The 55,643-nt window shown below is 63.4% G+C and carries 55 protein-coding genes (1 of these 55 running past the window's edge); 28 read left to right on the top strand and 27 right to left on the bottom strand.

Annotated elements, in window-relative coordinates; genetic code table 11:
* The 3 genes from U5782_RS18355 to U5782_RS18345 form a co-directional block, all read right to left on the bottom strand.
* Window positions 1-168, bottom strand: the 5' portion of a protein-coding gene (locus U5782_RS18355; RefSeq protein ID WP_322045288.1) for a porin. 1,011 nt of this gene lie to the left of the window's left edge; the window shows 168 of its 1,179 coding nt (coding positions 1-168); its start codon is at window positions 166-168; its stop codon lies off the left edge, out of view.
* Between the two features lie 211 nt (window positions 169-379).
* Window positions 380-2,815, bottom strand: coding sequence for a membrane-bound PQQ-dependent dehydrogenase, glucose/quinate/shikimate family (locus U5782_RS18350; protein ID WP_322045287.1), 2,436 nt, complete (start codon window positions 2,813-2,815; stop codon window positions 380-382).
* A gap of 337 nt (window positions 2,816-3,152) precedes the next feature.
* On the bottom strand, window positions 3,153-3,812 hold the full coding sequence (locus U5782_RS18345; protein ID WP_322045286.1) for a TetR/AcrR family transcriptional regulator: 660 nt from the start codon (window positions 3,810-3,812) through the stop codon (window positions 3,153-3,155).
* A gap of 159 nt (window positions 3,813-3,971) precedes the next feature.
* Here U5782_RS18345 and U5782_RS18340 point away from each other — a divergent pair, with 159 nt between their 5' ends.
* Complete coding sequence (locus tag U5782_RS18340) at window positions 3,972-5,264, top strand: NAD(P)/FAD-dependent oxidoreductase (RefSeq protein ID WP_322045285.1); 1,293 nt, start codon at window positions 3,972-3,974, stop codon at window positions 5,262-5,264.
* 87 nt (window positions 5,265-5,351) lie between these two features.
* On the opposite strand, the gene U5782_RS18335 is transcribed toward U5782_RS18340, so the two are convergent.
* On the bottom strand, window positions 5,352-6,305 hold the full coding sequence (locus U5782_RS18335; protein WP_322045284.1) for a LysR family transcriptional regulator: 954 nt from the start codon (window positions 6,303-6,305) through the stop codon (window positions 5,352-5,354).
* Between the two features lie 463 nt (window positions 6,306-6,768).
* Window positions 6,769-7,710, bottom strand: coding sequence for a hypothetical protein (locus U5782_RS18330; protein WP_322045283.1), 942 nt, complete (start codon window positions 7,708-7,710; stop codon window positions 6,769-6,771).
* Window positions 7,711-8,097: 387 nt separating this feature from the next.
* Between U5782_RS18330 and U5782_RS18325 the strand changes: the two genes are divergently transcribed.
* From U5782_RS18325 to U5782_RS18275, 11 genes are all read left to right on the top strand, one after another.
* Window positions 8,098-9,423, top strand: coding sequence for an MFS transporter (locus U5782_RS18325; protein ID WP_322045282.1), 1,326 nt, complete (start codon window positions 8,098-8,100; stop codon window positions 9,421-9,423).
* Between the two features lie 78 nt (window positions 9,424-9,501).
* Entirely contained in the window at window positions 9,502-10,431 is a 930-nt protein-coding gene (locus U5782_RS18320) for a LysR family transcriptional regulator (RefSeq protein WP_322045281.1), read from the top strand.
* Window positions 10,432-10,637: 206 nt separating this feature from the next.
* The gene (locus U5782_RS18315; RefSeq protein ID WP_322045280.1) at window positions 10,638-11,132 is read left to right on the top strand and encodes a hydroxyquinol 1,2-dioxygenase; all 495 of its coding nucleotides are present in this window, start codon (window positions 10,638-10,640) and stop codon (window positions 11,130-11,132) included.
* Window positions 11,133-11,180: 48 nt separating this feature from the next.
* On the top strand, window positions 11,181-12,209 hold the full coding sequence (locus U5782_RS18310; RefSeq protein ID WP_322045464.1) for a hydroxyquinol 1,2-dioxygenase: 1,029 nt from the start codon (window positions 11,181-11,183) through the stop codon (window positions 12,207-12,209).
* Between the two features lie 47 nt (window positions 12,210-12,256).
* Window positions 12,257-13,723, top strand: a complete 1,467-nt coding sequence (locus tag U5782_RS18305) for an aldehyde dehydrogenase family protein (RefSeq protein WP_322045279.1) — start codon at window positions 12,257-12,259, stop codon at window positions 13,721-13,723.
* A 7-nt stretch (window positions 13,724-13,730) separates the two neighbouring features.
* Window positions 13,731-14,798: a maleylacetate reductase gene (locus U5782_RS18300; RefSeq protein WP_322045278.1), complete on the top strand. Its 1,068-nt coding sequence runs from the start codon at window positions 13,731-13,733 to the stop codon at window positions 14,796-14,798.
* A gap of 36 nt (window positions 14,799-14,834) precedes the next feature.
* Window positions 14,835-15,707, top strand: a complete 873-nt coding sequence (locus U5782_RS18295) for an intradiol ring-cleavage dioxygenase (RefSeq protein WP_322045277.1) — start codon at window positions 14,835-14,837, stop codon at window positions 15,705-15,707.
* 5 nt (window positions 15,708-15,712) lie between these two features.
* Window positions 15,713-16,024 (top strand): YciI family protein, encoded by a 312-nt coding sequence (locus tag U5782_RS18290; RefSeq protein ID WP_322045276.1) that lies wholly within the window; start codon window positions 15,713-15,715, stop codon window positions 16,022-16,024.
* Window positions 16,025-16,027: 3 nt separating this feature from the next.
* On the top strand, window positions 16,028-16,372 hold the full coding sequence (locus tag U5782_RS18285; RefSeq protein WP_322045275.1) for a Rieske (2Fe-2S) protein: 345 nt from the start codon (window positions 16,028-16,030) through the stop codon (window positions 16,370-16,372).
* 179 nt (window positions 16,373-16,551) lie between these two features.
* A complete protein-coding gene (locus tag U5782_RS18280; protein WP_322045274.1) occupies window positions 16,552-17,586 on the top strand; it encodes an acyltransferase in 1,035 nt (344 codons plus the stop codon).
* A gap of 51 nt (window positions 17,587-17,637) precedes the next feature.
* The gene (locus tag U5782_RS18275; protein ID WP_322045273.1) at window positions 17,638-18,294 is read left to right on the top strand and encodes a glutathione S-transferase family protein; all 657 of its coding nucleotides are present in this window, start codon (window positions 17,638-17,640) and stop codon (window positions 18,292-18,294) included.
* A 20-nt stretch (window positions 18,295-18,314) separates the two neighbouring features.
* On the opposite strand, the gene U5782_RS18270 is transcribed toward U5782_RS18275, so the two are convergent.
* From U5782_RS18270 to U5782_RS18250, 5 genes are all read right to left on the bottom strand, one after another.
* Window positions 18,315-18,725 (bottom strand): hypothetical protein, encoded by a 411-nt coding sequence (locus U5782_RS18270; protein ID WP_322045272.1) that lies wholly within the window; start codon window positions 18,723-18,725, stop codon window positions 18,315-18,317.
* A gap of 86 nt (window positions 18,726-18,811) precedes the next feature.
* Window positions 18,812-19,123: a hypothetical protein gene (locus tag U5782_RS18265; RefSeq protein ID WP_322045271.1), complete on the bottom strand. Its 312-nt coding sequence runs from the start codon at window positions 19,121-19,123 to the stop codon at window positions 18,812-18,814.
* Entirely contained in the window at window positions 19,120-19,494 is a 375-nt protein-coding gene (locus tag U5782_RS18260; protein WP_322045270.1) for a phage holin family protein, read from the bottom strand. The genes U5782_RS18265 and U5782_RS18260 overlap by 4 nt, the downstream gene beginning before the upstream one ends.
* 112 nt (window positions 19,495-19,606) lie before the next feature.
* A complete protein-coding gene (locus U5782_RS18255) occupies window positions 19,607-20,470 on the bottom strand; it encodes a mechanosensitive ion channel family protein (protein WP_322045269.1) in 864 nt (287 codons plus the stop codon).
* Between the two features lie 245 nt (window positions 20,471-20,715).
* Entirely contained in the window at window positions 20,716-20,850 is a 135-nt protein-coding gene (locus tag U5782_RS18250) for a hypothetical protein (RefSeq protein WP_322045268.1), read from the bottom strand.
* Window positions 20,851-21,219: 369 nt separating this feature from the next.
* On the opposite strand from U5782_RS18250, the gene U5782_RS18245 reads away from it, so the two are divergent.
* The 4 genes from U5782_RS18245 to U5782_RS18230 all read left to right on the top strand — a co-directional run bounded on the left by U5782_RS18245 (window position 21,220) and on the right by U5782_RS18230 (window position 26,353).
* Window positions 21,220-22,872, top strand: coding sequence for an ABC transporter substrate-binding protein (locus U5782_RS18245; protein WP_322045267.1), 1,653 nt, complete (start codon window positions 21,220-21,222; stop codon window positions 22,870-22,872).
* 221 nt (window positions 22,873-23,093) lie between these two features.
* The gene (locus tag U5782_RS18240) at window positions 23,094-23,921 is read left to right on the top strand and encodes a p-hydroxycinnamoyl CoA hydratase/lyase (protein WP_322045266.1); all 828 of its coding nucleotides are present in this window, start codon (window positions 23,094-23,096) and stop codon (window positions 23,919-23,921) included.
* 45 nt (window positions 23,922-23,966) lie between these two features.
* On the top strand, window positions 23,967-25,757 hold the full coding sequence (locus U5782_RS18235; protein ID WP_322045265.1) for an acyl-CoA dehydrogenase family protein: 1,791 nt from the start codon (window positions 23,967-23,969) through the stop codon (window positions 25,755-25,757).
* A 20-nt stretch (window positions 25,758-25,777) separates the two neighbouring features.
* Window positions 25,778-26,353 (top strand): DUF3237 domain-containing protein, encoded by a 576-nt coding sequence (locus tag U5782_RS18230; RefSeq protein WP_322045264.1) that lies wholly within the window; start codon window positions 25,778-25,780, stop codon window positions 26,351-26,353.
* Between the two features lie 14 nt (window positions 26,354-26,367).
* Here U5782_RS18230 and U5782_RS18225 read toward each other — a convergent pair whose 3' ends face one another.
* Window positions 26,368-27,171 (bottom strand): helix-turn-helix transcriptional regulator, encoded by an 804-nt coding sequence (locus tag U5782_RS18225; RefSeq protein ID WP_322045263.1) that lies wholly within the window; start codon window positions 27,169-27,171, stop codon window positions 26,368-26,370.
* A gap of 137 nt (window positions 27,172-27,308) precedes the next feature.
* Here U5782_RS18225 and U5782_RS18220 point away from each other — a divergent pair, with 137 nt between their 5' ends.
* Together U5782_RS18220 and U5782_RS18215 are read left to right on the top strand one after the other, a co-directional pair.
* Window positions 27,309-28,739 carry an APC family permease gene (locus tag U5782_RS18220; protein WP_322045262.1) on the top strand — a complete coding sequence of 477 codons (1,431 nt, stop codon included), beginning with the start codon at window positions 27,309-27,311 and terminating at the stop codon, window positions 28,737-28,739.
* A 58-nt stretch (window positions 28,740-28,797) separates the two neighbouring features.
* Window positions 28,798-29,910, top strand: a complete 1,113-nt coding sequence (locus tag U5782_RS18215; RefSeq protein WP_322045261.1) for a P1 family peptidase — start codon at window positions 28,798-28,800, stop codon at window positions 29,908-29,910.
* Window positions 29,911-30,054: 144 nt separating this feature from the next.
* Here the strand turns inward: U5782_RS18215 and U5782_RS18210 are convergent, their stop codons facing one another.
* Complete coding sequence (locus U5782_RS18210; RefSeq protein ID WP_322045260.1) at window positions 30,055-30,477, bottom strand: organic hydroperoxide resistance protein; 423 nt, start codon at window positions 30,475-30,477, stop codon at window positions 30,055-30,057.
* Window positions 30,478-30,569: 92 nt separating this feature from the next.
* A complete protein-coding gene (locus U5782_RS18205; RefSeq protein ID WP_322045259.1) occupies window positions 30,570-30,824 on the bottom strand; it encodes a DUF4148 domain-containing protein in 255 nt (84 codons plus the stop codon).
* Between the two features lie 308 nt (window positions 30,825-31,132).
* Here U5782_RS18205 and U5782_RS18200 point away from each other — a divergent pair, with 308 nt between their 5' ends.
* Both U5782_RS18200 and U5782_RS18195 read left to right on the top strand, forming a co-directional pair.
* Complete coding sequence (locus U5782_RS18200) at window positions 31,133-32,533, top strand: amidase family protein (protein ID WP_322045258.1); 1,401 nt, start codon at window positions 31,133-31,135, stop codon at window positions 32,531-32,533.
* A 226-nt stretch (window positions 32,534-32,759) separates the two neighbouring features.
* A complete protein-coding gene (locus tag U5782_RS18195; RefSeq protein ID WP_322045257.1) occupies window positions 32,760-33,803 on the top strand; it encodes an alpha/beta hydrolase in 1,044 nt (347 codons plus the stop codon).
* Window positions 33,804-33,847: 44 nt separating this feature from the next.
* Here the strand turns inward: U5782_RS18195 and U5782_RS18190 are convergent, their stop codons facing one another.
* The 4 genes from U5782_RS18190 to U5782_RS18175 all read right to left on the bottom strand — a co-directional run bounded on the left by U5782_RS18190 (window position 33,848) and on the right by U5782_RS18175 (window position 36,036).
* On the bottom strand, window positions 33,848-34,429 hold the full coding sequence (locus tag U5782_RS18190) for a hypothetical protein (protein ID WP_322045256.1): 582 nt from the start codon (window positions 34,427-34,429) through the stop codon (window positions 33,848-33,850).
* Window positions 34,426-34,818 carry a DUF3592 domain-containing protein gene (locus tag U5782_RS18185; protein ID WP_322045255.1) on the bottom strand — a complete coding sequence of 131 codons (393 nt, stop codon included), beginning with the start codon at window positions 34,816-34,818 and terminating at the stop codon, window positions 34,426-34,428. The genes U5782_RS18190 and U5782_RS18185 overlap by 4 nt, the downstream gene beginning before the upstream one ends.
* A gap of 1 nt (window position 34,819) precedes the next feature.
* Entirely contained in the window at window positions 34,820-35,293 is a 474-nt protein-coding gene (locus U5782_RS18180) for a type VI secretion system tube protein Hcp (protein WP_322045254.1), read from the bottom strand.
* A 176-nt stretch (window positions 35,294-35,469) separates the two neighbouring features.
* A complete protein-coding gene (locus U5782_RS18175) occupies window positions 35,470-36,036 on the bottom strand; it encodes a thioredoxin family protein (RefSeq protein ID WP_322045253.1) in 567 nt (188 codons plus the stop codon).
* Between the two features lie 357 nt (window positions 36,037-36,393).
* Between U5782_RS18175 and U5782_RS18170 the strand changes: the two genes are divergently transcribed.
* Complete coding sequence (locus tag U5782_RS18170; RefSeq protein ID WP_322045252.1) at window positions 36,394-38,181, top strand: cytochrome c biogenesis protein DipZ; 1,788 nt, start codon at window positions 36,394-36,396, stop codon at window positions 38,179-38,181.
* A gap of 22 nt (window positions 38,182-38,203) precedes the next feature.
* Here the strand turns inward: U5782_RS18170 and U5782_RS18165 are convergent, their stop codons facing one another.
* Window positions 38,204-38,452 (bottom strand): hypothetical protein, encoded by a 249-nt coding sequence (locus U5782_RS18165; protein ID WP_322045251.1) that lies wholly within the window; start codon window positions 38,450-38,452, stop codon window positions 38,204-38,206.
* Window positions 38,453-38,670: 218 nt separating this feature from the next.
* Here U5782_RS18165 and U5782_RS18160 point away from each other — a divergent pair, with 218 nt between their 5' ends.
* A complete protein-coding gene (locus U5782_RS18160) occupies window positions 38,671-39,720 on the top strand; it encodes a GSU2403 family nucleotidyltransferase fold protein (protein ID WP_322045250.1) in 1,050 nt (349 codons plus the stop codon).
* 188 nt (window positions 39,721-39,908) lie between these two features.
* A complete protein-coding gene (tehA, locus tag U5782_RS18155; protein ID WP_322045249.1) occupies window positions 39,909-40,901 on the top strand; it encodes a dicarboxylate transporter/tellurite-resistance protein TehA in 993 nt (330 codons plus the stop codon).
* A gap of 71 nt (window positions 40,902-40,972) precedes the next feature.
* Here the strand turns inward: tehA and U5782_RS18150 are convergent, their stop codons facing one another.
* From U5782_RS18150 to frmR, 4 genes are all read right to left on the bottom strand, one after another.
* Window positions 40,973-41,365, bottom strand: coding sequence for a 2-oxoglutarate dehydrogenase (locus tag U5782_RS18150; RefSeq protein ID WP_322045248.1), 393 nt, complete (start codon window positions 41,363-41,365; stop codon window positions 40,973-40,975).
* A gap of 79 nt (window positions 41,366-41,444) precedes the next feature.
* Window positions 41,445-43,262 (bottom strand): S10 family serine carboxypeptidase-like protein, encoded by a 1,818-nt coding sequence (locus U5782_RS18145; RefSeq protein WP_322045247.1) that lies wholly within the window; start codon window positions 43,260-43,262, stop codon window positions 41,445-41,447.
* Window positions 43,263-43,797: 535 nt separating this feature from the next.
* Entirely contained in the window at window positions 43,798-44,907 is a 1,110-nt protein-coding gene (locus U5782_RS18140; RefSeq protein ID WP_322045246.1) for an S-(hydroxymethyl)glutathione dehydrogenase/class III alcohol dehydrogenase, read from the bottom strand.
* 59 nt (window positions 44,908-44,966) lie between these two features.
* Window positions 44,967-45,242, bottom strand: a complete 276-nt coding sequence (gene frmR, locus U5782_RS18135; RefSeq protein ID WP_322045245.1) for a formaldehyde-responsive transcriptional repressor FrmR — start codon at window positions 45,240-45,242, stop codon at window positions 44,967-44,969.
* A gap of 203 nt (window positions 45,243-45,445) precedes the next feature.
* Between frmR and U5782_RS18130 the strand changes: the two genes are divergently transcribed.
* Window positions 45,446-46,597, top strand: coding sequence for a porin (locus tag U5782_RS18130; protein ID WP_322045244.1), 1,152 nt, complete (start codon window positions 45,446-45,448; stop codon window positions 46,595-46,597).
* 22 nt (window positions 46,598-46,619) lie between these two features.
* Here the strand turns inward: U5782_RS18130 and U5782_RS18125 are convergent, their stop codons facing one another.
* Complete coding sequence (locus U5782_RS18125) at window positions 46,620-47,453, bottom strand: helix-turn-helix transcriptional regulator (RefSeq protein WP_322045463.1); 834 nt, start codon at window positions 47,451-47,453, stop codon at window positions 46,620-46,622.
* Between the two features lie 266 nt (window positions 47,454-47,719).
* Here U5782_RS18125 and U5782_RS18120 point away from each other — a divergent pair, with 266 nt between their 5' ends.
* Together U5782_RS18120 and U5782_RS18115 are read left to right on the top strand one after the other, a co-directional pair.
* Window positions 47,720-49,480, top strand: coding sequence for an amidohydrolase (locus tag U5782_RS18120; RefSeq protein ID WP_322045243.1), 1,761 nt, complete (start codon window positions 47,720-47,722; stop codon window positions 49,478-49,480).
* A 34-nt stretch (window positions 49,481-49,514) separates the two neighbouring features.
* Window positions 49,515-50,702, top strand: coding sequence for an MFS transporter (locus tag U5782_RS18115; protein ID WP_322045242.1), 1,188 nt, complete (start codon window positions 49,515-49,517; stop codon window positions 50,700-50,702).
* Window positions 50,703-50,755: 53 nt separating this feature from the next.
* Here U5782_RS18115 and U5782_RS18110 read toward each other — a convergent pair whose 3' ends face one another.
* The 4 genes from U5782_RS18110 to U5782_RS18095 are packed head-to-tail and all read right to left on the bottom strand — an operon-like array spanning window position 50,756 to window position 53,300.
* Window positions 50,756-51,259, bottom strand: coding sequence for a DoxX family protein (locus tag U5782_RS18110; RefSeq protein WP_322045462.1), 504 nt, complete (start codon window positions 51,257-51,259; stop codon window positions 50,756-50,758).
* Window positions 51,259-52,053, bottom strand: a complete 795-nt coding sequence (locus tag U5782_RS18105) for a DNA-binding domain-containing protein (RefSeq protein ID WP_322045241.1) — start codon at window positions 52,051-52,053, stop codon at window positions 51,259-51,261. Before U5782_RS18105 ends, U5782_RS18110 begins: the two co-directional genes overlap by 1 nt.
* Window positions 52,043-52,936 (bottom strand): DUF692 domain-containing protein, encoded by an 894-nt coding sequence (locus U5782_RS18100; RefSeq protein WP_322045461.1) that lies wholly within the window; start codon window positions 52,934-52,936, stop codon window positions 52,043-52,045. Before U5782_RS18100 ends, U5782_RS18105 begins: the two co-directional genes overlap by 11 nt.
* Window positions 52,937-52,988: 52 nt before the next feature.
* The gene (locus U5782_RS18095) at window positions 52,989-53,300 is read right to left on the bottom strand and encodes a DUF2282 domain-containing protein (RefSeq protein WP_322045240.1); all 312 of its coding nucleotides are present in this window, start codon (window positions 53,298-53,300) and stop codon (window positions 52,989-52,991) included.
* 420 nt (window positions 53,301-53,720) lie between these two features.
* Between U5782_RS18095 and U5782_RS18090 the strand changes: the two genes are divergently transcribed.
* Window positions 53,721-54,641, top strand: coding sequence for a proline dehydrogenase family protein (locus U5782_RS18090; RefSeq protein WP_322045239.1), 921 nt, complete (start codon window positions 53,721-53,723; stop codon window positions 54,639-54,641).
* A gap of 292 nt (window positions 54,642-54,933) precedes the next feature.
* On the top strand, window positions 54,934-55,431 hold the full coding sequence (locus U5782_RS18085) for a DUF3455 domain-containing protein (protein ID WP_322045238.1): 498 nt from the start codon (window positions 54,934-54,936) through the stop codon (window positions 55,429-55,431).
* Window positions 55,432-55,643: the final 212 nt, after the last annotated feature.

Here is a 55,643-nt window from a genome sequence, read left to right as displayed (position 1 = left end):
GCCGTTGCGCGTGTACAGGTTCGAATGGCCGCCCTGATTGCTCGTGTAGACGAGCGCTTCGTCCACATTGCCGTACAGCGTGACGCTGCTCTGCGCCTGAACCGGTTGCGAGATGGCCGCGGCGCACACGAGCAGCGAGCCGCCCCAGAAAAAGTGTTCTGATTTCATCGTTTTAGTGACTGGCGATCCAGTGAGGAATGTCCGTGCGGCGCTCATGAACGGCACATGAGCCACCCTGCCTCGCACGGCAACGCTTCTGGATTTAGAAGAATATTTGAACTGAGTAGTTAAAAAACGGGTGCTGCAAAAACAACAGGGCGCGTATCGAACGCGCCCTGTCTGCCGGAAGTCCGCTACGCGAACGCCCGGCTCATACTGCTTAGTGCGTCTGCGGCAGTGCGTAGGCGATCACGTAGTCGCCGCGATCCGGCGACTGGCGTGCGCCGCCCGCCGAGATCACGATGTACTGCTTGCCGTCGATGGTGTAGCTCATCGGCGTGCCCTGGCTGCCCACGGGCAGACGGGCCTTCCACACTTCCTTGCCGGTCGAGCTGTCGAACGCGCGCAGGTAGTAGTCTTGCGTCGCCGCGAAGAACACCAGACCGCCGCCCGTCGTCAGCGAACCGCCGATGGTCGGCATGCCGATCGGCGTGGGCATGTGCATCTGCACGCCGTAGAGGCGCGTGTCCTTGACCGTGCCGAGCGGCACTTGCCATGCCACGCTGCGCGTCTTCAGGTCGATCGCCGTGAGGCTGCCGAACGGCGGCTTCTGGCACGGAATGCCCAGCGGCGAGAAGAAGCGGTCCTTGGTCACCGAGTACGGCGTGCCGCCGAGCGGCACTGCGCCCATGCCTGCGTTGACGGCTTCGTTACCGTCCGAGGTGCCGCCGCGCTGCGCTTCCTTCACGAGGTGCACCCAGAGGCCCAGGCGCATGTCGTTCACGTAGATCATGCCGGCGTTCGGGTCGTACGACAGACCGCCCCAGTTCATGCCGCCGAGCGAACCCGGGAAGCTCAGTGCGTAGTCCGTGTCCGGTGCGGTGAACAGGCCGTCGTAGCGCATGCCGCGGAACGTGATGCGGCACATCAGCTGGTCGATCGGCGTGACGCCCCACATGTCAGCGTCCTTGAGCACTTCAGCGCCGATCTGCGGCATGCCAACCGACAGCGGCTGGGTCTTCGAATACGGCTCGTTCGGGATCGTGCCCGGCTTGACCGGATGCTCGACGACCTTGGTGAGCGGCTTGCCGGTCAGACGGTCGAGCACGAACAGCTGGCCCATCTTGGTGCCGACGATCAGCGCCGGCACCTTCTTGCCGTCTTCCATCGGGAAGTCGATCAGCGTGGGCTGCATCGGCACGTCGTAGTCCCAGAGGTCGTGGTGGACCGTCTGGAAATGCCACTTTTCGGCGCCCGTGGTCGCGTCGAGCGCGAGAACCGAGCCGCCGTACTTCTCGTCGAGCGCCGTGCGCTTGACGCCCCACAGGTCGATCGCGGCGTTGCCGGTCGGCATGTAGACGGTGTTCGACGACGCGTCATAGGTCATCGGCGCCCACACGTTCGGGGTCGAACGCACGAAGGTCTTGCCGGTGGCCGGTGCGGCGTGGTCTTCCGGGCTGCCCGGATCGAACGCCCACTTCATCTTGCCGGTCATCACGTCGAAGCCGCGGATCACGCCGCCAGGCATGTCGAGCGAGACGTTGTCGGCCACGCGTCCGCCCACGACCACGGTCGTGCCGGCTACGGTCGGTGCGGAGGTCAGCTGGTACAGCGGGCTTTGCGCTTTGCCCAGACCGGCCTTCAGGTCGATGATGCCGTGATCGCCGAAGTCGTCGCACAGCTTGCCGTTGTCGGCGTCGAGCGAGACCAGCTTGCCGTCGATCGTGTTCATGTAGATGCGGCGGCGGCAGGCGGCGGGGTCACCCGACGTGTCGATCGCCGACACCGGCGTCGAGCCGGCCACGGTGGGCTGCACGATCGGCTGGGTGGCGTCGAAATAGGCGAGGCCGCGGCAGCGCACCCAGACCGTAGTTTTGGTCGGGAACGCATGGCGCCATTTTTCGGTGCCGCTCGCGGCATCGACGGCGATCACCGTGTTGTGCGGCGAGCACAGGAACAGCGTCTTGCCCACCTGCAGCGGCGTTTCCTGGTCTTCCGAGCCGCCACCGTCCGGGCTGAGCGGCGTGTCGCCGGTGTGGAACGTCCAGGCGACCTGGAGATCCTTCACGTTGTCGCGGTTGATCTGCGCAGCGCCCGCGAAGCGGTCGCCGCCGGCCGAGTGGCCGTACGCGGTCCAGTCGCCGGTGCCCACGTTGCCCGCAACGGGCGGCGTGGTTTCGGCGCCGAACTTGCCGTGCGGCACGAACATGCCCCACACGAACGCGGCGTTGCACAGCGCCAGCACGGCCGCGATGCCCCAGGCCTTGCCGCAGGCGGGCGACTTGCCTTCGCCCTTGCGCAGCACGGGGACGAGCGGCGCGAGCAGCATGCCGATCATCGAGAACATGAAGATGCGCGTGTTGAGCGGCCAGAAGTCGAAGCCGACTTCCCACACAGCCCACAGCGCCGTGGCGATCAGGAACACGAGGAAGATCGTGAAGGCGACCGAGCGGCGGCGCGCGAGTTGCACGCCGGTGGCGCACAGCGCGAGGCCGGCGAGCAGGTAGTACCAGCTGCCGCCGCGCGCGATCAACATGCCGCCGCCGATGAGGAAATAGAGGCCGAGCAGCAGGCCGACGACCCCTACGAGGGTCAGGCCGATACGGGCGGCCTTTGGAATCTGATTATCTGAATCTGTTGTTGGTTGCTTCGACATCGTTTAGTTCTCGAATGGACGCTAAAGGCTCGCCTGGCCGTGGGCCGACGCGGGCGCTTTTCAATTGGGGCGCAAACGTCAAGCTTTGAGCTAGATTAACCAGTTGGTACATTTTATTAAGAATTTTGAAATCCTGCCCGCAATTTCGCAGCACTGTGGCTCAAAAAAGCCCAGGCGGGGGAGCGGGATGCGGTTTTCGACGGGCGCAATCGGGCACGAACGGGCGGCGCGCTGCTCACCGGGACGGGCGAGCAGCGGGTGATGAGGGCAGTGGGGTGGTGCGGCGGCGGGCGTCAGACGCCCGCGGAAAGGGAGGAGAGTCAGCGCCCGGGAACGCTCAGGCGAGTAGCGCGAGGGTCGTTTCCAGCACCGTGCGCTTGAACTTCTTCGGATTACTGGGCAGCGTGGAGAACGCCAGCATCAGGTGGCTGTAGCCCACGGTCTTGCTCACGCCGTTGAGCAGGACGAAGAACAGCATGTCCGCGTCTTTCACCTTGAGCGCGCCTTGTTTGGCAGCATCGTCGAGTAGCGGCACCAGCACGTTGTAATACGGGCGCACCATCCGCTCGACGAGAAAGTCCAGACGCGCGCCTTCTTCCGTCGCGGCGGTGGAGAAGAACAGACCGATATCGGGCTCCTCGAAGACCTTGTCGATATAAATCTCCATCGCGCGATCCACGCGGGCCTTGGCGTCCAGTTCCGAGTCGCGCAGCGCCGCCGTGGCCGCAATCATGGGTTGGGCGTGCGCGACGATCTGCTCGACCACCGCCTCCCAGAGCGATTCCTTCGAGCCGAAGTGATGCGCGAGCAAGGCCGGATCGACACCCGATTCACGTGCGATCTCGCGCACGCTGGTGGCGTCGTAGCCGCGCGTGCCAAAGGTCTTGCGTGCGTTGCGCAGAAGCACCTCGCGGCCGACCGACGCTTGCTGCGCCGGGCGTCCACGGCCGCGCCGCACGGGCTCCGACGTTGACGATGCAGTGGCCTTCTCTTTCATGCGGATCCGCGTCCCCTTTTTTCGATGAACGTGAGTGTAACTGAGCGCGAGCGCGCGTCCTTCGCCAGTTCTGCGGGCGCGGGGCGAAGCGCGGTCGTTTGACACAGGCCGTGTTGAGGGTTTACCATCAGTTTTTATTCATTGCGTGTTGAATTAAAAATGACGAATCCGGTACGCATCGTAATCGTGGGCGGCGGCATCGCCGGCATCCTGTTGGCAACGAAGCTGGGCGATACGCTCGGGCGCGCGGGCAAGGCTCGCATCACGCTGATCGACAAAAGCCCAACCCATATCTGGAAGCCGATGTTGCACACGATCGCGGCCGGTACGCGCGACGTCCAGCAACAGCAGGTGATCTTCCTCGCTCACGCCAGTGAGCACGCCTACGCCTACGAGCCCGGCGAGATGCTCGGTCTCGACCGCGCGCGCCGGCGCGTGCAACTGGGTGCGCTGACAACGCCCGACGGTGGCATGGTGCTGGAGCCGCGCGAAGTCGAATACGACGTGCTGGTGCTTGCGCTCGGCAGTCGTGCGAACGATTTCGGCGTGCCAGGCGTCGCCAGTCACTGCTATTTCATCGACAGCCAGAAGCAGGCCGAGACCTTCAACGAAGCGCTGCGGGCGCGGGCGTTTCGCAGCGTCGCGCGCGACGAGGCGTTGCGCGTGGCGATTGTCGGAGGTGGGGCGACCGGTGTGGAACTCGCCGCGGAATTGAGCCGCCTGCTCGAAGTGGCGAGCGCCTATGGCGATGCGTCGGTGCGCGAGCGTCTGCAACTGACCTTGCTCGAAAGCGGCCCGCGCATTCTGGGCGCGTTTCCGCCCAATATTTCCGCTTCGAGCCAGTTGCAACTCGAAAAGATCGGCTTCAGCGTGAAAACCGGCACGCGTGTGACGGAAGCGACGCCGGGTGGCTTTGTCTACGACGGTGGCGCGCTGGCCGAAGCCGACCTGATGGTCTGGGCCGCAGGCGTGAAAGCCGCGGACTTCATGAGCGGTCTGGGCGGACTCGCGACCAATCGCGCGAACCAGATCGTGGTGGGCCCGACCTTGCAATCCACGGAGGACGATCATGTCTTTGCACTCGGCGACTGTTCCAGCCTCACGCCCGACGGCGCCGAACGCGCGCTCGCGCCCACCGCGCAGGTCGCCACGCAGCAGGCCGAGTATCTTGCGCGGCATCTGCCGGGCTGGCTCGTGGGCAAGCCCATGCCTGCGTTCGCGTTTCATGACTTCGGCTCGCTCGTGTCGCTGAGCGATTACGATGCGTTCGGCACGCTCGGGCGCTTTGGCTTCTTCCGGGGCGGTTTCATTCGCGGCCGTCTTGCGCAGTTGAGCCACGCGATGTTGTACCGCCGCCATCAGCAGGCGCTGCATGGCTTGCGCAAGGCCACGCTGCTGTGGACCGCCGAGCGCATCAACGGCTGGGTGCAGCCGAAGATCCGGCTTGCCTGATTAGGCTGCATAAAAAACGCCGTACGTCGTGCCAGGACGTGCGGCGTTTTTACATCGTTGATTCGTATCGCTAACGATTGCCCGATTTCAGGCCGGGCACATCGCCGAGCGGCCATAACGCGCATGCCATAAGCCCAGCTCCTGTTCATGCTCGGCCACGCGTTGCGGCACGGCCTCGCGCAGAAACTCCACGAGCGTCTTGATCTTGGCGTCGAGGTACTGGCGCGATGCGTAGAGTGCGTAGACGTTGATCGGCTTCAGGCGCGCATGCGGGATCACCTGCACGAGGCTGCCGTCGCGCAGACCTTGCAGCGCCGTGGGGATCGGCAGCATGCCGATGCCCATGCCCGCGCGAATGGCTTCGCCCAGCGCTCCGGCGATATTCACGGTAAATGGCGCTTCGCGCATGGGCCGCAACGATTGCTCGTTGCCGTCGGCGTCCTCGAAAAGCCAGGGCACCGACGGCAAATCCTGCAATGAAAGCTGCACGCAGGTGTGCTCTTCCAGCTCTGCGATCGAGCGAGGCGTGCCACAGCGCTGCAAATAGCGAGGCGATGCGCACAGCACCGAGCGCGTCATGCCCAGCCGCTGCGAGACCAGCGACGAATCCTTGAGACTTTGCGCGACCACGATTCCCACGTCGAAACGCTCTTCGAGCAGGTCGGGGGTGCGCTGCGACAACACCAGATCGACCGATACGCCTTCGAACTGCTGCGTATAGCGCGCGAGCAGCGGAGTAAGGTAGTGCTGGCCGAAGCCTGCGGGCGCATGCACGCGCAGCCGGCCATTGGGCAGGGCGGTGGCGCCCATCGCCTCGGCGTCGGCCAGTTCGACCTGGTTGAGGATGCGCTCGCAGTGTTCGAGATAGCGGCGGCCCGCCTCGGTCAGCGACATCTGGCGCGTGGTGCGATTGAAAAGGCGCGTTTGCAGGCTGGCCTCGAGCTCCATGATCGCGCGCGAGACGGCGGCGGTACTGAGGGAGGCGCGCACGGCGGCTTTGGCAAAGCCGCCGGCTTCGGCGACGCCCAGAAACAACTTCATGCTACCCAGCTTGTCCATTGGATTCGGCTTCTATGACTGTCCAGCGGGGCCGGCAGGGCGACGCTACCGCGAAGCGGTTTGTGCCGGTTTCCGTTGGGATCAGGGTCGTTGGCGCGCGCGCGAAAGCCCCGCGAGACGGGGAGCGCGGGCGCGGCGGCGCGCGATTGGCCGCGACAGCGAAGCGATGAAACCGGCGTGATGTGCAGGGTGGTGCCGTTTATATTCAACGCATGATGAAATAATTTTACTTTGCCGGCGGGGGAATTGTCAAAGGGATCTGCGGCACGGCCAACGTGCGGCAGATCCCCTGGAGATGAAGGTTTGGGGCAATCGCGCGGTCAATGCCACAACAACGCGATCAGGATGATGACGGGAATCGGCACGCCGAGGAAAAAGAGCAGCAGTGAGCGCATGTCAGCCTCCAGAGAAGATTGCAGAACAGTTCGTTATTGGCCTGGCGGGTTCAGAATTCGCGCAGCCGTCCGCCCACGGTCGCCATGAAGCTGGCGGTGAATGCCCCCATCAGCAGCGAGACGAACAACCAGAGCGTGGCGCGAATGGTGACTTTGCGGGCCTCGTCGGCGGCGGCGCGCGCGGCGGTTTCCATCGCGTTCATCTTGTCTTGCAGGCGCGCGTAGGTGGTGCTCACGCGGGCCTGGGCGTCCGCGGGCGCGAGACCGGTTTGCTGCGCGACGACTTGCGAGACGTAGCGGGTGTCTTCCGGCGAGAGCGCGCCACCTGATGGCAGGGCGTTGAGGAAGATGCGCGCGACTTCCTGCTTTTGCGCGACGTCGGCGAGCGCCTGTTCGGGGCGCGTGGCCATCGGTGCCGGCGCGCCATCGACCGGGCGCAGCATGCCGTCGATCAGATAGCCGACGGGCCAGGTCTGCCAGGCCGCCTGCGCGTTGCCGCGATCGACGCCGCCCAGACCCATCGCCGAATGCGTGCCGGTTTCGGCGGCGGCCATCGCGGCCGTGCGTCCGAGCCCCGAGACGGTCGAGGCGAGCAGGCAGGCCATCACGAGCGTCGCCAGCGCCCAGGCGAGAAAGCCGTGCGCCGTATCGCGGAAGTGGGTTTCGTCGCTGCTGATGCGCGGCCAGTGGCGGCGCAAGCGGCCCGCGAGATAGCCGCCCAGGCCCGACGCCATGATTTGCGACACGCAGATCCAGATGACGACCGCCGCGCCGAAGGTCTTGGCGTGCGCGCCGCTGCCCGGCCACGGCGAAAGCGACGACAGGCCGAGGCCCGTGCCGAGCGTGAGCAGGATCAGCGAGAACGCTGCCATGCCGACGGCGCCCGCGAGAATCGCGCGCCATGAGACGGCCTCGCGCGGCAGGCCATATTGCGTGGCCGCGAGCGATGCCTCGACACTCGCGGCGCTCGCGCCCAGTTCGGTTTGGTTCATGGTGGCTCCTCCATGGGGTGAGGGCGCCGTGCGCGCTGCTAGGTGCGCTGAAACGTGCGCTGTTACTGGCGATACACGCGCCGGGCCGTTGAGGGCACTTGAGCAGAATCCGTGCCGCGCTCCCGCCGGATAACGGCTCACGCTTCACCGCTTCGGATGCCTGAATGCGTCTACCGGTAGTTGTCCTGGGTGGGAAGTTTGACGCCCGCGCGCGAACTGCGATGGCCCGTACATCCTTGCCTGGCCTGCGCGGCGGCCCATTGAGGCCATTGTTTGCGTTTCGCGAATGACGCATTCGCGCGTTGTCCCGTACTCCTGCAGGGGCGCTCGCGCCTATCTTTGGCGCGTCGGCGAGGCTCGCCGGCCACGGCGACCAAGGAGACAAGCATGCAAACGAACAGGCAAACGAATCGAATCGAACAGGACCGGCAGGCATCGGCCGGCGGATGGGACGTGGCGTATGAATGGAAGGCCGTCGTGCTGCTCGCGCTGGGTTTCGGCCTGGTTGGGCTGGACCGCTGGCTGATCGCGCCGCTCTTTCCGTCGATCATGCGCGACCTGCATCTGAGCGCACAGGACGTGGGCAATTGCATCGGCATCCTGGGGCTGTCCTGGGGCATCTTCGCCGCGCTGATGGGCGGCATCTCCGACAAGATCGGGCGGCGCAAGGTGCTGATTCCTGCAATCATCGTGTTCTCGCTGCTGTCCGGTTTCTCCGGCATGGCGGGCGGCTTGATGAGTCTGCTGGCGGTGCGCGCGCTGATGGGCGTGGCCGAGGGCTCGTTCTGCCCGACGAGCTTCGCCGCGACCGCCGACGCCTCGCACCCGAAGCGTCGCGGCTTCAACCTCGGGCTGCAACAGAGTGGCTTCGCGCTGTTCGGCCTCGCGCTGTCGCCGATCATCGCCACGCAGTTGCTCGGTTTCGTGTCGTGGCGCTGGGTGTTCGCGCTGGTGTCGATTCCGGGCTTGATTCTCGGCGCGCTGATGTTCCGCGTGATCCGCGAACCGGCGGCGCCCAGCGTTGCGCACGCCGCGCCGTGCGAGCGCGGCAACTGGCGCACCGTGCTCAAGAGCCGCAATATCCCCGTCGCCATGGCCGCGCTCTTTTGCGCCATGACGGGCGTGTTCGTGCTCGGCGCGATGTTGCCGCTCTATCTCACCGACTATCTCTCGCTCGGCACGCGGCAGATGGGGCTCGTGGTTTCGGCGATCGGCTTTGGCGGGTTTGTTGGCCAGTTCGGCTTGCCGGGGTTGTCGGATCTGCTCGGGCGGCGTCTCGCGACCGTGGTGGGCTTCGCGGGGACGGCGCTCATGCTGTATGTGTTTCGCGGAATCGGCGCGCAGCCGCTGATGTTGTTCGGGGTCCTGTTCGTTGCGTCGTTCTTTACGCTGGGTCTCGTTTCGTTGCTCTCGGGACCGGTTGCCACCGAGGCCGCGCCCATCGGCATGGTCTCGACCTCGATCGGCATTGTGGTGGGTGCGGGGGAGATCTTCGGTGGTGGCGTGGCGCCCGCGCTGGCCGGGTATGTCGCCACGCACTTCGGCATTCAGAACATCCTTTGGCTGCCGATCTGCGCTGTTGTGCTGGGGATCGGGGTCAGTCTGCTGCTGGTGGAGACCGCTCCGGCGAAGGTGCGGGGTCGGCAGTCTGATGCACCGGGCGTTGCGCAGGCAGAGCAGGCCGGTCTTGCAGCCAGCGGCCAGACCGAATGAGTAGAGCGCGGCACGCTCCCTTGTCACCGCCTGCCCCGATTACACTGTGAGTTGGGACAGTAGGACAAAAGGAGCAGCATGGACCGTTTTTTAAGCATCGAAGCCTTCGTGCGCGTGGCGGAGACCAGCAGTTTCGCGGAGGCGGCGCGCCAACTCGGCGTCACGAGTTCGGTCATCACCAACCGCATCCAGCAGTTGGAGAAGTTCGTCAACGCGCCGCTCTTTCATCGCAGCACGCGGCATGTGCGGCTATCCGAAGTGGGCGAGGCGTTCTACCGCGAATGCGCCGAAGTAGTGGGACGCGTCAACGAACTCACCGACCAGATGCGCGAGTTGCGCGCCACGCCCACCGGCCGCCTGCGCATCCAGATGCTGCCGGGCTTCGCGCTCGGCCACTTCGGCGCGCCGCTCGCCGAATTCAATCGCCGTTATCCCGGCATCCAGCTCGACGTGATCGTCAACGATCGCGTCGTCGATCCGATCGAGGAGGGCTTCGATGTTGCCTTCCAGATCTTTCCGCCCATATCCGAATCGCTGATCGAGCGGCGACTGTTTACCGTGCGCCGCTTGTTCTGCGCCACGCCCGCCTATGTGCGCGAGCATGGCGCACCGCAGCATCCGCGCGATTTGTTGCAGCACACCACGGCGCTGTATTCGGGCTATCCGTCGCGTAACCGCTGGGTCATGACGCGCGGCGACGAAGTCGTGGAGATGGAGTTGCCCGGCATGATCCGCTCGAACTCCGTGCATCTGTTGCGCGACTACGCGCTCACGGGCGGTGGCGTGGTTTGTCTGCCCACGCTGGTCGCAAGTGCTGCCTTGCTCGACGGCTCGCTCGTGCCGATTCTCACCGACTACGCGCTCGCGCCGCTGAGCTTTGCCGCCGTCTATCCCGCAACGCAGCGACAGGCGCTCAAGGTCAAGGCGCTAGTCGAATTCCTCGCCGACTATCTCGGCCCCGAGCCCGCCTGGGATGTGCCGCTCATCGAGCGCGGCTGGGTAAGCTGATTCCCTTCCTCACACAAGCGGCAGCGGCACCAAGCCGCGATTATTCGCGATCTGCGAATGCCGTAATCGCTCTGGCGCCGGTTGTTGCCGCCCCATTGCGCTCCTAAAGTTGAACCCAGCGACACCTCTATCAACAAGGTTGCATGGGACCGCGGCGCTCAAGTCGACACATCGACAAACGCGCTGCGATCAACAAGGAGACAGCAATGACCACGTCGTCATTTCACACTGAATTCGGCTCGCTCGCGCATTACCGCAAGGGCGAGATCGAAATCACCAGCGGCTCGGCGAGCCACTACGTTTTTTCCAATATTTTCGAAACCGCGGCGAAGTCAGCGCCCTATGAAAAGGTCGTGGCGGGCAAGAACCTCGACTACGTGATCGAGGTGCTGCGCACCGAAGGGCCATCGCCGTGGTTCGCCTGCGCCCACGACGAATTCGTGATCCAGATGGATGGCGAAGTGCGCATCGACTTCATCAAGCTTGACGCGCCGCCCAAGGGAGGCAAGGGCACGGTGCCCGCGGGCGCGCAACCGCAAGGCCGCGCGATGGGCCATGTCGTGCTGCGTCGCGGTCATCAGGCGCTGTTGCCGGCGGGCTGCGCGTATCGCTTCAGCGCGAGTCAGGCGGGCGTGGCGCTCGTGCAGACGATGTTAGGCGAGTTGTCCGTGCAGAAGTGGGCCGAAATCTGCATCCATTGAAATTATCAGGATTCCAGAACGACTATTCCAGGATTCAGGAGACACATGATGGCCACCTTGGACACTTTCGACACCCACACGAGCCCCGCAGGCTTTGCCGCGGACCTGGTCCGCGCAAGCGAGCCCGATGACGTGACCGGCTATCGCCGTTACACGCTCGGCGCGTTCGAGTTCTTCCGCGACGAATACTTCGTCAAGATCACGTGGCCCGCGAAAGGGCAGATGCGCACCCACGCGATTCCCGCCGACGCCTTCCTGCGCGCAATGATGCGCGACGTCGCCTGGGGCTTCTTCTACGGCTGGGTCAACTTCGACCACGTGTTTGGCACGCGCAACCACTACGGCAAGGTCGACGTGTACGCCGGAACGTTCAACGGCATCCTGAAGGAAGCGGGCGTGGACTACACCGAGACCTTCGAGACGCCCACCATCATGGCGACCTTCAAGGCGATCCTGCATGACTGGACCAATACGGGCTTCGACCCGTTCGCCGCGCCAGAGGAAACCGGCAGCGCCTATGGCCGCAAGCACGGCGAGAACGACTCGGCGATCGAGCGCACGCGCATTGCCACGCGCCGCATGCCGGGCCTCGAAGGCGACTCGCCGTTGCGCGACGATCTGCCCGTCAATCGCGCATTCGCCGACGTCCCTCAGGACGAGCCGGAATTGCACGTCGAGCCGGGTTTCGAAGGCGAACTGCACGCGATCAATCTCTTCAAGTACCTCTCGCGCTCGGACGTCACGTGGAATCCCTCGGTCACTTCCGTATGCGGCCAGAGTCTGTTCTGTCCGACCACCGAGGAATTCATCCTGCCGGTATTCCACGGCAATGACCGCGTCGAGTGGTTCCTGCAACTCTCCGATGAAATCGTCTGGGACGTGGGCGACAAGAACACGGGCGCGCCGCGCGCGCGTATCACGATGCGCGCGGGCGATATCTGCGCGATGCCCGCCGATATCCGCCATCAAGGCTACTCGACCAAGCGCTCGATGCTGCTGGTCTGGGAGAACGCGACGCCCGACCTTCCGAAGCGCTACGAGCGCGGCGAACTGAAGCCTTATCCGGTCGAATTCTGAGCGGTCGCACGACGACTGGCCCGGCACGCATTCAACGAGGATCTTTCATGCAAACCCAACTCTTTATCGACGGCCGCTTCACCGACGCCGTCGAAGGCGGCACGATCGACGTGCTCAATCCGCACGATGGCTCGCTCATTACGTCGATTGCCGCGGCCACGGCCGCCGACGTCGATCTCGCGGTCGCCGCGGCCCAGCGCGCGTTTCCGAAGTGGGCCGCACTTGCCGCCGCTGAACGCGGCCGCCTGCTGCTGCGTCTGGCCGACGCCATCGAAGCGAACGCCGAAGAACTCGCGCAACTCGAATCGCTCGACACCGGCCACCCGATCCGCGACTCGCGCGCGCTCGATGTGCCGCGCACGGCGGCATGCTTTCGCTACTTCGGCGGCATGGCCGACAAGCTGCAAGGCTCGGTGATTCCCGTCGAAACCGGCTTTCTGAACTACGTGCAGCGCGCGCCCATTGGCGTGGTGGGGCAGATCGTGCCGTGGAATTTCCCGCTCATGTTCACGAGCTGGAAGATGGGCCCCGCGCTCGCGGCGGGCAATACGGTCGTGCTCAAGCCTTCGGAGATCACGCCGCTCTCCACGCTGCGCATCGTCGAATTGATGGCCGAGGTGGGTTTTCCGGCGGGCGTTGTGAATATCGTGCCTGGCTACGGGCATACGGCGGGCCAGCGTCTGGCCGAACACGAAGGCGTGGGCAAGATCGCCTTCACGGGGTCGACGGCGACAGGGCGGCGCATCGTCGAGGCCTCGCAGGGGAATCTCAAGCGCGTGCAGCTCGAACTGGGCGGCAAGGGCGCTAACATCGTGTTCGACGATGCGGATCTCGACGCGGCCATCAACGGCGCGGCCTGGGCGATCTTCCACAACCAGGGCCAGGCCTGTATCGCCGGTTCGCGCCTGATCCTGCATGAGCGCATCGCCGACGCGTTCCTCGAACGTTTCGTCTCGCTTGCCGCTTCGATCCGCCTGGGCGATCCGCTCGATGCGAACACGGAAATGGGGCCGCTCACCTCGAAGCAACACCAGGAGCGCGTGCTGGCTTTCGTCGATATTGCGCGGGCGCAGGGCGGTCGCGTGCTCACCGGTGGCAGCGCGCCGACGGACGCCGCGCTCGCGAACGGCTATTACGTGCGCCCGACCGTGGTCGAAGCCGCGACTTCGGGAGACCGCGTGGCACAGGAAGAGGTGTTCGGCCCATTCGTGACCGTGCTGCGCTTTCGCACCGATGAAGAAGCGTTGGCGATCGCCAACGGCACGGACTATGGTCTCGGCAGCGGCCTGTGGACGCGCGATCTGTCGCGTGCGCACAAGCTGGCGGCGCAGATCCACGCCGGCATGTGCTGGATCAACTGCTACAAGCGCGTGAATCCGGGCAGTCCGTTCGGCGGCGTGGGGCAGTCGGGCTATGGCCGCGAGATGGGCTTCGAGGCGATGCACGACTACACCGAAGCCCGGTCGGTCTGGGTCAACGTGGACGGCCAGGTGCCGCCGCACTTCAAGCGCTGAGGCCGCGATGGACTCCTTCGTCTGGCAGGGCACGCCCTCGCGCGTGGTGTTCGGCTGGGGCGCGCTCGCGCAATTGCCCGATGAGATCGGGCGTCTCGGCGCGCGTCGCGCACTCGTTCTATCGACGCCCGATCAGCGTGCGCTCGCCGAACACGTAGCCGACGCGCTCGGCGCGCGCGCCGCAGGCGTGCACGCGCAGGCCGTCATGCATGTGCCCGTCGAAGTCGCCCACGCCGCGCGCGACGCGGCGGTGGCGCTCGATGCGGATTGCTGCGTGGCTGTGGGCGGCGGCTCGACCATCGGCCTTGGCAAAGCCATCGCGCTGACCTCGTCGCTGCCGATCGTGGCCGTGCCCACGACCTATGCGGGCTCGGAGATGACGCCCATCTACGGCCTCACCGAAGGGCGTCTCAAGCGCACTGGGCGCGATGCGCGCGTGCTGCCGCGCACGGTGATCTACGATCCGGCGCTCACGGTGTCGCTGCCCGTGGCGATCTCGGCCGCATCGGGCGTCAATGCGATGGCGCATGCCGTGGAAGCGCTCTACGCCGAGGACGCCAACTCCATCGTCAGTCTGATGGCGCAAGAGTCGATCCGTGCGCTGGGCGAGGCGCTGCCCGTGCTCGTGCATACACCCGCAGACCGTACTGCGCGCAGCCGGGCGCTCTATGGCGCGTGGCTGGCGGGCAGTTGTCTTGGCGCGGTGGGCATGGCGCTGCATCACAAGCTCTGCCATACGCTCGGTGGCACCTTCAATCTGCCGCATGCGCAGACGCACGCCGCCATGTTGCCGCACACCGCTCACTACAACCACGCAGCGGCGCCCGAAGCGCTTGCCGCCGTGGCGCGCGCGCTCGGCGGCGAGCAGGCGCAAGACGCGGGGGCGTTGCTGTTCGCGCTCAATCGCGCGCTTGGCCTGCCGATTGCGCTGGACGACATCGGCATGGTCGAAGCGGGCCTCGACGAGGCGGCCGCATTAGCTTGTGAGAACCCCTACGCCAACCCGCGTCCGGTGGAGCGCCAGGCGATCCGCGCGCTGTTGCAACGCGCGTGGGAAGGCGCGGCGCCAGCGTAAGCGCCGCGTCAAAGCTAAAAGACACAGGAGGACGACATGGCCAATTCCGCAAAGGAAGCCGAACAGGCGCTGACCGAGCAGGTAGTGGCGAGCTTCGCTCAGACGCCCGATGCCCGTCTGCGCACCTTGATGCAGGGTCTCGTGCGCCATCTGCACGCCTTTGTGCGCGAGGCGGAGCCCACCGAAGCCGAATGGATGGCCGCGATCCGCTTCCTGACCGCGACCGGTCAGAAGTGCGATGACCTCGTGCGCCAGGAGTTCATCCTGCTCTCGGATACGCTCGGGGTGTCGATGCTGGTCGATGCGATCAATCATCGGTTGGCGACGGGCGCGACCGACACAACCGTATTCGGCCCGTTCTATATCGAAGGCATGCCCGAGCGCGGCTACGGCGAGAACATGGCGTTTACGCCGGGTACGCCGGCGCTCGTGCAGGGCCGCGTGCTCGACACTGAAGGCTGTCCCATTCCCAATGCCGTGCTCGACGTGTGGCAGACCGCCGACAACGGCATGTACTCGGGTCAGGACACCGCGCAGCCGCACGGCAACCTGCGCGGGCGCTACCGCACCGACGCCGAGGGCCGCTACGCCATCACGACGATCGTGCCGGTGAGCTACCCGATTCCCACCGACGGCCCGGTCGGCCGCATGCTGGCCGCGACGGGGCGGCATCCGTGGCGGCCCGCGCATCTGCATTTCATGATCACGGCGCCGCAGCACCGCACGCTGGTCACGCATCTGTTCGACGAGCGCGATCCGTATCTGGCCTCCGATGCCGTGTTCGGCGTGAAGCCTGCGCTGATGGTCGCGTATCGCGAGCGCGCGGCAGGCGACGAACCTGCCCGGCGTTTTGGTTTCGACGGGGCGTATCGCGAGGCGCGCTACGACTTCGTGCTCGACCGGGGGTGAGGGCGATGGCACGCTATTTCGCGGTATTCGCCACCGACCGGCCCGATATGCGCGAGGCGCGCGAACGCGTGCGTGCGCAGCATCGCAGCCACTTGCGTACCGCCGCGCGGCATGGCGTGTTCGTGCGCCTGGGTGGGGCCACCCTCGCGCCGCAGGATGACTTGTTCAACGGCACGTTGCTCGTGATCGAAGCCGAGGGTATCGACGAGGTCATGGCCTTTGTTAGCGACGATCCGTATATGCAGGCGGGCGTGTTCGAGCGCGTCGAAGTGCGGCCGTGGGACTGGAGCGTCGGCAACCCCGAGCGGAGGGTTTGAGTGATGGAGACGTTGCCTGTCTGCCGCCTCGAGGCGATACCCGACGGCGGCGCGCGCGTGATCGATGCCCAAAATGCTGCCCAGTCGGTCGTGCTGGTGCGGCGCGGTGCGAGCGTTTGGGCCTACGTGAACCGTTGTCCGCATTTTTCGGTGCCGCTCGATTTCGAGCCCGGCGAGGTGGCCTGCTATCGCGCCCAGGTGCTCATGTGTGCGCACCACAGCGCGCTGTTCCGCTTCGAGGACGGTCATTGCATCGAAGGGCCGTGTGCTGGCGCGGCGCTCGACGCCGTGAAGGTGGCAGTCGATGCAGCCGGGTGGGTTGCGTTACTGGATGCCACGCACCAATGAGGGTTTACGCGGATTTATATCGATCCGTTAAATGGATTTTAAATCCACAGGTTTAAAGCGGCCGCAATCCCGCTTTCCAGATTGTTCCTTTCACGCGACAAAGCCGATTTAACTGCAATGTAACGATGCTATAGTCCGCGCCAGTCTTCGGGGAAATCAACAGACATAAGACAAAACGCGTGCATAAAAATAACTACAACCTTTTGCGACTGCTATTTGCCGTCGCGGTGATCTTTTCTCATTCGTTCGAATTGCTGCGCTTTCCGGACCCGCTCGAACGGTGGTCGTCGGGTATGTCGGCGGGCACGCTCGGCGTTTGCGCCTTCTTTCTCCTCAGCGGCTATTTAACGGCGCAAAGCTGGACGCATGAGCCGCGCGCACTCGCGTTTCTCAAGAAGCGCGCATTGCGGCTTTATCCGGCGTTTATCGTGGCGTCGGCGTTGTCGGTGTTCGTCGTGGGGCCGCTTGGTGCGAGCGGCGCGCAATATTTCAGCGACTGGCAAGCCCATCAATTCTTCGCCGATCTGGCCGGCCTGCGCCAGCCGCGCACGCCCGCCGTGTTCGTGAATTCGGCGGTGCCGTCGGTCAATGGCTCGATGTGGACGATCACGTTCGAGCTGCGCTGCTATTTTCTGCTTACCGTGCTCGGTCTGTGCGCCGTCATGAAGCGGCGCTGGGCGATGCTCGGCTTCGCGCTGGTCGTCAATCTCGCGGCCTTCGTCGGTGCGCCGTTGCAGCGCGGGGTGGAGGGCGAAGCGTTTCTTGGCGTCTCGGGCTTCATGATCTGGTTCGCGTCGCTCTATCTGGCGGGCGTTTGCTTCTATCTATTCCGTGACCGCTTGCCGATGCGCGCGTCCTTCGCCGTGTGCGCGCTGATCGGCTTCGGCGCGGCGTTGTTCGCGCCTGCCGGTGTGATGCGTCTGGCGACGGTAACGTTGGGCGCGTACGGCCTGTTCTATATCGGCCAGCTTCAGTCGCCGCTGCTCGCGAAGCTGCGCATGCGTGACGATCTTTCGTACGGTCTCTATCTGTACGGTTGGCCGGTTACGCAGTTGCTCGCGCTCTGGCTGCCGTCGATTGCGCCGCTCGCGCTGTTCGCGTGCGTGACGGCGATCTGCGTGCCGCTCGCCTATGTGAGCTGGCGCTGCGTGGAAGCGCCGGCGCTGCGCCTCAAGCGTGCGCGCGAGCCCCAGGGACAGCCTGTCGCCGCCTGAATGCGGTAGTCTGGCGGGCATCGCCAGACTGCTGGCTTGGGAGGTATCGAGATGTCGCTTGCGCTCTACGGTCATCCGTTTTCTTCGTACACCCAGAAGGTGCTCGTCGCGCTCTACGAGAACGGCACGCCCTTCGAATTCCGCGCCCTGGGGCCGGATTCTCCGCATGCGGCGGACTGGCTGCAACGCTGGCCGCTGCGCAAATTCCCGCTGCTGGTCGATGCCGAGCGCGACGTGGCCGAAACCAGCATCATCATCGAATACCTCCAACGGGCGCATCCCGGTCCCGTGCGCCTCTTGCCCGCCGATCCGATGGCGGCGCTCGACGTGCGCTTCCTCGACCGCTTCTTCGATCTGCATGTGATGACGCCGGTGCAACGCGCCGTCGATGGCGCGTTGACGGGCGACGCCACGAAGCGCGCGGATGGTCTGGCGTTTGCCGCGCAGAAACTCGATCTGGCTTATGCGTGGCTCGATTCACGGCTGGCGGGCCGCACCTGGGCGAGCGGCGAAGATTTCACGCTGGCGGATTGCGCCGCTGCGCCTTCGCTGTTCTACGCGGACTGGACGCATCGGATTCCCGAGACGTTTGCGACCCTGCGCGCCTATCGCGCGCGTCTGTTGGCGCGGCCTTCGTTCGCGCGCGCGGTGCAGGAGGCGCGGCCGTATCGGCCGCTGTTTCCGCTGGGCGCGCCGGATCGGGATTGACTCAGAACGGCAAGGCGGGCTCAGTGGTGCGCCGTCTGTCCGACGAGGCGCGCCCATAAAGCGCGCAGGCGGCGCGCGCGGTCCTCGAAGATGAACGACGCGGCGAGCGTGATCAGTCCCGACATCGCGCCGGTGAGGATCGCTTCGGGGAAGGTGTAGTGACTGGGGTGGGAGTAGGCGTCGCCGATGGCCGTCAATACGCCCATGACGAGCGCGTTGCCATAGCGGTTCGAGTAGAGCTTTGCGGCGGGCGTGAAGGTCAGCAGCACGGCGAGCAGGCCGGTGAAGATGCCGGTCTTGAACGCCAAAGCCCAGTGCGCGAGGCTCATGATGTTGCCCCAGCTCCCGGGCATGCAGGTCATGCAGGCGCTGGTGGGCTGCCAGAAACGCTGCACGAACAGGCGGATACGGCGCTTCCAGTCGGTTGGCATCGGGTGTTCTCCTGAAGCGGGCCGGGGACTTCGCCCGCTTCAAGGCATGCTACACCACTGGCGTCTGCCTTCCGCGCAGACCTCGCTCAATGTGCCGCATGGGTGCGCAGATTGTGCGCGATCCAGCCCAGCCACCCCGTGCGCGCCATGAGCGGTACAACGCGTTTGGGTCCGAACACCAGCGTGCCCAGCACCGCCGATCCGAGCAACGTGACACGTGGCGCGGCGGCCAGCGCGTGACCGAGATTCGCGAGCGTCAGGGCGTTGTCACGCGGCCCGACGGGATACTGACCCAGCCGCAGACCAATATTGGCAATGAGCAATTGCGTGCGCGTGAGCTCCATGCGGGTGAGCACGGCGGCTTCGCGCGCGCGACGCAGGCGGGTTCGGCGGTTCATTTGAGCGCCTCCTTGAGCGTTTCCAGATCGGCCCGCAATTCGTCGCGCAGTAGCCCGAACGATTGCGTCGGTCGTTGCGCGCGCAACATCAGCAGCGCTGCGAACGAGAGAACGAGCCACGCCGCCGCAATGCCCCAGACCACGCCCAGAAAGTACGGCGTGTTCCATGCCGACGCCATCAGCGCAAAACAGAAGAACGACAGCGTAAAGAGCAGGGTGACCGCGAGCGCCACCAGCGCGAGCATTTCGCGCATCACGCGCGCGCGGGTCTCGGCCATCTCGATCGTGAACAATTCGCCGTAGTCCGTCATCCGGGCCATGAGGAACCGCGACACATTGCGCCAGCGGTCGAGCTTTGCTTGCATCGACATGGCCATCCTCCCGCGAAATACGCTGCCTGGCAGCGGGGTCGCGCGTCAAGGGCGCGCGACGCTGATATCGTCGCTACTTCCTCGTCGTGCAGATCCTGTTGCGCAGGTCACGTTACGAATGAGACAGCGCGGCATTCGCCTCGTCGTCTTCGTGCTGCGCGAGCGGCATGCCCGCGACCGCGAGCCCCGCCGACGCCAGCGCGTCACGCGCGAGGCCGCGCAGATCGTCGGCGGCATAGGCGGCATCGGCATGGCGCACCCACGCGCCGATACGCAGCCGCGCACCGCCCTTCGACGGATAGCTGTCCACGGCGACGGTCGGCGCAAGCGTGGTGCCGGCCAGCACGCGCGGTTCGTCGGCGACCAACTTCTTGAGTTCGTCGATGGCGGCCCCGACCTGATCGCGACGCGCGAGATCGATCTTCACGTCGACATGTTGCGTGCCGCCGCTGCTGTAGTTGATGACGGGATTGCTCCAGATCTGGCTGTTCGGCACGAACACGTCGTTGCCGTCGTTGCGCTCGATGCGCGTCGTGAAGAGGCCCACCTCGCGCACGATGCCGGCGGCCGCGCCGCTGCCTTCGATTACGTCGCCCGCGCGAAACGGCCGCAGCATCAGCAACATGATGCCGGCTGCAATGTTCTGCAGCGTACCTTGCAGCGCGAGACCGATCGCAAGACCGGCGGCGCCCAGTGCGGCCAGCACGCTGGCGGTGGCAATGCCGACTTCGCTCAGCGCCGCGACGATCGCGATCACGCGCACGGCCCACGCGCCGATGCCCGCGAGCATGGGCGCGAGCGTCGGGTCCGCGTGCGAGCGGGCGAGCATATTGGCGAAAAGCTGGGCGATGCGGTTCGAGATCCACCAGCCGATCGCGACGATCAGGACCGCGACGATCAGATGGAGAACGTCGTGCGTGACCGTCGCAAGCAGCGACGGCTGCAAATGGAAGAGCCGGTTGAAAAAGTCGTCCATGGTTCAGGGCCACTCACACTCGTTGTGATGGCACTGATACAGCAGACGGCGTGCCCGTGAGCGGGGCAGCGAGGATGGAGGCGCGTGCGGGCGTGGCGCACCGGATCGGGTGCGACCAGCCGGCGCGTTACAAGACGCTCTGCGCGGTCCACAAACGCAAACGCCAGAAGCTCGATGCTTCCGGCGTGCGGTGACGCTACAGCAGATGTACTGACAAGGGCGGACTGCTTTCGTCCGCGGGCCGCTTAGTAGCGGCGCTGGGCTTCTGCGAGCAGTTCGCAGTATTCCAGATGGCGATTGAGCGCCTTCATGCCGAGACGGCCGAGCGCCTCAAAGGCTTCATTCACGTTAGACGAAAGTGCAGCGATCAGCGCAGCCATGATGTCCTCGATTAGTTAGGGCAATTCCCTAGGGGTTTTCCCTATTATAGGCCTCTCTTCCTGGAATACAAGGGTTAACCACTAATAAGCTTATAACCGGTCGCGCCCTTTGCCGGTTATTCGGGCCAGATAGCGTGCCGGGCCTGCAGGGCGGGGCTCGGCGGCCGAAGGCAATAGTTGGTCGGCTTGTTGCGGCAGGTGCTTGCCGTCGGCAGCGCCGATGTACCAGCGCGTTCGTCTTAGCAGCCCGGCAGCTATTGTTGTGCGGATAAATTGGTGGTGCCAGATGAGCCGGATGCGCAAAATCGTGCGGCTATCGCAGCAAAGACTGCTGAATCCCGCTGGTCACGCACCCATCCGGACATCGCCATGTCATTCCGATTTTCACGAGCAGGGGGCGGTCGCGCGCAGCGCGTTGCCCGCACAATCACGCGTTCTCTCGCACTCGCGGCGGCATTTTCCACGCTGCCGCTACTCGCGCATGCCGAGCCGAAAGGCACTCTGGTGTTTTGCAGTGAAGGCAGCCCCGCCGGTTTCGATCCCGGCCAGCACACCACGAGCACCGATTTCGACGCCAGCACCGACACGATCTACAACGAACTCGTGCAGTTCCACAACGGCACGCTCGACCTCGAACCCGGGCTCGCCACCAGTTGGGACAGCTCGCCCGATCAGCGTGTCTACACGTTCCATCTGCGACACGGCGTGAAATTCCAGACTACGGCCTGGTTCCACCCGACGCGCGAGTTCAATGCCGACGACGTGCTCTTCACGTTCAATCGCATGCTCGACGCGCAGCAGCCGTTCCGAAAGGCGTATCCGACGAGCTTCCCCTATTTCAGCGACCTGGGTTTCGACAAGAACATCGCGCGCATCGAAAAGCTCGACGACTACACGCTGCGCTTCGACCTCAAGACGCCCGACGTGATTTTCGTGCGCAATCTGGCGATGAGCTTCGCCTCGATTCTCTCGGCCGAATACGCGGCGCAGCTCAGCGCCGCGCACCGCGAAGCCGACATCAATCAGTTGCCGGTGGGCACGGGGCCATTCCTGCTGCGTTCGTACCAGAAGGACGCACTGATTCGCTACGACGCCAATCCCGATTACTGGCGGCCGCAAGACGTGAAGCTTGCGCATCTGATTTTCTCGATCAACACCGATCCCGCTGTGCGTATCCAGAAGCTCGTGAGTGGCGAGTGCCAGGTGTCGGTATTTCCGCGTCCGGCCGATCTGGAGGTGGTTAAACGCAATCCGTCGCTGAAGCTCGTTTCGGGCGTGGGTTTCAACGTCGGCTTCGTGGCCTATAACACGCAACATGCGCCGCTCGATCGCGTGGAAGTGCGCCGCGCGCTCGATATGGCGATCGACAAACCCGCCATCATTCAGGCCGTGTTTGCGGGCAACGCGAAGATCGCGGCCAATCCGATGCCGCCTTCGCAATGGTCGTACAACAAGAGCCTCAAGGACGCGCCGTTCGATCCGGCGAAAGCGCGCGCCCTGCTCGCGCAGGCGGGTCTGGCGAACGGCTTCGACATCACGCTCTGGGCCATTCCGGTGCAGCGTCCCTACAATCCGAACGCGCAACTCATGGCGCAACTGATTCAGCAGGACTGGGCGAAGATCGGCGTGCGCGCGAAGATCGTGAGCTATGAGTGGGCCGAATACAATCGCCGCGCGAAGCAGGGCGGCGAGCACGACGCGCTGCTTTATGGCTGGTCGGGCGATAACGGCGACCCCGACAACTGGCTGGGCGCGCTGCTGGGTTGCGATGCCGTGCATGGCAGCAACGTGTCCAAATGGTGCGATCCGGCGTTCAATGCGCTGATCGACAAGGCGCGCGCCGACGCCAACGTGCAGGAGCGCACCACGCTCTATGAGCAGGCCCAGGTCATCTTCAAGCAACAGGTGCCGTTCACGCCCATCGCGCATTCGATCGTCTCGCTGCCGGTGTCGAACCGCGTCCAGGGGCTGGTGTTTTCGCCGCTGGGCAGTCATCGCTTCGATGGCGTGTCGTTGCAATAAGCTCAAACGTCTCACTTATCACCTTGCGACGCGGCGTACTACGCCGCGTTGTCGTTTTCGCTCCCAGTTCGCTTCCATGTCGTCCGGCATGGGCCTTTTCCCTGCTCGCTGCCTGCTTCAGGGTTTGTACCGACCTGGTCATATTCTCCTTTACATATCAGGTAGCCTGATAGTAAATTGAATTCAGGCCGCGCATGCGGCACTGTCCACGGAGAGAGACGATGAGCTACGAAGGTCGCTGGAAAACGGTCAAGGTCACGGTGCAGGGCGGCATTGCGTGGGTGGCGTTCAATCGCGCCGAGAAGCGCAATGCCATGAGCCCGACGCTCAACAAGGAGATGATCGATGTGCTCGAAACCATCGAACTCGATCCCGAAGCCCAGGTGCTCGTACTGACCGGCGAGGGCGACGCGTGGACGGCCGGTATGGATCTCAAGGAATACTTCCGCGAAGTCGACGCGGGCCCCGACGTCCAGCAGGAGCGCATTCGCCGCGACGCGAGCCGCTGGCAATGGCAACTGCTGCGCATGTATTCGAAGCCGACCATCGCGATGGTCAACGGCTGGTGCTTCGGCGGTGGCTTCTCGCCGCTGGTGGCCTGCGATCTGGCGATTGCCGCCGATGAAGCCGTATTCGGCCTCTCCGAGATCAACTGGGGCATTCCGCCGGGCAATCTCGTGAGCAAGGCGATGGCGGATACGGTCGGTCATCGCGAGGCGCTCTACTACATCATGACGGGTGACACGTTCACGGGCCCGCAGGCCACGAAAATGGGCCTCGTCAACAAGAGCGTGCCGCGTGCGCAGTTGCGCGAAGAAACGCTGGCGCTGGCGGCAAAGTTGCTCGACAAGAACCCGGTCGTACTTCGGAATGCGAAGCATGGTTTCAAGCGCTCGCGTGAACTCACGTGGGAGCAGAACGAAGATTATCTCTACGCCAAGCTCGATCAGGCTAGCCATCGCGATCCCGAAGGCGGCCGCGAGCAGGGCCTCAAACAGTTCCTCGACGACAAGAGCATCAAGCCCGGCTTGCAGGCCTACAAGCGCTAACGCGCGGCTCGCGCACGCACGCATTCCATCGCAGGAAACAGTCTCATGACATCGACGTATCAGGCCCCGTTGCGCGACATGCGCTTCGTGATCGACGAATGGCTCGACGCCGCCGCATGGTGGCGCGACGTGCCCGCATGGGCCGACCTGGACGCGCAGACCGCGCAACAGGTGCTCGAAGAAGCGGCGCGCTTCGTTCAGGCGCGTATCGCCCCGCTCAATGCGAGCGGCGACAGCGAAGGTTGCCGTTTCGAGAACGGCGAAGTGACGATGCCCGCAGGCTTTCGCGAGTCGTACGCCGAGTATGTGGAAGCCGGCTGGCCCACGCTCGCGCTCGACGCCGAAAGCGGCGGACAGGGGCTGCCGCAACTGCTCGATGTGGCCTTGCAGGAAATGCTGGCGGGCGCGAACCACGCGTGGCTGATGTCGCCGGGGCTCACGCACGGCGCGACAGCTTGCCTTGCGGCCCACGGCTGCGCGCGCACAAAACGCGAGTGGCTGCCGAAGGTCGCGAGCGGCGAGTGGCTCACGACGATGTGTCTCACCGAGCCGCAAGCGGGCAGCGATCTTGCCCTGCTGCGCACACGCGCCGTGCCAGATTCCGGTAACGAAATCTATCGGATCGACGGCACGAAGCTCTTTATCACCGGCGGCACGCACGACCTCACCGACAACATCGTGCATCTCGTGCTCGCGCGCCTGCCTGACGCACCGGCGGGCACCAAAGGATTGTCCTTGTTCGTCGTGCCTGCGTGGCTGGAAAGCGATGGCGTGCGTAACCGTAACGGCGTTCATTGCGAAGGCATCGAAAAGAAAATGGGCCTCAAGGCGAGCCCGACCTGCACGCTGCGCTTCGAGCATGCGCAGGGCTGGCTCGTGGGCGAAAAGCATCGCGGTTTAGCCTGTCTGTTCGTGATGATGAACGCGGCGCGCCTGCAAGTCGCGATGCAGGGCGTGGGCCACGCGCACAGCGCCTGGCAGCGCGCATCGAGTTATGCGCAGGAACGCGTGCAGATGCGCGCCGCAAGCGCACCCCAGTACGTGGATCACGACCCGCAGCGCCCGGCGCCCATCGCGTTTCATCCGGCCATGCGGCGCATCCTCATGGAGCTGCGGGCGATCGTGGAAGGCGAACGCGCGATTGGCTACTGGATCGCGCACTGGCTCGACATCGCCGCGCATCATGCCGATCCCGCTGCGCGTCATGAGGCGCAGCGACTGGCTTCACTGCTCACGCCCGTCGCGAAGGCGTTTTTCACGGCGAATGGTTTTGCGGCGGCGTCGAATGCGCTCCAGGTGTTCGGCGGCTACGGCTACATCCACGAATACGGCATCGAGCAGACGCTGCGCGACAGTCGTGTGAGCATGCTCTACGAAGGCACGAACGAGATTCAGGCGATTGACCTGCTGATCCGCAAGGTGCTGGCCGACGAAGGTGCCGCGCTGAACGTCCTGCTCGACCATGTGCGCGCCGAAGCGCGGCTGTGCGCGGCGGAAGCGGGCGGTGTTCGGCTAGAAGCGCTGGCGGTCGATGTGGAACGCGTGACGCAGCGTATCGCACAACGCCACGCTAAGGATACCGAAGCGGCCGTGCGCGTTGCGGACGATTATCTCGCGCTGATCGGCTGGCTGCTGCTCGCGTTCGCGTGGGCGCGCACGTGGCGGCTTGCGTCGTCGGCGCCGCGGGTTGCAACTGGTGACGTGTTCTATACGCAAAAGTGCGAGACTGCGCGCTTTTTCTTCGACTATCCGCTTGCGGCGTTCGCGCATCGGCTTGCGCTGGTCGAGGCAGGCTGTGTTGCGCCGTTGCCGCATCACGTGGTCGAGACGATTTGAAAGATTAAAGAGGATACCGAATGACACGCCTGTTCCGTCGCCTGTTTGCCTCAGCATTCATGACGTTTTGCGTGGGGCCATCGTTCGCCGCGGATGTGGACAGTCCCGCCGCGACCTTCGCTCCGCCCAGACCGCAACTGACCTATATGGGCCGCTTCAGCGTCGATCTCACCGCGCCGATCTGGGAGCTTGGCGCGACCACTGATGCGGGCAAGCGCCGCATCATCCCGATCACTGGCGGACGCGTCGATGGCCCGCTCGTGAAGGGCGAGATCCTGAATAACGGCGCGGACTGGCAGGTCGTGACCAAGGATGGCGTGGCGATGATCGACACGCGCTACCTGCTGAAAATGGACGACGGCGAATATGTCTATCTACAGACGCGCGGCATGCGCTACGGCCCCGCCGATGTCATGACCGAGGTTGCCCAGGGTAAGCCGGTCGATCCGGCGAAGTATTACTTCCGGCTCTACATGAACTTCGAAACATCGTCGAAGAAATATGCGTGGCTCAATCGTGCGATGGCCGTGGGTTATGCGATGAGACTGGGCAACGCGGTGGTCTACGACGCGTATCTGCTCGATGCGCAGCAGTAAGTCATTGAGCCTCGCTAAGCCCCATCGTCGTCGCCCAGCGCCTCGATAAAGCGCGAGAACAATTCCGGCTGCGTAGAAACCCCTAGCTTGGTGTAGAGGTGGCGGCGATGCACCTTCACCGTCTCCGGCGAAATGGCGAGGCGCTCGGCGATCGCCTTCGAGGAATTGCCGCGCAGCACCATACGCGCGATCGCCATCTCGCGCTCGGTCAGCAAACCCGCGCCGAAGCGCGCCAGCGCGCCCTCTACGCGCGCGCCCAGGTCCGCCGCGCCCGGCTCGATGCGCGCCGTGTCGCCGGTCAGCCGCCAGTGCTGGCGAATTGCCGCAAGCACCCACGGCAACGCCGCCATGAGCTTGCCGAGCGGTTCGACATCGAAACGCGTTGCCGCGCCCAGCGATAGCGAGAGCAGCACGTCCGGCTGGGGCCGCACGAGCAACTGGATCTCGTCCTCACCCACCGCATCGCGGAAATAGCTCAGAAAATATTCGCTCTGCCGGAACAGGTCGGGCGCGACTTCTTCGAGCCGGTAGCAGCCATCCGCCAGGCCGTCGTTCGCAGCCTGCAGGAAGGGATCGAGCAGATACAGGCCGTTGAGGTAGAGCGGCACGGGCGAAGGCGCGTCGCTGCCGCCCGTGTCGTACTCGTCGAGGACGATGGGCACGCCATCGGCGCTAATCGCCGTGGCGAGCGCGTTGTCGAACGGCACCATCTCGTTGAGCAACAGCACCAGAAAGCGCCAGAAACGCGGCTGACCGAGATGGTCGAGCGTGCGGCCCAGCGCCTGATGCATGGCAATTTCAGAAAAGAGTCGATCCATATCCTGCGTGTCACCACCAGAAGGGCGTAACCCAAAATGGGAATAGCGGCCCGGAAATTGGCTTCCTAGACTGCAACGCAATCTGTGGCCCCGAGTATGGGCGTTCAAAAAAGCGCGGCATAGGATAGGAGAGCAAGATGGAGATGATGTCGGAATCGACGGGCACGATGAAATCGTCGTCCGCAGCGGGCGGAGCCGAGGCAGGCCAGGCCGGTGAAACGAGGCGCACGCTCACGCAGACCTTGAGCGTGCGCGACGCGGTGATGATTACGGTCTCGGGCGTCACGCCCGCGAGTTCGATCTTCGTGATCGCGCCGTTCGCGATCCAGCAGGCGGGCAGCGGCTCGGTGCTGTCGTTCCTGCTGGGCGGCGTGCTCGCTTTCGCGTTCGCGCTCTGCTACGCCGAATTGAGCGCTGCGCACCGCAGCGCGGGCGGTGAATATGTGATGGCCAAACGCGTGTTCGGCACGCTGCCCGGCTACCTGACCTTCATCACCGTGCTGGCGGTGAGCGTGTTCATTCCGGCGGTGCTCGCGAGCGGCGCGGCGCCTTACCTCAACAACGCGCTGGGCACGCAGTTCAGCAACCAGTCCGTCGCGCTCACCATCGTCCTGCTCAGCTACGTGCTGGGCATGCTCAACATCAAGACCAACGCGTGGATCACGGGCGCGTTTCTGGTGGTCGAGATCGGCGTGCTGATGCTGATCGCGGGCCTGGGTTTCAGCGCCCCGCATCGTGGGGCTGCTGCGCTCATGCATCCGGTCGTCGCGAGCGGCGGCGCGTTGATTCCGGCTACGGCCGCCGCGATCGTTCCGGCCATCGGCACGGCGATCTTCTGCTACAACGGCTTCGGCTCAGCGGTCTTTCTCGCCGAAGACCTGCGCGGCGGCAATCGCAATGTCGCCAAGGCGGTGATCTATTCGCTGTTCGTGATTCTCGTGGTCGAACTCGTGCCGCTCATCGCGATCGTGCTGGGCGCACCTTCGCTCGCCGAACTGTCGAAGAGCGCCGATCCGATCGGCTATGTCGTGCGGGAACTCGGCAATCCGACGCTCTCGCGCGTGGTGAGCGGCGGCATCTTTCTGTCTGTGTTCAACGCGATCATCGCCATCGTCATCACGATGGGACGCCTGCTCTATAGCAGCGGTCGTCACGCGCTCTGGCCGCGCGCCTGCAACCGTGCGTTTTCGACGATTCACCCGCGCTTCGATTCGCCGTGGCTCGCAACGCTCGCGCTCGCGGTGCCGTCGGCGGGGCTCGTGTTCGTGTCGAGTCTCGATGAGTTGACCGCCTTCACCGTGGATCTGCTGCTGCTCGTGTACCTCGTCGTGGGTCTGGCCGCACTTGCTAGCCGCCTCGTGCGCCGCGATGTGGAGCACCACTATCGCATGCCTTTGTGGCCGATCACGCCGCTCGTCGCAGTCGCGGGCGCGGGGTATACGCTCTATACGACGCTCGCCACGGCGACCAAGCCGGCCGATCTTTACATCATCGGCGCGCTGCTGGTCATTGCGCTGGCGATGTATATGGCCTGCGCGCGGCGCAGCGAGACGTTCCGCGCGCTTTGAAAACATCGCTTCTAGAACATCGCTTCGAGACACACTGCAATAAAGGAGGGTAGTCACTATGCGCACGAGGGATCTCGGCATTCGCATCGGACTCGGCAAGCCGGGCCGCTTCAACGCGATCACGGACGTACCGGGCGTACGGGTCGGCCACTGCACGATCGTGGCTGATGCGGGCGACGCATCGGTTCGCACTGGCGTGACCGTCATCGAGCCGCGCGAGGGCGCGGCGCACGACGATCCCTGTTTCGCGGGCGTGCACGTGCTCAACGGCAATGGCGACGCCACGGGCCTTGAGTGGATTCGCGAGGCGGGTCTGCTGACCACGCCGATCGCCTATACGAACACCCATAGCGTGGGCACGGTGCGCGACACGCTGATCGCCACCGAACGCGAGGCCGCGCGCGAGCGGGTCTACTGGTGCATGCCGGTCGTGATGGAAACCTACGACGGCCTGCTCAACGATATCTGGGGGCAGCACGTGAGCGCCGCGCACGTGCACGAGGCGCTCGCGGCGGCGCGCAGCGGGCCGGTCGAGGAAGGCGGTGTGGGGGGCGGCACGGGCATGATTTGCCACGAGTTCAAGGGTGGCATTGGCACCGCGTCGCGCGTGCTGGACGTGCAGGCGGGCGGCTGGACCGTGGGCGCGCTGGTGCAGGCGAACTACGGCGTGCGCGAGATGTTGCGTGTGGCGGGCTATCCCGTGGGCGAGGTGCTAGGGCATGTTCACTCGCCATTTCGCGAGGCCGAAGCGAAAGGCGAGCCGGGTATGGGCTCGATCGTCGTCACGCTGGCGACCGACGCGCCCTTGCTGCCGCATCAATGCACGCGTCTCGCGCAGCGCGCAAGTGTGGGGCTCGCGCGCGTGGGCGGCGGCACTGAGGATTCGAGCGGCGATATCTTCCTCGCCTTCGCAACGGGCAACCACGGTTTGCCCACGGCGAACTATGGCCGCAAGGGCGCACCCACGAGCGACGTGAAGATGGTCAACAACGACCATATCTCCGCGTTGTTCGCGGCGGCGGCGGAGGCCGTCGAGGAGGCCATCGTCAACGCGCTCGTGGCCGGGCGCGATGTGGCCTCGCGCGGCGCGAAAGTGGAAGCGTTGGGCGCGGCCCGACTTGTCGATGCGCTGCGTGAAGTGGGGTGGCGGCCGGGGCGGGGCGTTAGATGATCGGCATGGCGCGGCAGCGCGGGTTGGAGCGCTCCAAGCCACTACGTCCACAACGCCCTGAAACAGCGGATGCGCGCTGCGCAGCGTAGCCCGTCAATCGATACGGATTCCATACGATTAACGGGCCCGCGTCATACGCCGATTTCAGGCATCGGCCAGCGTGATTTCCACGTCGATGTTGCCGCGCGTGGCCTTCGAGTACGGACAGGTCTGATGCGCGAGTTCAATGAGGCGATGGGCCACTTCGCGCTCCACGCCCGGCAGGCTCACGCGCAGGCGTGCGCTCAGCAAGTAGGCCTCGTCGCGCATCACCAGATCGATTTCCGCATCGACTGCCGTATCGCGCGGCAGCGCGACCTTCAGGCGTCCCGCCGCCAGTCCCATCGCACCGATGAAACAGGCCGACCAGCCCGCGCCGAACATCTGCTCCGGGTTGGTGCCCGGCGCGCTCGATCCCGGCGGCGCGAGCTTGACGTCGAGGCGACCATCGTCGCTGCGGGCGGCGCCGTCGCGGCCGCCGGTGGTGTGGGTCTTGCCGGTGTACAGGACTTTTTCAGCGTGGCTCATGATGATTTCCTTGTAGATTAATGATGGCGTGAACGAGGCTTATGCGGGTTGATTAGCGAATCTGCGTGGTGCTATCTGTGCTATTGGTGCGATCAGCTGCCGCGATAGAGGTTGCGCAGCGCGTCCAGTTGGCCGTTGTGCTCGGCGTCCACGAGTTCCTGACGTACCTGGGCGCGGGTGATCTTCGCGTTCGCGTCCTGATGCGCCGGCGTCCATGACTGCGCTTGCGTTTGCACGGCGGTGGCCGACGCGGAAGCGGCCGAGGCCGGCACGGCGGCGAACGATGCGGAAGCGGCAACGAGGGCAGCACCTGCGGCAAAGACCAGAGCGATTTTCGAAACTTGCATGATGTTCTCCTTGATGCGGTAGATGAGGAAGAAGACGACCGGTTGATCCTTGCTTGATCCCCGTGGGATCGCGGTTTTCAGCAGATCTGCGGCGTTGACGTATTAAAGCCAGCGGACGTATCTGGCGTGTTTCGCCAACTGGCCTTATTGCAATTCCCTGTATCTGGGCGAAGCGCAGATACATAGAGAAACAAATCGAGCCGCGAGTCCTGTGCGGGGCGCGAGCGCTGAAGCCCGCCACGCGCTGGACACAATCCAGATACATGCGGCTGCTTCAATCGCATCCATCCATTCATCACGGAGGAACCATGTCTGAACTTTGGCAATTGACGGCTGCGGAACTGGCAAAACACATCAAATCGCGCGAAGTCAGCGCGCGCGAAGCGGCGCAATCGGCGCTCGCGCGACTCGATGCGGTGAACCCCATCATCAATGCCGTCGTGGCTGTCGATCCCGAGGCCGTCCTGCAACAGGCCGACGCGGTCGACCAGGCGATCGCGCGCGGTGACAATCCCGGCCCGCTCGCGGGCGTGCCCGTCACGACCAAGATCAACGTCGATCAGGCCGGTTTCGCCACCACCAACGGCCTGCGCGCCCAGGAAAACCTGATCGCCCAAAGCAACAGCCCGGCCGTGGACAACCTCGTGCGCGCGGGCGCGGTCCTGCTCGGACGCACGAATTCCCCCACCTTCGCACTGCGCTGGTTCACCTCGAACCAGGTGCACGGCCGCACGCTCAATCCGCGCGATCCGTCGCTTACGCCGGGCGGTTCGAGCGGCGGCGGGGCGGCCGCTGTCGCGGCGGGCATCGGCCAACTGGCGCTGGGCACGGATATCGGCGGCTCGGTGCGCTATCCCGCCTACGCGTGCGGCATCCACGGCCTGCGCCCGACGCTGGGCCGCGTGCCGGCCTTCAATGCGTCATCGCCGGAACGCGCGATCGGCGCGCAACTGATGTCGGCGGCGGGGCCAATGGGCCGCACCATCGAAGATCTGCGTCTTGGACTCGTGGCGCTGGCCGCGCCGGATCTGCGCGACCCCTGGTATGTCGCACTGCCGGTGGAAGGACGCGAGGTGCCGCGCCGCGCGGCGCTGTGCGTGCGGCCGGGCGGCCTTGCCACTGTCAAGGAAGTGGAAGACGCATTGCGCGACGCCGCCAACCGCCTGCGCGACGCGGGCTGGGAAGTCGAGGAAATCGACGACGTGCCGTCGATCCGCGAAGCCGCCCAGCTACAGGAGCGCCTGTGGCTAGGCGATGGTTTCGACGCGCTCGCGAGCGCGGTGGAGAAAGACGGCGATCCGGGTGCTGCGGCCGTAATCGCGGCGGCGCGTGAGAAAGTGCGCGGCCTGCCCGCCGACGTCATCAGCCAGTCGCTCGTGCGGCGCACGACGCTCACGCGCCAGTGGCGCCTGTTCCTCGATCAGTACGCCGTGGTGCTCATGCCGGTGTCGAGCGAACTGCCGTTTGCGAGCGATCTCGACATGCAGGGCAAGGAAGGTTTCGACCGCGTCTGGGAGGCGCAACTCACGCTGCGCGCGCTGCCCGCGATGGGCCTGCCTGGCCTTGCCGTCACGACCGGGCTGGTGAATGGCGTACCGGTGGGCGTGCAGATCGTCGCGGCCCATCATCGCGAGGATCTCTGCCTGCTCGCCGGCCGCGATATCGAGGCGCGTGGCGTGCCTGCATCGCCGGTCGAGCCGCGTGCCTGAACGCGCTGCTTGAACCGTACAGGGCGCGATTTTGATTCGTCTTGTGTACGTAGGGTGGGCAGACACATTGGGATACAAAGCGTTTGCCTGCTTCCGCTATAAAAGCGCTGAAGCGTGAATTCGCAGTTGTCTTGCCGCCATGGAAGCCACCAGGCGGCGATCTTTTTCGAGGCCGGGTCATCCCGACGGCGGCCCATTCTGGACGATCAACAAGGAGAAAAGCGTCATGTCAGATCCCGTCAATGTCCGGCGTCGTCGGATCCTCGGCACTACGTTGGCGAGCCTGAGCCTCGCGGACCTGGGCCTGAGCAGTCTGGCCCACGCGCAGTCCACGGACGGCGCCACGTCGAACACGCGCACGGGCAGCGGCGCATCGTTTGGCCCGATCCAGCAGATCGACGCGGGCCTGCTGAATGTGGGCTATGCGGAAGCCGGGCCGAAGAACGGGCAACCTGTGTTGCTGCTGCACGGCTGGCCGTACGACATCCATAGCTTCGTCGAAGTTGCGCCGATGCTCGCGGCGGCCGGCTATCGCGTGATCGTGCCGTATCTGCGTGGCTATGGCTCCACGCGTTTTCTATCTGCCGATACGCCGCGCAATGGGCAGCAAGCGGTGACCGCTGTCGATATCGTCGCCTTCATGGATGCGCTGAAGATCGATCAGGCGATTCTCGGCGGGTATGACTGGGGTGGCCGCACGGCGGACTGCATCGCGGCGCTGTGGCCCGAGCGGGTGAAGGGGCTTGTCTCGGTGAGCGGTTATCTGATCGGTAGTCAGGCGGCGAACAAGAATCCGCTGCCGCCGAAGGCCGAATTCCAGTGGTGGTATCAATTCTATTTCTCGACCGAGCGTGGCGCGCAAGGCTATGCGGCGAATCGCGATGCGTTCAATAAGCTGATCTGGCAACTGGCCTCGCCGAAGTGGAGTTTCGACGATGCGACTTATGAGCGGACTGCTGCGTCGTTCCAGAATCCGGATCATGTGGCGGTGGTGATTCATAACTACCGCTGGCGGCTGGGGCTCGTGCAGGGGGAATCGCGACTCGATGCCATCGAGCAGCGCCTGGCCGCCGGGCCGACGATTTCCGTGCCGACGATCACGATGGAAGGCGATGCGAATGGCGCGCCGCATCCGGAACCGGCCGCGTATGCGAAGAAGTTTACGGGCAAGTATCTGCACCGGAATCTGACTGGGGGGATTGGGCATAACCTGCCACAGGAAGCGCCGAAGGCGTTCGCCGAAGCGATCTTGCAGGTGACGCATTTGTGATGAGGGGGGCGGGCAGGGGGGGACCCTGCCCGCGTTTCCTGTGTTTATGGCGTGGTGATTTCTTCGTATATGCCTTGCCATTGCATTTGTCCCAGCATAAGGCCACCGCTTAAGCCTTCCTGCAACCCTTCATTTACGCCTCGAAAGACGATCACGGCAGAGGCCGTATTGACGGCGAGCGTCATAACGGGCCGCATCATAATCCCTATTTCCAGCAGTTCAGGGTCTATGCCGCAGAGCATGACGGTTACGCCCTTACCATAAAGCAAACCGGCGCTACCGTCGAAATAAATGACTCCGCCGTCGAGTTTCCGAGGTGTCAGGCCACCGTGACATGCTGCCGTTTCGTAGATAACGCCCTGACTTGGGAAGTCTGTTGTCGATCCGGTTCCCGCAATTTCCTGTCCTCTGAAAGTGATCTTCGGCAGCGTTAGTTTCCGATGAAGCAATTTCGGAAGCGGGACTGATAGCCCCATGCCCAGACCACCATATTTAAACTTCTGCCGATTGCCTTCGGGGTCGTCCAGGACGATCAATCCACCGGACATGAGGAGTGCGCCGAAACCTGTGCCGCCTCCTGAGCTTGTATCAAATGTCCAACTGCTTTTTCGTAGATCCAGGATCATTTTTTTAGTCTCCGGCCTTTGAAGGGTATATTGCGAAGACCCGCAATCGTCCAAAGAGCAGCCATTCCCCAATATGTGACGGAACCGTCCCAAATACTCCAGAATTTATCGACTTGCGCGCTTGATCGAGGGGCGTCATGGATATATCGAACGCTTACGCGATCACCAACATTCAGAGTGATAAGGCCATTACCTGAGAACTTGATTTGCTCACCGCTTTGAGCAGTGAATGCAATTTCTGGATGATGTGGGCCGAAAGGCGTCTTGACGACGATGCCCTCAGAGGTCAACGAAGAGCCAAGGAATTTCAGCGTATCGTAGGTCGAATAAGAACCTGCCAACATAAAGCAGATCCCTATTCCGAGCGCTACGTTATTGAACTTTGACATGTTATCGGTCGATGTTTTCCTTGATATCGAACGAGGCCGTCACGGTGCCATTACTCGTCCCTTGCTGACCTTGCACGACATATTCCATCTTGACGCGCGAAAATGAGAGCGTTACGTGCTCCCAATATTTATCCATCGCACCGCTTGGTTCAAGACCGGTAATAACCACATCGCCCATTGTAATTCTCAGGAATTCAAGCGGTGTGCCGCCAGCCTTGCGTGCGTAGAGGATCACCTCGGGAATATGGCGACCTGTCAGGCAGTAGCGCATGAAGTTAGGGCTGGCGCGGTCGATCTGATGGACGAATTCAAGATCGTTGACCGTTGCTTTGCCTGCGCCGCCGCCTGATCCCGACATCATTGAAGATTGCTGCGACATCTTCCAATGCCAACTTGCAATATCGATTTGTCCACGATGAGCCTCATCCTGCGACTCACCACTGATACCGACGATCTTGATAAACATATCGGCCATAGCGATAACCTTTAACGTTGTTTGGAGTCTCAGGTTACTTCGCTGTCGCGATTTGTTCGGTGAAAAAGTGTCAAATCAAGATGTCGGTCATGATTGCATCAGTTGGATACGTAACGTTCCAGGTGTGGCGGTATGCTTTGTTCTTTGCCACGCATCCGGCCCACACCCAACCTCGTTCACCCCTTCTTCCCCTCCCCACCCAGCAAAGCGCGAATAGTCTGTTCGGTCTGGTCATAATCGCCTTCGCCAAAATGGCTATAGACAAGCTTGCCATTCTTGTCGATCAGATAAAGCGCGGGCCAATACTGATTGTTATACGCATTCCACGTGGCATACGAATTGTCCTGCGCCACCGGATACTGAATACCGAATCGCGCGACCGCTTTCTTCAGATTGTCGGTATTGCGTTCGAACGGAAGTTCGGGCGTGTGCACGCCGACCACCACGAGTCCCTTGTCGCGATAGCGCGAATACCACTCCTTCACATAGGGCACGGTATGCGAGCAGTTGATGCAGTCGAACGTCCAGAACTCGACGAGCACAACCTTGCCGCGCAGCTGTTTCAAATCGAGCGGCGGACTGTTGATCCACGTATTGATGCCGGTAAAGTCGGGCGCGGGCGCACCGTTTTGCACGGCGGCCGGTTCAGTGGCGGCGGGGCTGGCGGTGGAGGCGAAGGCAGCATAAGCCGCCGTCGCGGCCAACGCGGTGGCGATGGCGGCAATCTTGAGGCGTTCGAACATGACGGGATCTCCATGAAGGGTTGGGATACGTGTGCATTGAACCCCGCGCACGTATCTGGCACATGTCCCGCAACCGTGCCCTGTGCACCGTAGTGTGTCGCGCCACGGGGCGGATACATGGCGATACAAAACGCCAGCGCTTCGCAAGGCTACGTTCCCGTTTCCCTCACCTCTCCAGACCGTTTTGTATCCGTCTGTGTCCCGCCCGCCGCGCGACACATTGCAACGTGCCCAGTGCAGATATTCGACATTCACCCGATACATCGGCGCATTGAAATACCGCACATGGCCGGGGCGCTGGAATCGCACTGAATGCGCCCCCTCGACTTCTGTGTGAATCTGTCTGGAGACCGAATCATGTTGCTGCTGGTCGTCGCATTCGTCGGCGGTGCGTTCACCGTCCTCAGTCCCTGCATCCTGCCGGTTGTGCCATTCGTATTTGCGCGCTCGGACCAGTCCTTCGTCACCGGTCGTCTGCCTTTGCTGATCGGTCTCGCGGCCACGTTCTCGCTGCTGACCGGTCTGGGCGCGGCGGGCCTCGAAGGTGCAGCTCAGTTGAGCGAATATGGGCGTTATGTCGCGCTCGCATTGTTCGCGGTTTTCGGCGCGGCGCTGCTGTTTCCCGCGCTGGCCACCCGGCTCGCGCAGCCGCTGACTGGTCTTGCCGATCGCTTCGTCGCTCGCTCCAGTGCGCAAGGCGCGACGGGACAAATCGGCTCGGCATTGTTGCTCGGCGCAGCGACCGGTTTGCTTTGGGCGCCGTGCGCGGGGCCGGTTCTCGGTTTGATCCTCACCGGCGCGGTGCGTCATGGTGTGACCTGGCAAACCTGGGCGGCGCTCGCCGCCTATGCCGTGGGTGCGGCGTGTTCGCTCGCGATCGTGGCGAGCCTCGGCAAGCGGGCGATGGATGCGCTCAAGCGTTCGCTCGGCCTTGGCGAGCATCTGCGCCGCGCGCTGGGAGCGCTCGTGCTCGTCACCGTCGGCGCGATCGCGTCCGGGTTCGATACGCGCTTGCTCGTCCATCTGCCAGGTTCTCCGACCCAGGGGCTCGAAAGTCGGCTCACCGAAGCATTGAGCGGCCGCCCGACGTTGCCAGCTGTGCCGCAGAGGGTCGTTCAGGAAGCGCCCGCCGCGCACATCGTGCGGGTTTCGGCATCGGCACCGTCAATGTCAGCGCTGCCCGTGGAGGGCACGTTGCCGGCGCTGGACGGCGCATCGGCGTGGCTGAACTCGGCGCCGCTCGCGACGCAAGATCTGCGCGGCAAGGTGGTCGTGGTCAACTTCTGGACCTACTCGTGCATCAATTGCCTGCGTACGCTGCCGTATCTCAAGACGTGGGCGCAGCGTTACCAGAACGATGGGCTGGTGGTGGTCGGCGTGCATACGCCCGAATTCGCCTTCGAGCACGATGCGGGCAACGTGAAGCGCGCGCTCGCGGATCTGAACATCCATTACCCGGTCGCGCTCGATAACGACTATCGCATCTGGAATGCCTTCGGGAATGCGTACTGGCCGGCGTTCTATATCGTCGATGCGCAGGGGCGGGTGCGTTATCACCACTTCGGCGAAGGCGGCTATCGTCAGGCCGAGCAGGCGATCCAGCAACTGCTGGCCGAGAACGGCCATGCGCCCGCTGCGCATCCTTCGACGTCGGTGCAGGCAAGCGGCGCGCAGGCCGCGGCGGATCTTGCCGATGCCCGGTCGGGCGAAACGTATCTGGGTTATCGCGAGGGGCAGGGCTTTGCGTCGCCGCAATCGGCGCAACCCGACACGGCGGCCGCTTACACGCTGCCAGGCGCTTTGCCGCTCAACGCGTGGGCGCTCGATGGCCGCTGGAACATCGGTGCGGAATCGGCCGTGCCCGCTGCACCGAATGCCGCGCTCGCCTACCGCTTCCATGCGCGCGATCTGCATCTCGTACTCGCGCCGTCGCCCGATGGCAAGCCGGTGCGCTTTCGCATCACGATCGACGGCGCGCCGCCGGGAGCCGCGCACGGCGCCGATGTCGCGGCGGATGGCACGGGTGTCGTGACGAGCGCACGCCTCTATCAACTGGTGCGCCAGAACGGCGCGATCGGCGACCGGACTTTCGAGATCCGATTTCTGGATGCGGGCGCGCGGGTGTACACGTTCACGTTTGGTTGAGCGCGTGGGGTGGAGGGACGCTTCAGTCGTCTCCCCAGCGCCAGCGCGGCGGCTCGCCCTTGAGCCAGCAGACGCCGACGAGCACGAGACTCAGCAGCGTGACCACGAGGATGAACGCGCCCATGTGGCGATCCGGCCCGAAAACGTGAATGGTTGCGCCCAGCATGACGAAATAGGCGAGGAGGACCAGCCAGCCTTGCCAGCGCGTCGGCATGCCCCAGCCCCAGCCGTAGCGTTTGGCGGGGAACCAGTAGTCGCGGGTGGGTGACATCGTTGTGCTCCTCGGCGCCTCGTGTGGCGCGGCGGTTTGTGGCGGCATTGTCGCCGATTTTGGTTGCGAACCATTCGCGCGGACGAGGTGCCCGCGGCAGGCCCGATACCCGACGGCCCGTGTGGCGAGAAATTGCAGTAATTTTATAAAAATTACTGCAATCCGGCTTAAGATCCATTGCAGTAAAATTTGAAAAATTACTGCAATGGATCGGTATCATGTCAGGTTTCCCTCTGTACACGCGGCATGAGCAGGCGTTCTGTTCCCAATACGCGAATATCGAGCAGGGCGCCGCTGGCCAGGCGAGCGTGCTGGTGGGCGCGCCGGGCACGATCATCGAGCACGACCGTGGCAATGCGCTTTACTACTACCGGCAGTTCATGGACGCGGAAGGCAGGCGCCAGCAGTTCAGTCTGGGGGGGCCAAAAGGCGATCCTGAGGCCGACGGGCGCGTCGCCGAGGTACAAGCGCAGATCGAACAGACCAAGGATCTGATCGGCCGCGTCCGGGAACTGGCGAAGCTCGGCTTCCAGATCGCCGACAACAAAACGTACGCGACGATGGCGGTTCTCCATAACCACGGGCTTTTTCAGGCGGGCGCGGTGCTCGTGGGCTCCCACGCGTATGCCGTGCTGCTCAACAGTCTGGGGATCAAGGCGATCGCCTACGAGACTGAGGATATCGATATCGCGCGTGGCCGCCAGCTTGCCCTGCCGAGCGTACCGTTGGGCGGGCTGTTGGAGATTCTCAGGGAGACGGGCATCGACTTCGTGCCGGTGCCCCCCTTCAACCGGGGCGATCCACGCACCTCGTTCAAACAGGCGGGCAAGACGCGGTTCCATCTCGATCTGCTCGTGCCTTCGCAGGACGATACGTTCCCGATCGTGGCCGTGCCCGAACTCGGCGCGCACGCGAGCGGCATGCCTTATCTCGCTTACCTGCTCGGGCAGTCCTACATGGGTACCGTGATTTCCCGGCATGGGGCCGTGCCGGTGCGCGTGCCGGATCCCGCGCGCTTTGCCATCCACAAGATCCTCGTTTCGCGCCTGCGCACCAATATGCTGATCAAGTCGCAGAAGGATATCCAGCAGGCCTGCGTGCTTCTCGCGATGCTTGGCGAACATCGTAGCGGCGACATCGAGCAAGCTTGCTCGGAGTTGCCCAAATCTTTGCGCGCACAGGTGCGTCGAGCGCTGACCGACGTGCGACGCATGCTCGAAGCTCATGAAGGCGCGCTGGCCGAGCTTGAGGATGGGCTGCGTGCCTGACGAACCCGGCAACGCACGACCAGGGCACGATCAGCACCCACTTCGCCCCCCATGAGACGATCGGGCATGTCATTGAAACGGGCTGGCATTCGCGCCGCGCCTGCCCGGGCCTAAAGTCACTCCATCGACGGCAGCACGCGCTGCCACAAGTTTCAGTCAAGTCTCAGTCGAATTTCAGGAGTGATGTCATGAACGCATGGATGGCAAAACATGAACCGATGCCCGCTGGCTTCTTCGGCATCGCGGTCGGCACGCTGGCGCTGGCGGGCGCATGGCGGGTTGCGGCAAAGCTGTGGGAAGTGCCTGCTTACGCGGGGTCGGCGCTCACGGTCGCGGCGCTCGTGGTGTGGGCCGTCGTGATGGCGATGTATGCATACAAGTGGATCGCGCACCGCGAGGCTGCGCGCAAGGAATGGCAGCACGAAGTGCAGTCGTCGTTTATCGCGTTGGGTCCGGTATCGACGATGCTCGCCGCGCAGGCGCTCAAGCTCTGGTCGCACGATCTTGGCCTCGCGCTGTTCGTGGCGGGCGCGATTGGGCAGATCGCCGTAGGGGTGATGCTGCACGGGCGGCTCTGGCAAGGTGGACGCAACGCGGAACTCGTGACGCCCGCGATCTATCTGCCGACCGTCGCCGCGGGGTTCGTGGCGGCCGCGACGGCGGCAACTTTCGGCCTGCCGGAGCTGGCGGTGATGTTCTTCGGTAGCGGTGCGCTGTCGTGGCTCGCGATCGAATCGAAGCTGCTCAACCGCGCTGCGCTCGAAGCGCCGACCGCACCCGCACTGCGCCCGACCTTCGGCGTGCAGCTTGCGCCTCCGGTGGTGGGTGGCGTCGCGTGGATGGCGATCATGAGCAGCATGCACGTGTCGCTGACGGGCGCGGCGGGAATCGTTGCTTACGCGATGCTCGGCTACGGTCTCTATCAGGCGCTGTTGCTGCTGCGTCTCTTGCCGTGGATTCGTGCCCAGGCTTTCGCGCCGTCTTACTGGGCCTTCAGCTTCGGCGTGGCCGCCTTGCCGACACTCGCGATGCTGATCGCCCAGCACGGCGGCCCGCTCTGGGTGCATGAACTGGCCTTCCTGCTGTTCGTTGCTTCGAATGGCGTGATCGGGCTGCTGATCGTCAAGACCGCGGCGCTGCTCTGGGAGGGCAAGCTGCTGCCGATGCGTGCGGTTCAATAACAAAGCTGGCTTGCAGTCGAGAATGGCCTCACCCGTGGGTGAGGCCATTTTTTTGCTTGTGGGTTTTCAGCTCACTGCTGCTGTTGCTTTTGCAGATACTGGCGCACATCGTCGATTGAAACACGGCCCGTGTGCGCCGTGTCGATCTGGTCGAAATGTTGCGCGATGTAGCCGAGGCCGCTCGTCTGCGCCTGCGCTTTGGTCAACGTCGCGCCGCCGCTCAACACCGTGTTCGCGCCGAGGCGCGTTTCGATGCGCTTCTGCGCTTCCTGCTGCAACTGCGTGCCTGTCGAGGGCGTCACGGGCTGCGGACGATTGCTCGGAAAAAACGGTCCGTCCACGCCATGCCCGCCCTTGGGCAACTGGACGGGCGCCACGGACTGGGTTGCCGCCTGCGCTGTGCCGATCACGGCAACGACCACGACGAGCGGCGCGATGCGCCGAAGCTTCCTGGATAGAGACATGATCACTCGCATTCAGAGGGTTGTATCGGGTCGATGAGCGGCCTCAACGTGTCGGGGACCGCTTGTGTTCATCCACGCCTTACGGTTGGAGCGCGGTTTGCGCGATTGCCGTGGGCGAGCCGGCCGGGCTCTCGTCGGGCCACGGCGAGGGCAGCGTCCACACGGAAAGCGCGAGCGGAATGGGCTGGCCGGCGTAGTACTTGACGAGATCGCTCTTCATCTTCGGGCGCGCTACGTTGTCCAGATAAATCATATGTCCGCCCTGGAAGAAGTTGACCTGAAGATTCGCGTTCAAACCGGACACCGTTTGCAGGCGCGCGAGTTGTTTCTCCGTATTGAAGAACGGCGTCGCGAGATCGTGATAGCCGTTCTCGGATAACACTTTCAGTTGCGGATTGAGCGTGATTGCGCCCCGCAGATCGGGCAGGGTATCGGGCAGTGGCTGACCATCGTGCGAGAAGTCCCAGACCTCGATGATGTTGTCGTTCAGCGGCATGAACGTCGCGTTGGGCGCGGTGTAGCCCAGATAGTCCGGCAGTTGCGTTGCCAGCGCGGTCGTGAACGGCTGCGAGATCAGGATGTCCGAGGGATCGCCATCGGCTTGCAGACGCGGGTCCGAATCCGGCAGCGAGACGCGCCCGTCGTAGCGGCCGATGGTGGTGCCCGGAATCAGCGCGCTACTGAAGGAGTTGACGCTGAAATAGCCCTGCAAGGCCTGCAATGTGAGGCTCGACGGCCAGCGCCACGAATCCAGCGTGCGCGCGGGCGGCAACACGGGCGTGCCGAGCGCGCCGGGGATGCCTAGCTGGCTGAGCACCCAGGTCTGCGCGTAACGTTTGAAATGGTTGTACTGGCCGGTGGCGAAGATCTCGGATTGCAGCGCGAACAGACCCTGATCGATCAAGGGCGGCGAGACCTGATTGAAGTACGCGGCCACCTCCGCGTAGCCGGGGTAATAACCCGCGAGCGTATCGGTATCGAGTTGCAGGCCCGCCGTCGAATCCGTGATGGCCGTGGCCTCGATCGCATCGGCAAAGTAGTTCAGGATCGCCGACTGCAACACGATGCCGGAGAGCTGCACGCCCGCCGTTTCGAGCGCAAGCGCCAGCATGTCGGTGCGCGGCGTGCCATACGATTCGCCATAGAGATAGATCGGCGAACTGCTACGGTTATTGACGGCCAGATAGCGCAGGATGAAATCGCGCATCACGTTGACGTCGGGATCGCAGCCCCAGAATTTCTGGTTGGTGTTCGGCAGGACGGCCTCCGATAAGCCCGTGCCCGGCGGGTCGATAAAGACCATGTCGGTGGTATCGATCAGACTGTCGGCGTTATCGACGACTGGGTAATTCGGCCAGTTGGTGAGCAGCGGATCGGGCGTGGCCACGCGCGTTGGTGCGAACGAGCCGAGTCGCAGCCAGATCGACGATGAACCGGGGCCGCCGTTGTAGATGAAGGTAACGGGGCGCGGTGAGCCGTTTGTCGAAGGTGCGGTATACGCGACGTAGGACATGCTCGCTTCAGGATTGCCATTGGCATCCGACGCGGTTAAATGCCCGGTCGTGGTCGTGTAATTGATGGTGGTTTTGCCCGAATTCCATTGGTAATGCATGATGGCCGCTTTTTCCGCGACCTGCGCGGGCGCGAGACCATCATTGGCATTCGGCGAATAGGCAATAGGGTCGGTATAAGGCTGATTGGCGTTCGGCGCTTGTGTCGTTTGTGTCGCTTCAGTGGCCGCTACCTGTTTCATGGCCGTGGCAGCGGCGGAACCCGAGCCGCTATCGCCGCCACCGCATCCTGCCAGCATCAAGATTCCCGCAATTAAAACACCGGGCCCGGCCAGCCGGCCCAGAGAGCGGGCACGGCGACTGCTACAATGGCTGTCCGCATTCATATCGATTCCTGTGAATGGTGAATACCGCATGCAGAAAAGCCGCGTTCGCCGGAACGGAAACGATTTAGAAAAGCCATGTAGCAGTACGTCGGCGCACAACGGCTGACAATTAACTTTCTATATCCGACAGTTTTAATACATTCTTCTTCTGTGTTGAAAATTATTTAGGATGACTATTTAAAAGACAAAGAGAATCCCTGGCAGCCACAATGGTTGCCTGGTGTTTCCCCGGCTAAATATTTGGTAATGGACGGTAGGCAGAGGAAAAATAGAGGTTGTGGCCGTGCTTTGTCAAACACTGTTACACGCTATGCCCGGTGGATGAAAAGCCGGATTTAAACGCGAATTAAATCGAAGCAGTGAAACGAGAAAATAAATCGATCGATATCCGACGTGAATTCAATCGATTTCGTTGCGTGAGCAACCACATTGACGCGGGCGAGAAATGCCGCAGAGGAGGAGGGAATGCTGCCCGGTGCCGACTGCGACACCGGACAAAACCATAGCGGCACGCATGGCGTGCCGCGTGCAGGCATTAGTAGTGAACGACGGTGCGGATCGACTTGCCTTCGTGCATCAGGTCGAACGCTTCGTTAATCTCCGAAAGCGGCTTGGTGTGCGTGACGAACGGCGCGAGCTGGATCTTGCCGCTCATCGCGTCTTCGACCATGCCCGGCAGTTGCGAACGGCCCTTGACGCCACCGAACGCCGTGCCAAGCCAGCGGCGGCCGGTAACGAGCTGGAACGGACGCGTGGAGATTTCCTGACCCGCACCCGCCACGCCGATGACCACGGACTGACCCCAGCCGCGATGCGCGCATTCGAGCGCGGCGCGCATCACGTTGACGTTGCCGATGCACTCGAAGCTGTGATCCACGCCCCAGCCCGTCATCTCGACGATCACTTGCTGGATGGGCTTTTCGTGGTCCTTGGGGTTCACGCAGTCGGTCGCGCCGAAGGCCTTCGCCAGTTCGAACTTGCCCGGATTGGTGTCGACGGCGATGATGCGGCCCGCCTTCGCGAGCTTCGCGCCCTGAATCACGGCAAGGCCGATGCCGCCCAGGCCGAACACGGCCACGGTATCGCCTTCCTGAACCTTGGCGGTGTTCTTGACCGCGCCGAGGCCCGTGGTCACGCCGCAGCCCAGCAGGCAGACCTGCTCGGGATTGGCGTCGGGGTTGATCTTCGCGAGCGACACTTCCGCGACGACGGTGTATTCGCTGAACGTCGAGCAGCCCATGTAGTGATAGACGGGTTGACCGTTGTAGCTGAAGCGCGTCGTGCCGTCCGGCATCACGCCCTTGCCCTGGGTGGCGCGCACGGCCACGCACAGATTGGTCTTGCCGCTCTTGCAGAACAGGCACTCGCCGCACTCGGCGGTGTAGAGCGGAATCACATGGTCGCCGGGCTTCACGCTCGTCACGCCTTCGCCCACTTCGACGACGATGCCCGCGCCTTCATGGCCCAGCACGGCGGGGAAGAGGCCTTCGGGGTCGTCGCCGGAGAGCGTGAAGGCGTCGGTGTGGCACACGCCGGTGTGCGTGATCTTCACCAGCACTTCGCCCTTGCGCGGCGGTTCGACGTCGATCTCGACGATTTCGAGGGGCTTGCCCGGCCCGAATGCAACGGCTGCACGTGATTTCATAGCAATCCTGGTGAAATGATCAAAGGGTCCGGAACCGCACGGGCGGCTGCCGGCGCAAGTCAGCGAAGATAGGAACGCACGAGCGTTACGACTTCGTCAATGGATTTTTTCGAGTTCTCGTCGGCGCCCGCGAGGCTCGAAAACTCCTCGCGCAGATGGCTTTCGAGCACGCCGGCCATCAAGCCATTGATGGCGCCGCGCACGGCGGCAATCTGCTGAAGGATCGGCCCGCAATCGGTGCCTTCTTCCAGCGCGCGCTCGAGCGCGTCCAGTTGGCCGCGCACGCGGCGAACGCGGGCCAGAACGCGTTTCTTTTCTTCGACGGTGTGGGGCATGATGGCTCCCGGTCACATACTGGACGGGAGTATGCCACAGTACTGCGGGGGAGTATAGATGCGCGAGTGGCGCGTTTCGCTGACTGTCCCCCCGCAGGGGGGCAGACCCGACCATTTCGTCTGGATACATTGCGGCTTGCAACCGGACGGCGAAGCACCGCCGCCGCGCGCAAACCACGCGACTCCATCAGGATAACTATGCAATGAAAATCCAGACACGTACTGTCCTCTCTCTCGTTTCCCTGGCCTCGCTGTCGCTGTGCGCCACCGCCCGCGCCGAATCCAGTGTCTCCCTCTACGGCACGCTGGACGCCGGCATTTACTACAGCAGTAATCAAGGCGGCAGCCATGTCTTGCAATTCGTCGATTCGAGCGTGATGTCCAGCACATGGGGCATCACCGGCACCGAGGACCTTGGCGACGGCAGGCAGGCCTTGTTCAAGCTCGCGAGCTTCTTCCGGCCAGCAACGGGGCAACAGACGTTCGCCGGGAAAATGTTCAGTCAGTACGCGTATGTCGGTCTTGCCGATGAGCGTCTGGGTACGGTCACGCTCGGGCGGCAACTGGACGTCGTGGGCAACACGCTCTGGAACTTCACGGCGGCGGCGGATTGGGGTGGAACGCTCTACGCGCATCCCTATGACAATGACAATGCCTGGGGCACGTTCTGGGTCAACAACGCGGTGAACTACCAGAGCGCGCCGTTTGCCGGGTTTCAGTTCAGCGGCATGTACGCGTTCAGCAACAAGGCGGGCGACGGTAACGGCTCGGGCTTTGCCGACAATCGTTTGTGGGGCATGGGCGTCAGTTGGTCGCTGGCGGCGCTGAAGGCCGCCCTGGTCTACGAGCAGTTGGATAACCCTGGCAACGATCTCACCGCCACGACGGGTGCGGTCGATCTCGTGGACGCCAATTTCCGCGCAGCACGCCAGCGCATTTTCGGTGCGGGCCTGAGCTATGACTTCGACAAGGTTTCGTTACGCGGCAATGTCACGCGTTCGCAGATGTCAAACCCGCTTGGCGAGTATCAGAATGCCGCCTTCACCGGCGCGCCGTCGATGAGTTTCAACAACTTCGAGATCGATGCGCTTTATCATGTCTCGCCGTCACTCGATATCGGCGGTTCGTACACGTATACGATCGCGCGCGTGGCGGGCGCGTCGCCGCACTGGAATCAGGCGGGCATGATGGCGCAATACCATCTGTCGAAGCGCACCAGCGTGTATCTGAACGCGGTCTGGCAACGTGTACATGGCGATGGAAGCGAATTCTCGCACGCGCAACTCAACGGTCTCGTGGCGTCCTCCAGCGAATCGCAAGGCATTGCCGGAATCGGCATGAAACACGTCTTTTGAGTCCACAGAGCGCAGAGGGCGCTCAAGCGTCCGTATGCGCCCACTGAAGCAATTCCCACTTCGTGCGCACCTTGAGCTTGGCGAAAGCGCGCTTCACATACGATTCGGCGGTCGATAGCTTCAATTCGAGCATCTGCGCGCTTTCGGGAATTGTCTTGCCGCTCAGCAGGCTGCGGCAGATTTCGCCTTCGCGCCGCGACAGGCGGATTTCCTCGCGCGCGATGCGCTCCTCGAATCGCGACACGGGCGTGCCTTCGCGGTGTGGCGTGCTGATCCGTCGCGCCGAAGCGCTTCTCGAATGCATCTCACACAACGGGAACAGAAACTCGCCCAATTGCCGCAACAGCGCCAGTTCGCGCAATGAAAACGCAGCGCGTCCCTCGCAGCGGGAGAGGCCCAGCGAATAGCGCTCGTTGCGCGTGCCATGCGAGATCACGCACTCTTGTGCGATGCGCGCGGACGTGAAAATCTCCCGCTTGAAGCCATCGTCAGTGAGCGCGCCCACATCGCGCTGAACCAGCAGCGTGCCGCTCGAACCGCGAATCGACACGAAGAGCGGATCGCGGTCGCAATAGTTCGCGTAATAGCAATCCATGACCTCGCAAATCAACGCGTATTCCTCGCCCGCGCTGCCGATCCATTCGGTTGTATAACCGGAGGGATTGCGCGCATCCGGGCGCATACGCTCCAGATGAATCGCATCGGCCTGGATATCGGCGTTCACGAACTGCCCGAGCGATCGCACGAAATCGGGCGTGCCTACGCGGCCGACGAGATCGCCCAGGGCGCGAGGCGAAATGGTTAGCGATCGGTAATCGTCGCGCGCGCGCGCGGATGCAGCAGTGTCGAAGGCCATCTGTGTCACGGTTGCTCGTCGGGAATGCAGGAACAAGGCGCACACATTAACCGACCAAAATCCCGCTGTCTGCCAGGGCAATGCCGGTCAAGCTTGCTTGCCAGGCGATCCGCACTTTCCCTCATTCCATCCATGAACTGGCCGTCGTCACGGGCGCTCGCGCGACGCCCGCAGGCCTGTCCCCCCAAAGCAGGGCAGACCGCCCATTTGCGGCTGGATACATTCGCGCCACATCGACTGATGACTACGACACAAAGGAGCGACAGGTGGCGACACACACTCACGACAACCCCATCGGCGGCCAGGCAGGCCTCGAATACGCGGACATCGTTTTTCGCAACGCCAAGGTCTATACGGTCGATCCGCACAAGCCGTGGGCCGACGCCGTCGCCGTGCGCGGCGACCGCATTGTCTATGTGGGCGACGAAGGCGGGCTCGAACGACTGATTGGCGGGGACACGAAAATTATCGACGCGGGTGGCCGTTTGATACTGCCGGGATTCGTCGAATCGCATTGGCACTTCTCGACCACGGCCTTCGCGTTCCAGGCCTTCGTGAACTACGAAGACCCGCAGAAAGTGCTCGCGGCACTGGCCGATTATGTGGCGGCTCATCCTGAGGAAAAGAGCATCACGGGCATGGGCTGGATTCAGGCGACCATTCCGCAGCATATGCTGCGCAAGGAAACGCTCGACGCCATTTGCGCGGACAAACCGGTGTGCCTGCTTTCGACCGATTTCCACAGCATGTGGGTGAACTCGAAAGCGCTGGAAATAGGCGGTATCGACGCCGATACGCCGCCCGTTGAAGAAGGTTCGAGCTGGTTCGAGAAAGACCCGGTGACCGGCGAGCCGACCGGCCTCGTGGTAGACGGCGCGGCGTATTCGCTGCTGATGCGACGCATCAGCGACGCGGGTTATCTGCCCAAGGGCATCGATCTTTATCTCCAGTCGATTGGCGTATGGCAGGAGAAACTGGTGGCGGCGGGCATCACGACGGTCTTCGACGCGGGCTTTCTGGACCCGAGCGGCGATCAATCGTTGCTCTACGAAACGCTGCAAACGATGGAGCGTGCGAACAACCTCAAGCTGCGCGTGGTGGGCACCTATGCCGCGCTCGGGCCCGTTGAAGATCCCGTGGGCACGCTGGTCGACTATCGTGCGAAATACCACTCGCCGCTGGTGAAGGCGCAGGCTTTGAAGCTCTTTCTCGACGGCACCGAAGCCAATCACACGGCCTATCTGCTGGCGCCCTATGCCGATCGGCCGCACACCTGTGGCGAGCCGACCATGCCCATCGACCAGTTCAAACGCTATCTGCTGCAAGCGGACAAGGAGCAGATCGACGTCATGGTGCATTGTGTCGGCGACGCGGCAGTGCGCACAGCGCTCGATGGTTTCGAACTGGTGAACGCCACCAATCCCCCGCGCGAGCGTCGCCATGTGATTACGCACGCGTTCCTGACCCATCCCGACGATATTCCGCGCTTCCGGCGTCTGGGCGTGATGGCCAACACGCAGTTGCAATGGGGCGTGGTGGACGCCTACACCGAACTGATTCGCGAACACTACGGCACGGAGCGCTGGAGCAATATGTACAAGTTCCGCACCTTCATCGAGGAGGGCGTGACGGTTTCCATCGGTATGGATGGGCTTGCGTGCCAGTGCCGCTGCCAGCATCGCCCGGTCGAGCACATCGAATCGGGCCATACGCGTCAGCTTGCGGGCGAACCCAACGCACCGGTATTCCCCGACATCAACGAACGCCTGAGCGTGCCGCAACTGATTGCCGCCTACACGATCAACGGTGCGTACCAGCTGCGCATGGAGCATGAAATCGGTTCCGTGACGGTCGGCAAGCGCGCGGACCTGATCGTGCTCGAAGACAACCTGTTCGAAGTGAAAAAGCACGACATCGGCCGCGTCAATATCGGCGTCACCATGATGAATGGCGCCGTGACGTACTCGCAGGGCGAGTTGCGCGAACAACTGCACAACGAAAGCACCAGCGCTGCGACTTGCGCGTGAAGCGGTCATCGCCATCACCTTCGGAGAACGAATAGTGAATCAACCTTCGTCTGAAGGCGCCACGCACGACGGCGCCATTTTCCTGATGGCGATGCTCGCCCTCGGAACCGTCGCGCCCACGGTGTTCTGGGGGCTTCCCGTGATCGTGGGGCAGATCGCGCAGCAATGGGGATTTGGCGCTGCCGATCTGGGTATCGCCGTGCTGGGCGAGGTGTTCGGCATGGCGGCGGGCACGCTGCTGATGGCGTCGGTGCTCGCGCGCCGGCCAGTGCGCACGACGCTCGCGGGCACCATCGTGCTGACGGCGGTAGCGAATCTCGTCACGCCGTATGCGCATACGCTGCCGCTCTTCGTTGTGGCACGCGCCGTAGCGGGAATCGGTGCGGGGGCGATGAGCGGCATCGCCATGAGTTGCCTGTCCTACACGAAAGCGGCGGAGCGCAATATCGGCCTGCTGGTGTTGCTCCAGGTGTTGTGGAGCATGGCGCTGCTCGGCTACGTGCTGCCGGTCGTCGACGGCATCGCGCATGCTACCGGCACGTATGTGTGCATTGGCGTGCTGTCCCTTGCGTTTCTTCCGGCGGTGGCGTTGTTCGGACGCAAAGAGGCGTTCGTCACCGCCAATGAAGGCACGCGTGCCAAGGTCGATGTCCGCGGCGTAATGTTGCTGCTCGGCTGCATTTTCGCGCTGTATTTCGGCGTTGGCGTACTGTGGACCTTCCTGGAGCAGATCGGCATGCGGGCCGGCTTGAGCGAGGCGCGCATTGCGACCACGCTGGTCTATGCCAACCTAGTGAGCCTCGTCGCCTGTGTGGTGATGCCGCGTCTGGGCCAGGGTAGCGGCTTGCGGCGCTGGGCGGTCATCAACATCGGTGCGTGCGTGGCGTCCGCAGCGGCGCTGACCATGCGGCAGACGCCCGACCGCTTCGCCATCGCGGCCATCGTCTTTATCGTCGCATGGACGGGCGCCGCGACGTTGATCTTCGCGACCATGCCGCGCGTGGACAAGGTCGGTCGCTATGCAGCACTATCGCCGGGCGTGTTGTCGCTGGGTTTTGGCATCGGTTCCGCAGCGGGTGGGGAACTCATCGAACTGCTCGATGCGCGTGCGGCGGTTGGGCTCGCCTGTGTGTTCTGCTGCGTATCGTTGTTGTTGTACTTGAGTCTTGGGCGTGCAAACGCGGCGGCCGAAGAGGCATTTTCACGGGCTAGCCAGAACTAACGTGATGTAGCGGTGGCGAGTTTCGCCACCGCTGTGCGCACTTACGTACAGGTTCAGGAACGACTCGTGCGGTCTCCGAGCAGCCAGTCGAGCGAGATAGCACCCGGCCCCCAGGCGGCGATGCCTAACGCCATAGCGGCCCACGTGATGTGAATCGGCCAGCCGTCCGGTACAGTCAGTTCGATGATGCAGGTCATCAGGAACAACCCGGCAGCAGCGAAACGTGTGCCGAGACCGAGTATCAGCAAGACCGGGAATCCCACCTCGCCGCACGCGGAAAAGAACGCGAAAACAGCCGGAGCCGGAAACGGATACGGACCGCCTGGCAGATGCAACTGGAATTCGTCGGTGAACAAGGTGATGGCCGTATCGCTAAGCTGAAAGAACCCGTGCCATTTGAGGATGCCGGACCGCCAGAACGGCACGGCAAGCGCTATGCGCAGAACAAGTTGCACGAGCCAAGGTTGCGCGAGGCGCTCGATCGTGCGACGCACGCCTACGATCGCCGTTGTGATCAAGGCAGGAAACGAAGCCTTCAGGTTCTGCTGGGTCGACATCATGATGTTGCTCCGGAACGAATGGCGGTGAATACTCCGGCGGAAATCATCGCCTGCATATTGATCTGGATATCGAACGATCCGGATTCACGAAAAGCGACTTCGACGGCATCGCCTAACGTCGAACCCGCAATGAGCGCGAGCAGGAAAGCTGCGCCGCCTGCTGGCAGACGCGAGACGATCACGTCTTGAGCAGGCCGCGTAATGAGTGCGTCTTCCTCGTCGCTGGAATTCAACGATTCAACCGGCCCAGGCTGGCGGTTCATGGCGAAGATGGAAACGGCGGGATAGCGCGAGCGCACGATACGCGTGGCCGGATGTGGCACGAAGCGCAGTTTCGCCAAGGCGTTTGCATCGACGCTGGCGAACGCTTCAGCCGCCAACGGCTCAGCGTCTGCCGCGTGATAAGCGTCTAGCCAGGCGCGTTCGATACGAGCCGTGTCCGCGAGCCAGGGCAACTCGCGCGCGTATTCGTACGATTCGATGAAAGCCGGGAAATCGTTTCCGTACTCGAATAACAGCGGTGAATGGGGCGGCGTCGCGCGCACATGAAAGCGCGCCATTGCGCGGAAAAATTCGACGCCGGTGATGCGCTGCACGGCCGGATAAATGGCGGCGAGCGCGTCGATCAGGCTCACCGTCACGTTGTTGCGGTAGATGTTGTATCGGTTGACGACGCCTTTGCCCGGCGAGGCAATCACGTCGGCGGGCGCTTCGATCGTGGGATCGATCAATCCCGGTGCGAATGTCGTTGCGAATTGCGCCGCGTCTGCGATGAACGGTTCAGGCTTCATGGCATTGCCTCACACTGTCTGGCGCGGTGTGTTGCGTCATGATCTGCCGGGCCGCTTCGGCCTGGGCGCGCAACTCTGGCCATGCGGGCAGGGCACTGTCCCATTCGATCAGCGTCGGCACCGCGCCGATATCTGAAACGACTTCCGCGTAAAGATCCCAGACTGGATCGGCAACGGGCCGATCGTGGCTGTCGATGAGCAGCGGCATGTGCTCGTCGTCGTGTTGTTCGCTGTGGCCCGCCAGATGCATTTCGCCCACGTGCTCGAGCGGAAACGCCGCGAGATAGTCGCGCGCTGAATAGCCGTGATTGGTCGCCGAAACGAATACGTTATTCACGTCCAGCAGTAAACCACAACCGGTTCTTTGCGCAATCGCGCGCAGGAATTCGCATTCGCTCATCGTCGACGATGCGAAAGCGACATACGTCGAGGGATTCTCAAGCAGGATCTTGCGGCCGATTGCGGTCTGCATCTGGTCGATGTGCGCGCACACGCTGTCGAGTGTTGCGCGCGTGTAGGGCAGCGGCAACAGGTCGTTGAAAAACGTGCCGCCATGCGAGGACCACGCGAGATGTTCTGAAACGAACGCCGGTTCATAACGCGCGACCAGATCGCGAAAGCGCGCGAGGTGCGCCACGTCGAGCGAACCCGGGCCGCCAATCGACATGCACACGCCATGCAGCGAAAGCGGATAACGCTCGCGGATTGCGGCAAGCGCGCGATGCGGTGGCCCGCCCGCGCCCATGTAGTTCTCGGCGTGGACTTCGAAAAAACCGTCAGTCAAGCCCTCGTCGAGAATCGCGCCGAGATGCTCGTGCTTGAAGCTGGTGCCTGCGAGCCGCGGCGGCGCGTAGTGGGGACGGCTGGGCGCATGCCGTGCCATTGATCGGAGGATAGCGTTCATGACCGTCCCGCTTCACGTAGTGTTGTGGCGATCAGGACTTCATCGGCGTGAGCGAGCCGTGGCCGCCGCCCGGCACCATGATGCTCGTGCAGGTGCCGCCCTGGACGAACTTCCACGAATTGCCCTGGAAGTCCATCGCCGAGGTGCCCTGGCAAGTCGTGCCGGGGCCCGCTGCGCAGTCGTTCTGGCCTTTGAGCGCGACGCCGTAGCACTTTTCCTTGTGGGCGGCGATGGCGGCGCTGGCTTCGGCCTGCGTGAGCGGCGCGGCGTGGACGGTGGAGGCGAGCAGGCTGGCGACGGCGCCGACGAGCAGCGCGGCATTGACGTTGAGCTTGGCGGACATGAGTGTTCTCCGGTGGTAGAGGTAGTGGGTATCCATCGCGGATACACCAGCTAATTCGCGCAGGGGTGTCGGCCGGTTACAGCTCGTCGGCAAAATTTTTTTCGTCCTTTGCGGATCAATGGTCACTGCCCCTATGCCATGCGCGTCGGCTTATGTCCACGGTTTGTTCGTGCTACGATTCGCGCTGCCCGACTGACCTACGGTTAGCAGGCGCTAACCGACCCTTGTACTGAGTCCCCCCGAACAATGTACGCAGCTGCCTGGCCTCCTTCGAAAACGCACTGAAAGCCTGAGTCGATGCAGTGTTTGCATCGTCCTGGCATTCGTCCCGGACTTGTTGTCGATAACAGTCCGGTGATGTCGCACGACTCGACGCATCGCGTCCAGATTCGTGCGACTCCGTTTTCACGAGACCACAACATGCGTATTTTCAATACGATGGCGGCGCACGCCATCCCGCTCGTTCCCCGTTCGCTGATCCGCAAGATCTCTCGTCGTTATATTGCTGGCGAAACGCTAGGCGATGCCCGCACACGTATTCATGCGCTCCACGCAGCAGGCTTCAGAACCACCGTCGATGTGTTGGGCGAAACCGCGTCATCAGCGGAGCAGGCAGAGTCGATGGCGCGTGAATATCTCAATCTGATCGAAGCGTTCGGTGCGCAAAATGAGCGCACCGAGTTGTCGATTAAATTGACCGCGCTTGGGTTGCATCTCGATGAAGGTGCGTGCATGGAGAGGGTTTCGGTGATTCTGCGAGAAGCAATTTCGCGTGGAATCAGCGCGTGCATCGATATGGAGGACACGCGTTTCACCCAGAAAACCCTCGACGCGTTCTTGCACCTCGAAGCCGACGGCTATCTTGTCGGTATCGCGCTGCAAGCCTATTTGGCGCGCACAAACGATGACATCGCGCCATTGGTGGCGCGCAGGAGTCGCATGCGCATTTGCAAGGGAATCTATGCAGAGGCGAAGGAGCATCTTGTCGACGGCGCATCGACGGATCGGGCTGCGATTAACCCGCACTTCATCAGGCACGTTTCAACTGCAATTCAGGCGGGATCGTTTGTCGGTATTGCGACGCATGATGCACAGTTGATCGATACGCTCACGCACTGGCTGCGAAGCGAACGGATCGACAGATCACGTTTCGAGTTCCAGATGTTGCTGGGGGTGTGCGAACCGCTGCGGGATGCTTTGCTTGCGCAAGGATTCAATGTGCGCGTCTATGTGCCATACGGGCATGACTGGTATGGCTACAGCACCCGGCGAATCAAGGAGAATCCGCGAATTGCCGGGTATATTCTGGCGGCGATGATGTGGCGGGATCGGTCGCGCTAGTAGTTACAACAAGATCGGCGAAGCGGGACCGACCGGATTGTTGGCCCCGCTCGAATGGCTGCCTTCGGGAAGGCCGCTTGGCTGCTCAGGGTCGAATGCGTCAGCAGCATGAAGTCGCACAACTGATGGCTCCGTTGTTCACGAACCGAAGTGAGGACGCGGCGGCGCCCGCGTCTCGCCGCAGTTTCCCGTATGATCGCCTGGCAAGCTGAGATATTCATCGGGGACAACGCGCATGACTCAATCGATTTGTAGAGGCGACCCTAGCGTCCGCCTCGTAACGCGGTGCGCCTTGGCGATCGCGACGGCGCTAGCCGGCAGCGTGGCGCCTTCGTTGGCCCACGCCCAGTCGCCGGTGCCGGACGCGCTGCAGCCCGCCGGCGTCACCCACGTGGTGGCCTCGCTCAAGGCATCGGGCGTGCAGATCTACGTCTGCAGGCGCGACGCCGCCAATCAACTGACGTGGACCTTTCAGGCGCCGCAAGCCGATCTCTACGACGCCTCCGGCCAGCTCGTCGTCAGGCACGGCGCGGGACCGTCGTGGGAAGCGTCGGACGGCAGCCGGATTACTGGCAAGTTGTTGCAGCACGCCGCCAATCCCGACGATGGCGCGGCGATCCCAATGCTGCTCCTCGCTTCTACCAATGCGGGCGGTCCGGGCCTCCTGAGCAAGGTGCGCTACGTGCAGCGGCTTGCCACGCATGGCGGCGCGGCCCCCGCGCAAGCCTGCGTGCGCGAGGGCGAGGAAGGGCGTAGCCCCTATCTTGCGGAGTATGTGTTCCTCGAATGAACGGGGTGCGAGCGCACGTGTACTTTGTGGCCACGGTACGTGTGCTGCCGCTGGCGCCGTCGTCCTGAAGGCCGGATCGCACGCGGTGATGGTCGACCGAAAATCCCCGTCGAAGCGCGCTGAGGGAGGGCACTCTATCTATGCTGGGTCGCAGCGTCGGTAGCCGGCCACTTACGGACTTCCTCTTTCAGACGTCGAGAGACACTCGAACC

It is taken from the genome of Paraburkholderia sp. J67, from assembly GCF_905220265.1.
Taxonomy (GTDB): Bacteria; Pseudomonadota; Gammaproteobacteria; order Burkholderiales; family Burkholderiaceae; genus Paraburkholderia.
Note: the sequence above shows the minus strand (reverse complement) of the source record. Positions and strands in the feature narration are given on the sequence as shown.

Excerpts from the sequence above, each read along its gene's own strand:
- U5782_RS18240 (WP_322045266.1), top strand. The coding sequence starts at position 23,094 with ATGAGCTACGAAGGTCGCTGGAAAACGGTCAAGGTCACGGTGCAGGGC.
- U5782_RS18260 (WP_322045270.1), bottom strand. The coding sequence starts at position 19,494 with ATGTCGATGCAAGCAAAGCTCGACCGCTGGCGCAATGTGTCGCGGTTC.
- U5782_RS18315 (WP_322045280.1), top strand. The coding sequence starts at position 10,638 with ATGACCACGTCGTCATTTCACACTGAATTCGGCTCGCTCGCGCATTAC.
- U5782_RS18345 (WP_322045286.1), bottom strand. The coding sequence starts at position 3,812 with ATGAAAGAGAAGGCCACTGCATCGTCAACGTCGGAGCCCGTGCGGCGC.
- U5782_RS18305 (WP_322045279.1), top strand. The coding sequence starts at position 12,257 with ATGCAAACCCAACTCTTTATCGACGGCCGCTTCACCGACGCCGTCGAA.
- U5782_RS18170 (WP_322045252.1), top strand. The coding sequence starts at position 36,394 with ATGTTGCTGCTGGTCGTCGCATTCGTCGGCGGTGCGTTCACCGTCCTC.
- U5782_RS18110 (WP_322045462.1), bottom strand. The coding sequence starts at position 51,259 with ATGTCGACCCAGCAGAACCTGAAGGCTTCGTTTCCTGCCTTGATCACA.
- U5782_RS18165 (WP_322045251.1), bottom strand. The coding sequence starts at position 38,452 with ATGTCACCCACCCGCGACTACTGGTTCCCCGCCAAACGCTACGGCTGG.
- U5782_RS18265 (WP_322045271.1), bottom strand. The coding sequence starts at position 19,123 with ATGAACCGCCGAACCCGCCTGCGTCGCGCGCGCGAAGCCGCCGTGCTC.
- U5782_RS18125 (WP_322045463.1), bottom strand. The coding sequence starts at position 47,453 with ATGGCCTTCGACACTGCTGCATCCGCGCGCGCGCGCGACGATTACCGA.
- U5782_RS18300 (WP_322045278.1), top strand. The coding sequence starts at position 13,731 with ATGGACTCCTTCGTCTGGCAGGGCACGCCCTCGCGCGTGGTGTTCGGC.
- U5782_RS18290 (WP_322045276.1), top strand. The coding sequence starts at position 15,713 with ATGGCACGCTATTTCGCGGTATTCGCCACCGACCGGCCCGATATGCGC.
- U5782_RS18335 (WP_322045284.1), bottom strand. The coding sequence starts at position 6,305 with ATGAAGTTGTTTCTGGGCGTCGCCGAAGCCGGCGGCTTTGCCAAAGCC.
- U5782_RS18235 (WP_322045265.1), top strand. The coding sequence starts at position 23,967 with ATGACATCGACGTATCAGGCCCCGTTGCGCGACATGCGCTTCGTGATC.
- U5782_RS18225 (WP_322045263.1), bottom strand. The coding sequence starts at position 27,171 with ATGGATCGACTCTTTTCTGAAATTGCCATGCATCAGGCGCTGGGCCGC.
- U5782_RS18270 (WP_322045272.1), bottom strand. The coding sequence starts at position 18,725 with ATGCCAACCGACTGGAAGCGCCGTATCCGCCTGTTCGTGCAGCGTTTC.
- U5782_RS18105 (WP_322045241.1), bottom strand. The coding sequence starts at position 52,053 with ATGAAGCCTGAACCGTTCATCGCAGACGCGGCGCAATTCGCAACGACA.
- U5782_RS18100 (WP_322045461.1), bottom strand. The coding sequence starts at position 52,936 with ATGGCACGGCATGCGCCCAGCCGTCCCCACTACGCGCCGCCGCGGCTC.
- frmR (WP_322045245.1), bottom strand. The coding sequence starts at position 45,242 with ATGCCCCACACCGTCGAAGAAAAGAAACGCGTTCTGGCCCGCGTTCGC.
- U5782_RS18090 (WP_322045239.1), top strand. The coding sequence starts at position 53,721 with ATGCGTATTTTCAATACGATGGCGGCGCACGCCATCCCGCTCGTTCCC.
- U5782_RS18175 (WP_322045253.1), bottom strand. The coding sequence starts at position 36,036 with ATGTTCGAACGCCTCAAGATTGCCGCCATCGCCACCGCGTTGGCCGCG.
- U5782_RS18095 (WP_322045240.1), bottom strand. The coding sequence starts at position 53,300 with ATGTCCGCCAAGCTCAACGTCAATGCCGCGCTGCTCGTCGGCGCCGTC.
- U5782_RS18255 (WP_322045269.1), bottom strand. The coding sequence starts at position 20,470 with ATGGACGACTTTTTCAACCGGCTCTTCCATTTGCAGCCGTCGCTGCTT.
- U5782_RS18310 (WP_322045464.1), top strand. The coding sequence starts at position 11,181 with ATGGCCACCTTGGACACTTTCGACACCCACACGAGCCCCGCAGGCTTT.
- tehA (WP_322045249.1), top strand. The coding sequence starts at position 39,909 with ATGAACGCATGGATGGCAAAACATGAACCGATGCCCGCTGGCTTCTTC.
- U5782_RS18295 (WP_322045277.1), top strand. The coding sequence starts at position 14,835 with ATGGCCAATTCCGCAAAGGAAGCCGAACAGGCGCTGACCGAGCAGGTA.
- U5782_RS18185 (WP_322045255.1), bottom strand. The coding sequence starts at position 34,818 with ATGTCAAAGTTCAATAACGTAGCGCTCGGAATAGGGATCTGCTTTATG.
- U5782_RS18190 (WP_322045256.1), bottom strand. The coding sequence starts at position 34,429 with ATGATCCTGGATCTACGAAAAAGCAGTTGGACATTTGATACAAGCTCA.
- U5782_RS18275 (WP_322045273.1), top strand. The coding sequence starts at position 17,638 with ATGTCGCTTGCGCTCTACGGTCATCCGTTTTCTTCGTACACCCAGAAG.
- U5782_RS18220 (WP_322045262.1), top strand. The coding sequence starts at position 27,309 with ATGGAGATGATGTCGGAATCGACGGGCACGATGAAATCGTCGTCCGCA.
- U5782_RS18230 (WP_322045264.1), top strand. The coding sequence starts at position 25,778 with ATGACACGCCTGTTCCGTCGCCTGTTTGCCTCAGCATTCATGACGTTT.
- U5782_RS18325 (WP_322045282.1), top strand. The coding sequence starts at position 8,098 with ATGCAAACGAACAGGCAAACGAATCGAATCGAACAGGACCGGCAGGCA.
- U5782_RS18180 (WP_322045254.1), bottom strand. The coding sequence starts at position 35,293 with ATGGCCGATATGTTTATCAAGATCGTCGGTATCAGTGGTGAGTCGCAG.
- U5782_RS18330 (WP_322045283.1), bottom strand. The coding sequence starts at position 7,710 with ATGAACCAAACCGAACTGGGCGCGAGCGCCGCGAGTGTCGAGGCATCG.
- U5782_RS18200 (WP_322045258.1), top strand. The coding sequence starts at position 31,133 with ATGTCTGAACTTTGGCAATTGACGGCTGCGGAACTGGCAAAACACATC.
- U5782_RS18145 (WP_322045247.1), bottom strand. The coding sequence starts at position 43,262 with ATGAATGCGGACAGCCATTGTAGCAGTCGCCGTGCCCGCTCTCTGGGC.
- U5782_RS18215 (WP_322045261.1), top strand. The coding sequence starts at position 28,798 with ATGCGCACGAGGGATCTCGGCATTCGCATCGGACTCGGCAAGCCGGGC.
- U5782_RS18205 (WP_322045259.1), bottom strand. The coding sequence starts at position 30,824 with ATGCAAGTTTCGAAAATCGCTCTGGTCTTTGCCGCAGGTGCTGCCCTC.
- U5782_RS18350 (WP_322045287.1), bottom strand. The coding sequence starts at position 2,815 with ATGTCGAAGCAACCAACAACAGATTCAGATAATCAGATTCCAAAGGCC.
- U5782_RS18140 (WP_322045246.1), bottom strand. The coding sequence starts at position 44,907 with ATGAAATCACGTGCAGCCGTTGCATTCGGGCCGGGCAAGCCCCTCGAA.
- U5782_RS18250 (WP_322045268.1), bottom strand. The coding sequence starts at position 20,850 with ATGGCTGCGCTGATCGCTGCACTTTCGTCTAACGTGAATGAAGCCTTT.
- U5782_RS18245 (WP_322045267.1), top strand. The coding sequence starts at position 21,220 with ATGTCATTCCGATTTTCACGAGCAGGGGGCGGTCGCGCGCAGCGCGTT.
- U5782_RS18195 (WP_322045257.1), top strand. The coding sequence starts at position 32,760 with ATGTCAGATCCCGTCAATGTCCGGCGTCGTCGGATCCTCGGCACTACG.
- U5782_RS18130 (WP_322045244.1), top strand. The coding sequence starts at position 45,446 with ATGAAAATCCAGACACGTACTGTCCTCTCTCTCGTTTCCCTGGCCTCG.
- U5782_RS18340 (WP_322045285.1), top strand. The coding sequence starts at position 3,972 with ATGACGAATCCGGTACGCATCGTAATCGTGGGCGGCGGCATCGCCGGC.
- U5782_RS18150 (WP_322045248.1), bottom strand. The coding sequence starts at position 41,365 with ATGTCTCTATCCAGGAAGCTTCGGCGCATCGCGCCGCTCGTCGTGGTC.
- U5782_RS18285 (WP_322045275.1), top strand. The coding sequence starts at position 16,028 with ATGGAGACGTTGCCTGTCTGCCGCCTCGAGGCGATACCCGACGGCGGC.
- U5782_RS18320 (WP_322045281.1), top strand. The coding sequence starts at position 9,502 with ATGGACCGTTTTTTAAGCATCGAAGCCTTCGTGCGCGTGGCGGAGACC.
- U5782_RS18160 (WP_322045250.1), top strand. The coding sequence starts at position 38,671 with ATGTCAGGTTTCCCTCTGTACACGCGGCATGAGCAGGCGTTCTGTTCC.
- U5782_RS18210 (WP_322045260.1), bottom strand. The coding sequence starts at position 30,477 with ATGAGCCACGCTGAAAAAGTCCTGTACACCGGCAAGACCCACACCACC.